The sequence below is a fragment of the Kitasatospora sp. MBT63 genome (assembly GCF_000710465.2).
Classification (GTDB): Bacteria; Actinomycetota; Actinomycetes; order Streptomycetales; family Streptomycetaceae; genus Kitasatospora.
In genome coordinates, this window is record NZ_JAIZ01000741.1 from 10,554 (window position 1) to 58,081 (window position 47,528).

Annotated in this window: 48 protein-coding genes and 1 pseudogene; 24 read left to right on the forward strand and 25 right to left on the reverse strand. The window is 74.9% G+C overall.

Going from position 1 to position 47,528, the window contains the following annotated elements:
• Both AA75_RS51215 and AA75_RS38400 read right to left on the reverse strand, forming a co-directional pair.
• Positions 1–1,127 (reverse strand): HAMP domain-containing protein (locus AA75_RS51215; protein WP_033825082.1); only part of this gene is annotated, 1,127 nt, incomplete at its 3' end.
• A 151-nt stretch (positions 1,128–1,278) separates the two neighbouring features.
• A complete protein-coding gene (locus AA75_RS38400; RefSeq protein ID WP_051814138.1) occupies positions 1,279–1,830 on the reverse strand; it encodes an ATP-binding protein in 552 nt (183 codons plus the stop codon).
• A gap of 219 nt (positions 1,831–2,049) precedes the next feature.
• Between AA75_RS38400 and AA75_RS38405 the strand changes: the two genes are divergently transcribed.
• From AA75_RS38405 to AA75_RS38415, 3 genes are all read left to right on the forward strand, one after another.
• The gene (locus AA75_RS38405; protein WP_033825083.1) at positions 2,050–2,220 is read left to right on the forward strand and encodes a hypothetical protein; all 171 of its coding nucleotides are present in this window, start codon (positions 2,050–2,052) and stop codon (positions 2,218–2,220) included.
• Positions 2,221–2,441: 221 nt separating this feature from the next.
• Positions 2,442–3,953, forward strand: a complete 1,512-nt coding sequence (locus tag AA75_RS38410) for an FAD-dependent oxidoreductase (RefSeq protein ID WP_082527155.1) — start codon at positions 2,442–2,444, stop codon at positions 3,951–3,953.
• 71 nt (positions 3,954–4,024) lie between these two features.
• The gene (locus tag AA75_RS38415; RefSeq protein ID WP_033825084.1) at positions 4,025–4,708 is read left to right on the forward strand and encodes a hypothetical protein; all 684 of its coding nucleotides are present in this window, start codon (positions 4,025–4,027) and stop codon (positions 4,706–4,708) included.
• A 21-nt stretch (positions 4,709–4,729) separates the two neighbouring features.
• Here the strand turns inward: AA75_RS38415 and AA75_RS50355 are convergent, their stop codons facing one another.
• The 5 genes from AA75_RS50355 to AA75_RS38435 form a co-directional block, all read right to left on the reverse strand.
• A complete protein-coding gene (locus AA75_RS50355) occupies positions 4,730–5,173 on the reverse strand; it encodes a hypothetical protein (RefSeq protein ID WP_033825085.1) in 444 nt (147 codons plus the stop codon).
• A gap of 66 nt (positions 5,174–5,239) precedes the next feature.
• A complete protein-coding gene (locus AA75_RS38425; RefSeq protein ID WP_033825086.1) occupies positions 5,240–5,710 on the reverse strand; it encodes a hypothetical protein in 471 nt (156 codons plus the stop codon).
• Between the two features lie 610 nt (positions 5,711–6,320).
• Positions 6,321–6,932, reverse strand: a complete 612-nt coding sequence (locus AA75_RS38430; RefSeq protein WP_051814139.1) for a hypothetical protein — start codon at positions 6,930–6,932, stop codon at positions 6,321–6,323.
• An 87-nt stretch (positions 6,933–7,019) separates the two neighbouring features.
• Positions 7,020–7,151, reverse strand: a complete 132-nt coding sequence (locus AA75_RS53600) for a hypothetical protein (protein WP_255369543.1) — start codon at positions 7,149–7,151, stop codon at positions 7,020–7,022.
• Positions 7,152–7,358: 207 nt separating this feature from the next.
• On the reverse strand, positions 7,359–8,192 hold the full coding sequence (locus tag AA75_RS38435) for a helix-turn-helix domain-containing protein (protein ID WP_158515640.1): 834 nt from the start codon (positions 8,190–8,192) through the stop codon (positions 7,359–7,361).
• A 113-nt stretch (positions 8,193–8,305) separates the two neighbouring features.
• Between AA75_RS38435 and AA75_RS38440 the strand changes: the two genes are divergently transcribed.
• Positions 8,306–8,833 (forward strand): flavoprotein, encoded by a 528-nt coding sequence (locus tag AA75_RS38440; protein WP_033825087.1) that lies wholly within the window; start codon positions 8,306–8,308, stop codon positions 8,831–8,833.
• A gap of 293 nt (positions 8,834–9,126) precedes the next feature.
• Positions 9,127–9,327, forward strand: coding sequence for a hypothetical protein (locus AA75_RS38445; protein WP_149038630.1), 201 nt, complete (start codon positions 9,127–9,129; stop codon positions 9,325–9,327).
• 97 nt (positions 9,328–9,424) lie between these two features.
• On the opposite strand, the gene AA75_RS38450 is transcribed toward AA75_RS38445, so the two are convergent.
• Both AA75_RS38450 and AA75_RS38455 read right to left on the reverse strand, forming a co-directional pair.
• Complete coding sequence (locus AA75_RS38450; protein ID WP_033825089.1) at positions 9,425–9,847, reverse strand: hypothetical protein; 423 nt, start codon at positions 9,845–9,847, stop codon at positions 9,425–9,427.
• Between the two features lie 690 nt (positions 9,848–10,537).
• A complete protein-coding gene (locus AA75_RS38455; RefSeq protein WP_233289372.1) occupies positions 10,538–11,353 on the reverse strand; it encodes a DUF1206 domain-containing protein in 816 nt (271 codons plus the stop codon).
• Between the two features lie 268 nt (positions 11,354–11,621).
• On the opposite strand from AA75_RS38455, the gene AA75_RS38460 reads away from it, so the two are divergent.
• Positions 11,622–12,143, forward strand: coding sequence for a glyoxalase/bleomycin resistance/extradiol dioxygenase family protein (locus AA75_RS38460; RefSeq protein ID WP_033825091.1), 522 nt, complete (start codon positions 11,622–11,624; stop codon positions 12,141–12,143).
• A gap of 30 nt (positions 12,144–12,173) precedes the next feature.
• Here AA75_RS38460 and AA75_RS38465 read toward each other — a convergent pair whose 3' ends face one another.
• The 4 genes from AA75_RS38465 to AA75_RS38480 form a co-directional block, all read right to left on the reverse strand.
• Positions 12,174–12,848 (reverse strand): response regulator transcription factor, encoded by a 675-nt coding sequence (locus tag AA75_RS38465; RefSeq protein WP_033825092.1) that lies wholly within the window; start codon positions 12,846–12,848, stop codon positions 12,174–12,176.
• Positions 12,845–14,080, reverse strand: coding sequence for a sensor histidine kinase (locus AA75_RS38470; RefSeq protein ID WP_082527156.1), 1,236 nt, complete (start codon positions 14,078–14,080; stop codon positions 12,845–12,847). The genes AA75_RS38465 and AA75_RS38470 overlap by 4 nt, the downstream gene beginning before the upstream one ends.
• A gap of 431 nt (positions 14,081–14,511) precedes the next feature.
• Positions 14,512–14,964 (reverse strand): hypothetical protein, encoded by a 453-nt coding sequence (locus AA75_RS38475; RefSeq protein ID WP_051814140.1) that lies wholly within the window; start codon positions 14,962–14,964, stop codon positions 14,512–14,514.
• Between the two features lie 62 nt (positions 14,965–15,026).
• On the reverse strand, positions 15,027–15,446 hold the full coding sequence (locus AA75_RS38480) for a hypothetical protein (protein WP_033825093.1): 420 nt from the start codon (positions 15,444–15,446) through the stop codon (positions 15,027–15,029).
• Positions 15,447–15,584: 138 nt separating this feature from the next.
• Here AA75_RS38480 and AA75_RS38485 point away from each other — a divergent pair, with 138 nt between their 5' ends.
• The 4 genes from AA75_RS38485 to AA75_RS52965 are packed head-to-tail and all read left to right on the forward strand — an operon-like array spanning position 15,585 to position 21,514.
• Entirely contained in the window at positions 15,585–17,120 is a 1,536-nt protein-coding gene (locus AA75_RS38485; RefSeq protein WP_051814141.1) for a hypothetical protein, read from the forward strand.
• Positions 17,120–18,454 carry a hypothetical protein gene (locus AA75_RS38490; protein ID WP_033825095.1) on the forward strand — a complete coding sequence of 445 codons (1,335 nt, stop codon included), beginning with the start codon at positions 17,120–17,122 and terminating at the stop codon, positions 18,452–18,454. The genes AA75_RS38485 and AA75_RS38490 overlap by 1 nt, the downstream gene beginning before the upstream one ends.
• A 4-nt stretch (positions 18,455–18,458) precedes the next feature.
• Complete coding sequence (locus AA75_RS52960; RefSeq protein WP_033825096.1) at positions 18,459–20,186, forward strand: hypothetical protein; 1,728 nt, start codon at positions 18,459–18,461, stop codon at positions 20,184–20,186.
• Between the two features lie 26 nt (positions 20,187–20,212).
• On the forward strand, positions 20,213–21,514 hold the full coding sequence (locus AA75_RS52965) for a CHAT domain-containing protein (RefSeq protein ID WP_233289373.1): 1,302 nt from the start codon (positions 20,213–20,215) through the stop codon (positions 21,512–21,514).
• A gap of 36 nt (positions 21,515–21,550) precedes the next feature.
• Here the strand turns inward: AA75_RS52965 and AA75_RS38505 are convergent, their stop codons facing one another.
• The 7 genes from AA75_RS38505 to AA75_RS38525 form a co-directional block, all read right to left on the reverse strand.
• Positions 21,551–23,377 carry an ABC transporter ATP-binding protein gene (locus AA75_RS38505; protein ID WP_233289374.1) on the reverse strand — a complete coding sequence of 609 codons (1,827 nt, stop codon included), beginning with the start codon at positions 23,375–23,377 and terminating at the stop codon, positions 21,551–21,553.
• Between the two features lie 231 nt (positions 23,378–23,608).
• Positions 23,609–23,761, reverse strand: coding sequence for a SapB/AmfS family lanthipeptide (locus tag AA75_RS48610; RefSeq protein ID WP_233289375.1), 153 nt, complete (start codon positions 23,759–23,761; stop codon positions 23,609–23,611).
• Positions 23,762–23,820: 59 nt separating this feature from the next.
• Positions 23,821–23,958: a SapB/AmfS family lanthipeptide gene (locus AA75_RS48615; RefSeq protein ID WP_107452462.1), complete on the reverse strand. Its 138-nt coding sequence runs from the start codon at positions 23,956–23,958 to the stop codon at positions 23,821–23,823.
• Positions 23,959–24,060: 102 nt separating this feature from the next.
• A complete protein-coding gene (gene lanKC / locus AA75_RS38510) occupies positions 24,061–26,658 on the reverse strand; it encodes a class III lanthionine synthetase LanKC (protein ID WP_033825097.1) in 2,598 nt (865 codons plus the stop codon).
• Positions 26,659–27,244: 586 nt separating this feature from the next.
• A complete protein-coding gene (locus AA75_RS38515) occupies positions 27,245–27,745 on the reverse strand; it encodes a tyrosine protein phosphatase (RefSeq protein WP_033825098.1) in 501 nt (166 codons plus the stop codon).
• Positions 27,746–27,956: 211 nt separating this feature from the next.
• Positions 27,957–28,262, reverse strand: coding sequence for a DUF6247 family protein (locus AA75_RS38520; RefSeq protein WP_033825099.1), 306 nt, complete (start codon positions 28,260–28,262; stop codon positions 27,957–27,959).
• A 116-nt stretch (positions 28,263–28,378) separates the two neighbouring features.
• Complete coding sequence (locus AA75_RS38525; RefSeq protein WP_033825100.1) at positions 28,379–28,849, reverse strand: DUF5709 domain-containing protein; 471 nt, start codon at positions 28,847–28,849, stop codon at positions 28,379–28,381.
• A gap of 876 nt (positions 28,850–29,725) precedes the next feature.
• Here AA75_RS38525 and AA75_RS38530 point away from each other — a divergent pair.
• Positions 29,726–30,391, forward strand: a complete 666-nt coding sequence (locus tag AA75_RS38530) for a hypothetical protein (protein WP_149038631.1) — start codon at positions 29,726–29,728, stop codon at positions 30,389–30,391.
• Between the two features lie 35 nt (positions 30,392–30,426).
• Here the strand turns inward: AA75_RS38530 and AA75_RS38535 are convergent, their stop codons facing one another.
• On the reverse strand, positions 30,427–31,788 hold the full coding sequence (locus AA75_RS38535; protein WP_033825101.1) for a helix-turn-helix transcriptional regulator: 1,362 nt from the start codon (positions 31,786–31,788) through the stop codon (positions 30,427–30,429).
• Between the two features lie 133 nt (positions 31,789–31,921).
• Between AA75_RS38535 and AA75_RS38540 the strand changes: the two genes are divergently transcribed.
• Positions 31,922–33,286: a M64 family metallopeptidase gene (locus tag AA75_RS38540; RefSeq protein ID WP_033825102.1), complete on the forward strand. Its 1,365-nt coding sequence runs from the start codon at positions 31,922–31,924 to the stop codon at positions 33,284–33,286.
• A gap of 37 nt (positions 33,287–33,323) precedes the next feature.
• Here the strand turns inward: AA75_RS38540 and AA75_RS38545 are convergent, their stop codons facing one another.
• A complete protein-coding gene (locus AA75_RS38545; protein ID WP_033825103.1) occupies positions 33,324–34,385 on the reverse strand; it encodes a hypothetical protein in 1,062 nt (353 codons plus the stop codon).
• Between the two features lie 207 nt (positions 34,386–34,592).
• On the opposite strand from AA75_RS38545, the gene AA75_RS38550 reads away from it, so the two are divergent.
• Positions 34,593–34,856 carry a co-chaperone GroES gene (locus AA75_RS38550; protein WP_033825104.1) on the forward strand — a complete coding sequence of 88 codons (264 nt, stop codon included), beginning with the start codon at positions 34,593–34,595 and terminating at the stop codon, positions 34,854–34,856.
• 29 nt (positions 34,857–34,885) lie between these two features.
• On the opposite strand, the gene AA75_RS38555 is transcribed toward AA75_RS38550, so the two are convergent.
• The gene (locus AA75_RS38555; protein WP_051814144.1) at positions 34,886–35,863 is read right to left on the reverse strand and encodes a LysR family transcriptional regulator; all 978 of its coding nucleotides are present in this window, start codon (positions 35,861–35,863) and stop codon (positions 34,886–34,888) included.
• An 88-nt stretch (positions 35,864–35,951) separates the two neighbouring features.
• Between AA75_RS38555 and AA75_RS53835 the strand changes: the two genes are divergently transcribed.
• Together AA75_RS53835 and AA75_RS38565 are read left to right on the forward strand one after the other, a co-directional pair.
• The gene (locus AA75_RS53835; protein ID WP_051814145.1) at positions 35,952–36,986 is read left to right on the forward strand and encodes a cyclase family protein; all 1,035 of its coding nucleotides are present in this window, start codon (positions 35,952–35,954) and stop codon (positions 36,984–36,986) included.
• The gene (locus tag AA75_RS38565) at positions 36,983–37,330 is read left to right on the forward strand and encodes a hypothetical protein (RefSeq protein WP_063794525.1); all 348 of its coding nucleotides are present in this window, start codon (positions 36,983–36,985) and stop codon (positions 37,328–37,330) included. The genes AA75_RS53835 and AA75_RS38565 overlap by 4 nt, the downstream gene beginning before the upstream one ends.
• Here the strand turns inward: AA75_RS38565 and AA75_RS38570 are convergent.
• The gene (locus AA75_RS38570) at positions 37,262–37,729 is read right to left on the reverse strand and encodes a MarR family winged helix-turn-helix transcriptional regulator (RefSeq protein WP_033825105.1); all 468 of its coding nucleotides are present in this window, start codon (positions 37,727–37,729) and stop codon (positions 37,262–37,264) included. The two genes, AA75_RS38565 and AA75_RS38570, sit on opposite strands and share 69 nt — an antisense overlap.
• 149 nt (positions 37,730–37,878) lie before the next feature.
• Here AA75_RS38570 and AA75_RS52975 point away from each other — a divergent pair.
• From AA75_RS52975 to AA75_RS38585, 4 genes and pseudogenes are all read left to right on the forward strand, one after another.
• A pseudogene (locus AA75_RS52975) lies at positions 37,879–38,571 on the forward strand (type 1 glutamine amidotransferase domain-containing protein); the annotation flags it as partial.
• Entirely contained in the window at positions 38,569–39,876 is a 1,308-nt protein-coding gene (locus AA75_RS38575) for an aldehyde dehydrogenase family protein (protein WP_304441515.1), read from the forward strand. The pseudogene AA75_RS52975 and the gene AA75_RS38575, both read left to right, overlap by 3 nt.
• A 110-nt stretch (positions 39,877–39,986) precedes the next feature.
• A complete protein-coding gene (locus tag AA75_RS38580) occupies positions 39,987–40,772 on the forward strand; it encodes a maleylpyruvate isomerase family mycothiol-dependent enzyme (protein ID WP_033825106.1) in 786 nt (261 codons plus the stop codon).
• Positions 40,773–40,975: 203 nt separating this feature from the next.
• Positions 40,976–41,680 (forward strand): SDR family oxidoreductase, encoded by a 705-nt coding sequence (locus AA75_RS38585; protein ID WP_033825107.1) that lies wholly within the window; start codon positions 40,976–40,978, stop codon positions 41,678–41,680.
• Between the two features lie 46 nt (positions 41,681–41,726).
• Here the strand turns inward: AA75_RS38585 and AA75_RS38590 are convergent, their stop codons facing one another.
• Positions 41,727–42,095: a PRC-barrel domain-containing protein gene (locus tag AA75_RS38590; protein ID WP_033825108.1), complete on the reverse strand. Its 369-nt coding sequence runs from the start codon at positions 42,093–42,095 to the stop codon at positions 41,727–41,729.
• A gap of 192 nt (positions 42,096–42,287) precedes the next feature.
• Here AA75_RS38590 and AA75_RS38595 point away from each other — a divergent pair, with 192 nt between their 5' ends.
• From AA75_RS38595 to AA75_RS38615, 5 genes are all read left to right on the forward strand, one after another.
• On the forward strand, positions 42,288–42,833 hold the full coding sequence (locus AA75_RS38595; RefSeq protein WP_033825109.1) for a cupin domain-containing protein: 546 nt from the start codon (positions 42,288–42,290) through the stop codon (positions 42,831–42,833).
• Positions 42,830–43,231 carry a VOC family protein gene (locus AA75_RS38600; RefSeq protein WP_033825110.1) on the forward strand — a complete coding sequence of 134 codons (402 nt, stop codon included), beginning with the start codon at positions 42,830–42,832 and terminating at the stop codon, positions 43,229–43,231. The genes AA75_RS38595 and AA75_RS38600 overlap by 4 nt, the downstream gene beginning before the upstream one ends.
• Before the next feature lie 274 nt (positions 43,232–43,505).
• On the forward strand, positions 43,506–46,625 hold the full coding sequence (locus AA75_RS38605; protein WP_051814146.1) for a phosphocholine-specific phospholipase C: 3,120 nt from the start codon (positions 43,506–43,508) through the stop codon (positions 46,623–46,625).
• A gap of 254 nt (positions 46,626–46,879) precedes the next feature.
• Positions 46,880–47,206 (forward strand): hypothetical protein, encoded by a 327-nt coding sequence (locus tag AA75_RS38610; RefSeq protein ID WP_033825111.1) that lies wholly within the window; start codon positions 46,880–46,882, stop codon positions 47,204–47,206.
• The gene (locus AA75_RS38615) at positions 47,203–47,487 is read left to right on the forward strand and encodes a three-helix bundle dimerization domain-containing protein (protein ID WP_033825112.1); all 285 of its coding nucleotides are present in this window, start codon (positions 47,203–47,205) and stop codon (positions 47,485–47,487) included. Before AA75_RS38610 ends, AA75_RS38615 begins: the two co-directional genes overlap by 4 nt.
• The last annotated feature ends 41 nt before the right edge of the window (positions 47,488–47,528 follow it).

A 47,528-nucleotide genomic window follows, 5' to 3' on the forward strand; every position in this document is an offset into this window, starting at 1 on the left:
TCGGCGACCGCGGTGGCGACCTGCGCGATCGAGCGGACCTGGTCCGTGAGGTTGCCGGCCATCGAGTTGACCGAGTCGGTGAGGTCGCGCCAGGTCCCGGAGACGCCCTTGACGTCGGCCTGCCCGCCGAGCCGGCCCTCGGTCCCCACCTCACGGGCCACCCGCGTCACCTCGCCCGCGAACGAACCCAGCTGGTCGACCATCGTGTTGATGGTCTCCTTGAGTTCCAGGATCTCGCCGCGCGCATCGACCGTGATCTTCTGCGACAGGTCGCCCCTGGCGACCGCCGTGGTCACCTGGGCGATGTTGCGGACCTGGTTGGTCAGGTTGCCGGCCATGAAGTTGACCGAGTCGGTGAGGTCGCGCCAGGTCCCGGCCACCCCGGGGACCTGGGCCTGCCCGCCGAGCCGGCCCTCGCTGCCGACCTCACGGGCGACGCGCGTCACCTCGCCCGCGAACGAACCCAGCTGGTCCACCATCGTGTTGACGGTGTTCTTCAGCTCCAGGATCTCGCCGCGGGCCGCCACGTCGATCTTCTGGGAGAGGTCGCCCTTGGCCACCGCCGTGGCGACCTGGGCGATGTCCCGCACCTGGGAGGTGAGGTTGCCCGCCATCGCGTTGACCGAGTCGGTCAGGTCCTTCCAGGTGCCCGACACCCCCGGCACCTCGGCCTGCCCGCCCAACTGCCCCTCGGTGCCCACCTCGCGGGCCACCCGGGTCACCTCGGAGGTGAACAGCGACAGCTGGTCGACCATGCCGTTGAACACCAGGGCGATCTCGCCGAGCAGGCCGTTGGCCTCGACCGGGAGCGTGGTCCCGAAGTCGCCGTCCCGTACGGCGGTCAGACCGGCCAGCAGCAGCCGCAGTTCGGGCTCGCCGACCCGCACCGCGTCGAGGCGCACCGCGTCGGGGTCCGCGCCGTCGGCGTGCGGTCCGCCGGCGTTCGGCCGGTCGGCGTGCGCTCGGTCGGCCGGCGCTCCGTCGAGGTGCGGCCGGTCGGCCCGTACGCCCTGCGCGGGCACCTCGGGGGCCGGTACCCCGTCGACCGGCGCACCGGCGGTCGCCACAGTGTCGGCCGTCGCGGCACCCGGGCCGGTCGCAGGAGCGGACTTGGTCGAGCCAGCCATGGAACGTCGCCTCCGTGGCGGGCTGTGCCCCCGCCGTTGCCACCCCGGCCCGCGGCGCCGACAGGTCGCGCCGGGCGTCTCGGGTTCACTCGCCGACACGGGAACGTGCCGCCTGGAGGCTACCCGACGGGTTCCACCGGGTGCGAACACTTCACGACATGTGTGCAGGACCCGCCGCAAGTCCGGGCAGCTCGAGCTCCGCCCAGACCACCTTCCCGGACGCGTCCGGTCCCGGGGTGCAGCCCCACCGGCTGGCGAGCATCGCCACGGCGCGCAGCCCGTAGCCGCCCGGGCGGCCGGGCAGCTGCGGCGGGATCCGGGCGGGGACCTGCGCAGCGGGGGCCGGCGGGGTCGGTGGGGCCATCGGGACCAGCGGGGCGGGGGCGGCCGGGCTCAGGTCGGTGACCTCGATGCGCAGCGTGTGCGCGGCGACGGCGATCACCAGTTCGGCGGCGCCGCCCGCGTGGCGGCAGGCGTTGGTGACGAGTTCGGAGACGACGAGCAGCACGTCCTCGGTCCGGGCCCGCCGCTGCGCGTCGTCGGCCGGGAGCCAGCCCCATTCCCGCAGGACGGAGGCGGCGTGGTCGCGGCTGCGGCCGATGGCGCCGGCCCGGCCGGACAGCGCGAGGCGGCGGACCGGGCCCGGCCGGAGGGCGGACGCGGCGCCGACGGCGGCCGTGGTGGTGCCCTGGTCCGTGTCCATGTCGCGCCCGCCTCTCCCGACGGCACCGGCCGGCCGGTGCCGGACTTCCCGTACGTCCGTCTGCCCTCCCGTCTGCCCTCCCGCACCGCGGGAACACCTCACCGTCGCCCCGCACCACGGCCGTCCCGGCCGCGGCCGCAACCGGGCGGAAACCGAGGTGACTATCCGGCCGGAAGCGGGGCAGGCGAGGCCCTGTCAACGATTTGGAGGTCGTTCACCATGGTTCCTCTTCTGCTGGTCCTTCTGCTGGCCGTGATCCTCTTCGGCGCGGGTTTCGCCCTCAAGGCGCTCTGGTGGGTGGCGGTCATCGTTCTGGCGGTGTGGCTGATCGGGTTCGTGGCCCGGGGCACCGGCGCTTCCGGCAGCCGGGGCCGCTGGTACCGCTGGTGACCGACCGCGGTGACGTAGGCCGGTGACAGTCGAGGGGGCGCGCCTCCCGGGGCGCGCCCCCTCGTCCGTGTCCACGCCCTGCCGCGCCTCCGCGCACCCGCCGGCTCCGCCCGGTCGAGGTGCCGCGGCCCGTGGTGCGAGGATGGAAGCCGACGGCATCCGGCGGTCCGGCCGTCCGCCCACCTCGCGGCCCGGCCGGGACGGGCCGGCAGGAGGATCCCATGACAGCTCCCCTTCGCGGCCGGCCCGGCCCCGTGAGCGGCGGGCCGGACCTCGGGCCGGGCCCCGGGACGCAGGTCCTGCGGGTGGCCGTGGTCGGCTCGGGCCCGGCCGGCCTGTACACGGCCGAGGCACTGGTCAAGCAGACCGCGCAGGCGGCTCAGGCCGCCGACGGCGCTGCGGTGCGGGTGACGGTGGACGTCCTGGACCGCCTGCCCACCCCGTACGGTCTGGTGCGCTACGGCGTCGCCCCCGACCACCCGTCGATCCGGTCGATCGCCGACTACCTCCGGCGGGTGCTGGAGGACCCCCGGGTGCGGTTCCTCGGCGGGCTGCGGCTCGGCGGCGAGGTGACCCGCGAGATGCTGCTGTCCTGCTACGACGCGGTGGTGTACGCGACCGGCGCCCCGCTGGACCGGCGGCTGGGCGTGCCCGGCGAGGAACTGCCGGGCAGCGCGGCGGCCGCCGACTTCGTGCGCTGGTACTGCGGGCACCCGGACGCCGACCCCGGCCGGTTCGCCCTGGACGCGGTCTCGGTAGCGGTGATCGGGGCCGGCAACGTGGCGCTGGACGTGGCCCGGGTCCTGGCCCGCCCGGCCGCCGACTTCGGCCCGACCGACGTACCGGATCCGGTGCTCGCCGCGCTGGCCGCCAGCCGGGTCCGGGAGATCCACGTGATCAGCCGCCGGGGGCCCGCCGAGGCCCGGTTCACCACCAAGGAGCTGCGCGAACTCGGCGGGCTGCCGGGTGTCGACATCGCCGTCGACGCCTCGCCCGGCCACCTCGCCGGTGCCTTCCCGGGGGACGCCGGTGCCTCCCCGGGGGACGGCGTGCGGCCCCCCGGTGCGGACCCGGCGGACCGCCGGGTCCGGGGCAACCTGGCCGTCGTGGCCGACTGGGCCGCCCGGGGGCCCCACGGCGGCGGCCGCCGGGTGTGCTTCCGGTTCTGGCGCCGCCCGGTGGAGATCCTCGGGCCGGGGCGGGTGACGGCGCTGCGGCTGGAGCGGACCGCCCCGGGCGCGGCGGGCGGGGCCGTGGGCACCGGGGTGTACGACGTCCTGCCCGTCCAGCTGGTGCTGCGTTCGGTCGGCTACCGCTCCGCGCCGCTCGCCGGGGTGCCCTTCGACGAACGGCGTGCCGTGGTCCCCAACGCCGAAGGGCGGGTCCTGGGCGCCGACGGCCGGCCCCGGCCGGGCGAGTACGTCGCCGGCTGGCTGAAGCGCGGGCCCTCCGGCGTGATCGGCACCAACAAGGCGGACGCCGCGCAGACCGTCCGTTCGCTGCTCGCCGACCGGCTCCCGGGCGGCGCCCCGCCCCACCACGCGGACCCCGGCGCGCCACCGCTGGCCGAGCGGCTCGCGGCCCGCGGGGTCCGTCCGGTGACGTACGCCGAGTGGCTGGGCATCGACGAGCGCGAGCACCGGACCGCCGCCGCGCTCGGCCGCGGCGAGCGGGTCAAACTGAGCGGCTGGGACGCCCTGAACACGGCCGGCGGCCACCCGCGATCCGGCTGAACGACCCACGGGATCGGGTGAGTTCACGCGAAACCCGCACGGAGCGGGCGCGGGCTTGCCAGATTGTGGGGATGAGCCACCCACCGACCATCGAGGACCGGGCCGCGACGGCCGGATCGGGCCGCACCCGGACGACGATCGCCAACCCGTGGATCGGCGGCCTGATCGGTCTGCTGCTCGGCGCCCTGGTCACCGCCTCCACCATCCTGCTCACCGTCCACCCGGCCGCCGCGCCGTCCGGTACCACCGGCGGCCCGCTCACAGCGCCGTCCGAGCTGCCCGGATTCACCACCTACCGGTCGGCGGTGACCGCGCTCGACGCGGACAAGGGCGCGGCGGAGGGCGACCGGGTCACCGACGAGGACACCCGCACCGCCGAGCAGCTCTCCGAGGCGTACGGCGGCGCCGCCGGGCTCGCCCGGCGCTACGCGGACCGGCAGCTGGAGCAGACCTTCCTGCTGGTGGCCGTCCGCGCCAACACCCCCGGCCCCTGGGTCGCGTACCAGGACGCGGCGCGGCTCGGGCTGGTCCGGGCGCCGGAGGAGGTGCGGCGCATCGGCGAGGTGTCCTGTCTGATCGCCAACCAGCCGACCAACGCGGGCGGCACACCGGCGGACGACACCGTCAACGTGGTGCTCTGCCAGCGCGCGGCCCGCGGGCTGACGGTCCAGATCCGGTACCCCGGCGGCGACCTGCGCAACCGGCCGGAGCAGATCGCGGAGCTGATCGACACGGTCTGGTCCCAGCTCTCCTGACGCCCGGTCACACCGTCCGGGCTACACCCGCTGCAAGTCGGCGCGCGCCGGTGCCGCGGCCCACGCCAGCGAGTACCAGGAGAGCACTGCCAGCACCAGCACGCTCGGGAGTTCGGCGCAGTAGGCCAGGACCTGGGCGGTGAGCAGCGGGGCGCCGCGGTGCGCGGACCAGAGGTCGAAGAAGGCGTCCATGAACAGCAGCACGGCGGTCGCGGAGGCGATCGGGCTGGTCGCCCGGTGGCGGCGGCGGACCAGCGCGGCGAGCAGGAGCAGCGCCGTCACCTCGATGAGGTCGAGCCAGACCCAGGAGTTGGACAGGTTGCGGGCACCGAAGTGGCCCTTGGCGGTGAGCGCGAGCACGACGATCCAGGGCAGCAGCAGCACCGCGGCGGCCCGCAGGGCGACCGGCAGGCGGCGGCGGATCGCCGGTTCACGGGCGTCGAGCGCGCTGCGGAGACCGGACATCCGCCGATCCTAACCGGGGGCGGGCCGGCGCCCGGCCCGGGCCCCGCTCCTCGGGGAGGTCGGGCGTCAGGGGTCGAGGCCTTCGACGACGGCGACGGTCACCGCGGCGTAGGCGGCGTGCGGCACGATGTCGGCGATCCAGTCCTTGAGCGCCCAGGTGCGCGGGTCGGTGACCTTGAGGACGGTCATCGGGCCGTTGGTGCCGATCAGCGCGCCGACGCCAGCCACGACGTAGGTGACGGCGGTGGACGGACGCCAGCCCGCCGCGCGCGCCACTCCCAGGGCCACCCCCATGCCGACCCCGGCCGCGATCCCGGTCAGCGGGCCGAGGCCCGCGGTGCGGTTCTCCCGCTCCTTCCGGTCCCCGGGCACCTGGACGTGCACGGCCTCGGAGAGCTTCTCGACGGTCACCTCGGGGGTCGAGCTCGCGGGCCGGGCCCGGACGACCATGTCGAGGTAGCCGACGGTGTTCAGCGCCGTCGTACCGGCGGCGCCGGCGGCGGCTCCGGCCAACGCGCCCTGCAGCAGCGTCGTCATGGCTTCTCCCGTGGGCTGGGTGGGGGGCGCGAGCAGGCGGGCCGTACGGTGGCATCGGGGGCGCTGTGTCAGCAGCCCCGGGCCGAGGCTACGGCGCCGCACGCCCGTCACGGCAGCCCGGCGCCCGCGAACACGCCAATCCAGTCAACACCCGGCCACCGACCGACGCCACCGGGCTCCCGCACGCCCCGGGGGCGGTGCTGCGTTCCGGGAACTCGCCTGTGTCGGGCGGCCCGGTCCCTCCCGCCGCCGCCGAGAGAAGTCGTGCTCAGAGCCGTGGAAAGCCGCGACGCGGAGCATTGCGACTGGCCTCGGAGGCCGCGTGGTCAATGGCGCGGGACATTCGCCGAGGTACGCCGGAGCCCGGTTGACGCCGGAGCCGGTGACGCTGTGCGGCCGATCGACAGCTCGCGTGGCGGAGGCGCCCGGGCTGTAGGCCTCGATGGAGAGCAACGCCGAACCCACCGACGTCGGCCGCCGCGCCTGAGCAGTCCGGCGGTCCTTGGCTGCGGACTCGATTTCATGCCGCTCAAACGCCAGGATTTGCACCTGTGCAACCATCAGCTGTCGCAACATCCCCCTGCCAAGGCGACCGGGGCCTGATGGTCGGTCAGCGGCCGATTCGGTCCGCGTCATAGACGCAGGCCGTCACCGGGTAGCCCAATCGCCCCTTGCCGACGATCGCATAAACATGTCCTGCTGGCACCAGATCCACCTTCACGGTCCGGCATACCACGCACGCCCGGCCGTGCAGCTGCGCGGTGTTCACCAGGATCTGGTGAAGCATCCCGCCCGGCGGCTCCCACTCGACCCAGCTGGCGCCGCGGACCTGCCGTAGCGTCCGGGCGAGAAGCTGCACGTCGACGAAGCACTCCGGGTGATCCGGGTCCGGCGGCACGAGCCAGTACGGGCCGGGCGGGTGCAACACCGCTGCACCCGGAACCGCGAGGTGATGGCCGACGCCGAGCAGTTGCGCAGGCTCCTCGAAGGCGCCCGGGCCTGTACCGGCGGCCACGAGGAAGTACAGACGCGGCTCGCGCGATGCATCGCGGATGACCGGCCCAGGGCTGTGCCCTGTCTCGGCGTCGATCAGGGCGAGCGCGGCCAATCCGATGTGCTGAGCCACCCGGACAGCGTCCCAGTCCGCGCCGGCGGCGACCGGCACCACCGTGTCGTCCGGCGGCATCCACCCCGGCACCTGCTGTCCGCGCTCCGTCTCCATCTGCACCTCTCCTGACGTTCCGGCTGGTCAGGAAAGTGTGATCGCCACCGGGCCCGGCAACTCACACAGCGGCGTGTCAGTGCCTGGTCACAGCCCCAGCCACATCGCATACCCGGACACGGTGTCGGTCAGGGACGGCTGGACTCGCAGGACGCCGGCCATGGTCTCCCGCACGGCGGGGCTGTGCCGGGCCTGCTGCGGCGCGAGCTGCCGAGCCACGAGCAGGCTGCGGAACGCCCCGTCGGTGCGGCCGGTCCACAGCTGCGCCCGGGCGATCTCCGCGTGATGGTGTGCGGCCCGGGAGGCCGGCCAGTCGTCCGGGCGATGTCGAGGGCCTGCCGGTACATGTCCTGGTCGATCAGGCAGCTGACTTCGTGGACCGCGACGTTGGTCGGACCGAAGGACAGCCACATCAGCTCGGTCACCTCACCCGGTGCGGTCCGCGATCCGCCGGGCCTCCCCGATGTTGCCTTCGACCGCCTCCGGGTGCTGCGCCCGCGCGGCGAGCACGGCGGCGGCGAGGTGGACCTGCCCCGTGACGGTGTCGCGCACGAGGCCTTGGTCGGCCTGGGCGGCGGTCGTCCGGGCGAGCTCGGCGATCCGGATACCCGTCCGATATTGCCCGGCCCGCAGGTAGGCCAACGCGCGGTTGTACAGGCGGATCGTGGCGGTCGCGGCGTCGGACGCCCGGTCTGCGGCCCAGCCCATCCGGTCGAGTGCGATGCTGCCGAGATCGTGGAATCCGAGCTTCGAGGCCACGTCGAACCCGCAGCGGTACTGGGTGGCCAGGGCCAGCCACAGCCGCTGGTCCCCGGTCGTGTGCGCTGCGGTGGTGGTCTCGCTGATCAGCCCGGCCAATTCGGCTGCAGCGGCCCGAAGGTCCGAGGCGCGGATCAGTCGGCAGATCCGTTCGGTGTGCTCCACCAAGTCGGCGGGCGGGCGGGGTGCGACGTCCGGGTCCGCCCCCAGGTCGAAGAGGTCGAGGGCTTCGCGGATCGGCTGGATCAGACCGTCGAGCTGGTCCCGGCGGAGCTCCTCGAGGTACGGCCGGCCTTGCAGGTCGGCAACCGGGACGGAGAGCGCCCGGGCCAGCGCGGCGAGGACGGCCGGGCCGGCCTGCCGCTTGCCCTGCTCGACCTGCGACACCATCGACACGGACACCTGCGCGGCCTGTGCCAGCCCGGTCTGGGTCAGGTGCCGGAGCTTCCGCGCCCGGGCCACCCGCTTGCCCACGGTCTCCGGCTCGAAGTCCACCTGCACGGCCCACCTCCACGCGCCCGACGTCCCGTCAGACGGTACTCGGACCAGTCCGGTGCGGGGCCGTGAACTGTTCACACTTGCACCCGCCCCGGGGCGAGAGGTTGCATGGCCGCATGCCCGCTCCCGTGCTGTACCTGCTCGGCTCCGCCGCCCCGCCGATCCTGGACGCGACGAAGGTCATCACCCAGGCCCAGGCTCGCGGATGGGACGTCGTCCTCGGCCTGACCCCGACCGCCGCGGACTGGCTGCACGGCGACCTGGCCCACCTGGAGGAGCTGACCGGGCACCCGGTGAAGTCCCGGTACCGGCGGCCGGGCGAGCCCAACCCGCTCCCGCCGGCCGACACGATCCTGTTCGCCCCCGCTACGCTGACCTCGATCAACTCGCTGGCGCTCGGGATCACCACCTCGTGGGCCATCGGGTACGCAGCTGAGGCAATCGGCAAGCGGATCCCGTTGCTGGTGATGCCGTGCACCAATACCGCACTGACCGCTCACCCGCAGTTCGACCGGTCCATCGAGGCGCTCCGCGGCGCAGGCGTACGGGTGCTACTCGGCGGCGGCTGCTACGTCCCGAATGAGCCTGGCATGGGCAACCCTGCCGCCTATCCGTGGGATGCGGCTCTCGAAGCGCTCAGGTGACTTTCCGTGATCCGCACGATCCAGGGATTCTTCGAAAGCCCCGGCGGACTGCGGCACAGATGGGGGGACCACAAACCTCGTACCTCTGACGCTGAGTGCGCGTCCAGGTTTGTCGGGCTGTGTCCGCGGGCGCGATCGTTCACGTGTCCAGTTCTACGCTCCCGGTCTGCAGCAGGTGACCGGTCCGAATGGTCAGCCGCTCCCAGGCGGATGTCGCACGATCGTGCCCCGCAGCCATCCGCCCGGCGCACGCCGAGTGGCGGACCCACCGCGGGTCCGGGAACAGTCGGTACATGACACAGACCACGTGGACCGAAGCCAGAATCATGCTCCCCGCCACCGAGGGCGGGCACGCCGCAGACCAGGGTATGACGCGTGTCGGCCCGGAGGGCTGGGTGCACGTCAGGAAGGACGGCGGGGGTTTTGCGTCCTACCCTCCGAAGTCGGTCTTCTCCATCGTCTGGCTGAGCGACCCGTGGGTCGCGGACCAGTAGCGCATGCGGAAGGGCCCCGGCGTCCGCCGGGGTCCTTCTCGTTGCGCTGAGCCGCGCCGCACCGCTGGAGGCGTCGTTCGCCGGGGCCGCCGGGCCGTCAGGCGTGTGGGGCGGCGGGCTTCCCCGGCTGGTGGGCGGCGCCGAGCGGGGCGAGTACGGTCGCGGCCGACGCCACCGACTCGGCGAGGAGGGCGGCGGTGCGGCCCGCCTCGTAGAGCTGCTCGCGGGCGTCGCGGGCCGCCCGGAGCGCGTCGTGGGCCGCGTCGTCACCGGCGCCGCGCTGGGGCCCGATCCGTCCGGCGGCCTGTTCGCTGCTGAGGAACGAGGCCAGCTGGTCGAGGAGTTCGGGCAGCCGGGCGGTCAGCCCCGCGAGCGCCGCCACGGTCTCCACGGCGTCCGCCGGGTGCACCAGCCCGGGGCGGCCGTCGGGGCCGGTGCTCAGTGCGGCGGACCGGACCAGTTCGGCGGCTTCGGCGGTCAGTTCCGCGGTGGACAGGTTCACCGGTACGTGGCTGTTCATCATGGTCTCCTTCGACGGCCGGGCCCGGTGCGGACCCGGGCCCTCGTCTGCCCCGGCCGGGCGCGATCAGCCACGGGTGGACGGAAGTTGGCCGGGACTCGCCCCCGGCGTGCGGCACCGGCGCGACTTGCGCGGCCCGAGGTCGGTCACCGTGGCGCCGGACGGACGGGGCTGCGGGGACCGGGCGGCCTGTGCTGGTACGGCCGTCGTGGAAGGTCACCGTCCACCCGCCGCCCAGTTCGGCGGCTGGTCGGCCGGCCGTTGCCGCACCCCGGGCGTGGAACTGCTCCTGCACGGCCGGGGACGGGAAGGCCGAGGAGGCCGGGTCGTCGTGCACCAGGACGGCGTCGAATTCGGCGGCCCAGGTGTCGAGGCTTTCGGCCAGGTCGGCGGAGAGGCCCGGCACCGGGTCCTCGGGGGGAGCGATGTCGCCCCTCTCCTCGGGGGCGGTGAGCCGGAGTGGGTTGCAACCGGAGTCGGCGAGGACCCGGATCGGCTGGGCCTCCGCCGGGGCCGGTCGGCGGGGTCGGGGGCTCCGCCCGGCGGGCGCGGCCCGCCCTGCGGTGCGCCGGGCGTGGCGGGGTCCATGACTGTCGTCTCCGGGGCAGGGTGTTGCTGCTTCGGGTGGGTGCAGCCCGGGGTGGTGATCGGGCCCGGCGCCGGGTCCGGGCGCATCCGGACGGCGGGCCGTCAGAAGCGCCGCCAGCGGGCCGAGGCGAAGGAGAACACGCCGAACAGCGACAGGCCGAGGGCGACCAGGACCAGCAGCCACGGCCCGGCCCGGGTGCCCGCGAAGGCCCGGAGGGTGTCGTCGAGCCCCTTGGCCCGGTACGGGTCGAAGCGGACGGCCGCGGTGACGACGAAGGCGCCCGCCGCAGCGAAGACCGTCCCTCGGGCCGCGTTGCCCGCCACTCCGCAGGCGGTGACCCAGCGCCGGGTCCAGGTGCCCATCCCCCCGGTGTCCAGTTCCCGCAGGAAGCGGCGGCGGACCGCGCGGACGGCCATGCCGGCCCCCGCCGTCGCGAGGGCGACGCCGGCGGCGCCCAGCAGCCACCGGCCGGCGGGCAGGGCGAGGGCGGACGCCGTCCAGTCCCGGGACTGGCTGTCGCCGTCGCCCTGCCCGCCGGCGCCGACCGCGAAGGCGGCGGTCCCCCAGCTGACGGCGGCGTAGAAGGTGGCGCGGCCCGCATCCATCAGGCATCTGCCCGCTCTTCCGCTCTTGCGTCCGAAGCCCGCGCAGGACACGGCCGAGCAGGCCCGCCACAGGGCCATGCTCGCGAACCCGGCCACCAGCAGCCAGAGCGCCGCCGCGCCGAACGGTCCGCCTGCGATCTCGCGCAGCGCGCCCTGCCGGTCGGCCTCCCCTGTACCCCGTCCGAACGCGATTCGAATCGCGAGGGTGCCCACCACGAGGTAGACGACGCCCCGCGCGGTGAACCCGGCCCGTCCGGCCCACCGCAGCGCCCACGGCCCGGCCTCGTCGACGTCCGGCAGAGCCGAACCCATCTGCTGCGTAAGCCTGTTGGATGGCATCACGGGGCCCCTCCGGTGGCCGGGCGCACCGCGCGTCCGCGCGGCTTGCCGGGGCGCGTCTGCCCGCGATGGCGGCGGTCACACCGAGCCTCCGGGTCGGCGGCGGCGGGCCGCGGCGGCAGGCGGGCCGGACCGGCGAGCGGCCCGACCGCCTTGACTTCAACCTCACTTCAGCTTCTAGGTTCAATCATGTGCCCCGGAACCCTCCGGCGGCAGCCGGCCGAGCGCGAGGAGAACCACCATGTCAGGGACCGGAACCGCAGCCGCCTTCGAGGTACCCGAGCGCTACCGCCGGGCCGTGGTCCCGCACATCATGGTCGACGACGCGGTTGCGGCGATCGAGTTCTACCGGCACGCGTTCGGCGCGCGCGAGGACGTCCGGATCGACGCTCCGGGGGGCGGGGTCCTGCATGCGGAGATCAGCATCGGCGGGTCGGTGCTGATGCTGGGCGACGCCGGGGCGGCGGAGGCGGGGTCCGGCTCCTTCGCGCCGCCGCCCGTGCTCGGCGGCGGGACCTCCGTCATGCTGCACGTGTTCGTGCCGGACGTGGACGCGCTCGCGGAGCGCGCGGCGGCGGCGGGCGCCGAGGTCCTCCAGCCGCCGACGGACATGTTCCACGGTGACCGGACCGTCATCCTGAAGGACCCGTCGGGCCACCTGTGGGTGTTCCTGACCCACCTGGAGGACCTCTCCGCACAGGAGCTCGCCCGCCGGTCGGCCACCGCCGCGACGGCCAACGGCCAACGGCCAACTGAGGGCTGACGGCTACCGGCTCGACCCCGGGTGCGCGGCTCAGCGCTGTGGGGCGACCAGGCCCAGCTCGTACGCGGTGATGACGAGTTGGACCCGGTCCCGGGCACCGAGTTTGGTGAACAGCCGTGAGACGTGGGACTTGGCGGTGGCCACGGTGATGAAGAGGTCCTCGGCGATCTCGGCGTTGGAGCGACCGCTGCCGACCAGGGTCAGCACCTCCCGTTCGCGGTCGGTGATGGCCTCCGTCAGCAGTGCCCGGTCGGCACCGCCGTGGGCCGGGAGCACGGTTCCGGGGCGGCCGAGGAAGTCGGCGATCAGGCGGCGGGTGACGCCCGGGGCGAGCAGCGCGTCCCCTGCCGCGACCACCCGGACCGCGGCGAGGATGTCGTCCACGGCCATGTCCTTGACCGCGAAGCCGCTCGCTCCGGCGCGGAGTGCGGCGTGGACGTGCTCGTCCTCGTCGAAGGTGGTCAGGATCAGGACCCGGGTGGCCGCCGAGGCGCCGGTGACCCGGCGGGTGGCCTCGATGCCGTCCATGCCGGGCATCCGGATGTCCATCACCACCACGTCCGGGGCGGTCTCGGCGGCCAGCCGGACGGCCTCGGCTCCGTTGGCGGCCTCGCCGACGACCTCCAGGTCCGGGTGGTCGGCCATGATCACCCGCAGGCCGGAGCGGAGCAGCGGCTGGTCGTCGGCGAGGAGGACCCGGATCACCCGGCAACCGCCGGGCCGTGGGTGTCGGCGGGCAGCGGCAGCCTGGCCGCCACCCGGAAGCCGCCCTCCGCGCGCGGTCCGGCGCTGAACGCGCCGTGCAGCAGGGCGACCCGCTCCCGCATCCCGATGATGCCGAACCCGTGTGCCGCGCCGGGGTGTTGGGCCCCGCGCCCGTCGTCGACGACCTCCACCAGCAGTTCCCCGTCCCCGTGCTCGACGGTCACCCGGCAGTGCGTGGTGGCCGCGTGGCGGACCACGTTGGTCAGCGCCTCCTGGACGATACGGTAGGCGGACAGGTCGATCTCGGCCGGGATCGGGCGCTGGTCGCCGCTGCGGTGCACCTCCACCCGCACACCCGCGTCGGCGGTCGCCGCGGCCAGCCGGTCCAGGTCGGCGAGGCCCGGTACGGGCGCCGCGGAGGCCGGGCCGGCGCCGGTCGGGTCGGCCTGACGGAGCGCCACCAGGGTGCGCCGCAGGCCCGCGAGGGTCTCCCGGCCGGTGGCCTCGATCGCCCTCAGCGCCTCCCGGGCCTCGGCGGGCTGGGTCTCGATGACCCGGCTGCCGACGCCGGCCTGGATCGCGATGATGCCGATGCTGTGCGCCACCATGTCGTGCAACTCCCGCGCGATCCTGAGCCGTTCGGCGGTGACGGCCTCGGCCACCGCCTGCCGGCGCAGGGCCGCCCCGTGCTCCCGTCGCTCACGGACGAGCAGCCCGACCACGTACGCGGTGACCATCCCCAGCAGCGCGACCACGCTGATGGCGACCAGCCGGTCGGGGCCGTAGGCGAAGCCCCCGGCGGTCAGCAGTTGCACGGCGGCGGAGACGGCGGCGGCGGCGAGCACGACCGGACGGGTCCGGGTGGCGGCGACGAAGCCGAGGGCGATGTCGGCCGCCAGGAAGGCCAGGAACCGGTCCGGCTGGCGGACGTCGCGGCTCAGCACCACCAGCATGAGCGAGCCGGTCAACGTCAACGCCAGCGCCAGCAGCGGCCTTTGGCGCAGCACACCGGTCAGCAGGCCGACCGCCAGCACCGCAGCCAGGCCCTGGAAGGTCCCGGAGACGCTCGGTGCGCCGGTCGGCAGAAGCAGGACCGTGAGGGCGTACAGCAGGCTCCCGCCCCAGAGCGCGGGCCACCCGGCCGCCACCGGCCCGGGTCTCCCCTGCGGGCCGTTGCGGCGGGCGGCGACGGCGGGCTCGGCGTCGGTGCGGGTACGGGTGGTGGTGTCCATGCCGGGACCCTAGACGCGCCGCCCGCGGCCGGGCATCCGCCCCGGGGTGTAAGCCCAGGGGATGGCCGGGGCCCGGCGATTGCCGTCCATGGCGGGAGGCCGGCGGGCCAACGACCAGCGGGCCAGCGGGCCGGCGGCCGCGGTACGGCGTTCCGGCGGTCTGCGGCGGTCTGTGCCGGTCTGTGCCGGTCTGTGCGCCGACCGGGCTGGGGTTCGGGGTGCTGATCCGGCACAGCGCGGTCACCGTCGACCAGGCCATGGTGGTGACCGCGTGGCGGCACCTGGTGCAGAACCGGGGCCCGTTGCCCGGCGGTCTCGCCTTCTCCCCGACGGCGGCGGGCTCGTGGGCGGTGTACCTGCTGTGGCCGCCGACCGCGGTCACCGTCGCGGTACGGGTGGTCGGGCGCCGCGACGTGTGTGGCGTCCCCCGCTCACCGCGGCGCGCGCCGACGGGGCCCGGCGGGGATCCGGACCCGGAAGCGGCCGTCCACCGGGTCCACGGTGGCGGGCAGGAGCCGGCCCACCCGCAGCCCGGAGTGCGCCGACCGGCCCCAGGCCGCCTCGAAGGGCCGGAAGCCGGGGCCGCTGATCCGTACCCTGAGCCGGACGCCGTCCACCTCGCCGTCCCAGGGGATGGTGGTGAGCGCGATCACCTCGGCGGTCGCGGCGGACCCGGACCGGTCGAGGCTCCGGTTGTCCGCGCGTTCCCGGCGGGTGCGGACGATCACGCCGATCCCGAGCGGCGTCATGACCAGGGTGAAGCCGGCACCCACGATCAGCAGCGCCGTCCCGGCGGTCACCGAGCCGGCCAGCAGGGCCGGTCCCAGCAGGGCCGTCGCCGCCCCGACCAGGTGGCGCAGCAGTGCGCCCACCGGACCGACCACGGGGACCGGCGTCCGCCCGGGCTGCCCGCCCCCGGCCGGTACCCGGGCCGGTCGACCGGTGGTCAGGCCAGGCCCGCGTACAGGAATCCGCCCGGGTTGGCGGGGTCGGGCAGCAGCAGCACCTGGTCGCCGGCCCGCGGGATCTGCAGCTTGGACACCAGGGTGCGCAGGGTCAGCTGGTCCTGCGTCGGGCCACTCGGCCGGACCACCAGGTCGACGACCGGGTCGTAGTTGACCAGGCGGCCGGTGTCGGCGATCGAGACCACGACGGCGGGGACGGTGGGCGCCCCGGCGGCAAGCAGTTGCTGGACCTCGCCGGCCGACCGGTGGCCGGCGATGGACTGCTGGATCGCGGCGAAGTCCTGGCCGCCGACGAAGGCCTTGGTCATCCGGCCGTAGAACCCCTTGCCCTCGGCGATCTGCCCGACGATCTCCTCGGCCTTCTCCTCGCGGCTCCTGCGGCCCTTGCCGAAGATTCCCATGTCTCTGCGTTCCTCTCTGTGCCACCTGCTCGGTGTCCGATGCCGTGGACGCTAATCGGCCCGCCGCGCCTACCGATCCCAGGTTCCGGGCCGTGGGGCCCCGGCGTCGGTGATCACCGGGCGCCGTACCCTGGGCCCATGGACTCACCCAGCGGGCCGACCGGGACCTGCGTCCCGCGTGCCATGGTCATCGACCGTGCCTGGCGTGCGCTCGGGCCGGGGTTGGAGCCGCTCAGCGGGCCGGGCGGCAGCCCGCTGACCCGGACCGTGAAGCTGATCCTGCTGCCGCTGGTGGTCCGGCCGTCGCTGCACACCTCGCTGGCGGCGGACTTCCTGGAACCTTCGCAGGCCGCCGAGTTGGAACGGCTGATCCAGGAGGCCGGCGGGTGTCTGGCGGCGACCGCCGCCTGGTTCACGCTGCTCAAACGGGCCCGGCGGGCGCTCGGGATCGTCGCGGGCAACCCTCAGGACCTGTACTTCCAGCGCTGCTTCGAGCTGGCCACCGTGCACGGGGCCCCCGCACCCGGCGCCTCGGCGCCTGCTTCCCCCGCGCCCGGCGCCCCCTCGTCCCGCGCCTCGGCGCCCGGTGCCTCGGTGCGCACTGCGGAGGGCATGGCCCGGGCCGCCGTCCGCGAGATCGCGGAGGCGGGCGGCGGACGCACGGTGGACGCGCTCAGGGAGCACCTCGCCGATCCGGACCGCCGCGCCGCGCTCGACCGGACCCTGCTCGCGGCTTGGGAGGCACGGGAGTTGACGCCGCCGGGCGACCTGGCGGCTGTCTCGGCGCTGGCGGCGCTAACGGCGCTGGCGGCCGAGGTGCTCGACGCGTGCGGCGCGCCGAGCACCGGGCCCGACCCGACCAGCACCACCGGCGCCAGCACCGGCACCGGCACTCCGGACCGGACGGGCGCGGCGGGCGCGGCGGGCGCGGCGGCCTTCGCCGAACTGGTCGACAGCGGGTCGGGCAGTGCGCTCGGCCGGGCGCTGTGGGCGGGCCACGCGGACGCCCTGTGGGGGCGCGCGGACCTGCCCCCGCACCTGGAGCTGACCGCCCACCGGGTGCCGCCTCGTCCGGAGCCCGGCCGTGGCGCGTCGACCGCGACCCTTCCGCCGCCGCTCGACCGCACCCTGTTCGAGCGGGTGTTCACCGTCCTCCAGTCCTCGGGGCGGGACGCGGACCTGCCGCCCGTGCCGGAGCTGGTACGGCGCGAGGTCGGCCGAAGCTGCGGGCCGCTCGGCCTCGGTGACGAGAGCTTGCGGGTGGCCGTGGTCCTCGGTGGCTGCCTCGCGGTCGGCCTGGACCCGCTGGGTTCCGGGCGGCCGCCGGGGCCAGGGACCGCCGCCCACCGGCTGGTGAACCGCCGCTGGCAGCGCGAGGCGTCGGTCCTGCGGGCCCGCCGGATGACCACCGCACCCGACCCGGACGGCGGCACGCTCGCCGCACTCGCAGCGGAGCTGCGCAGCCCCTGGGTGGCCTACCTGCGCCGGCTCTGGGTCAGGCTGCACGGACGCGATGTGCGCGAGGCCCCGCTGGACGGCCCGGCCTCCGCGTGGGAACTGCTCGACGGGGTGGCCCGCTCGGTGCTGATGGACCACCGCGGCCGGGTGCGCAACGCCCTGCGCGCCCTCTCGGCGCCCGCCGTACCGCAGTTCGTCGAGGCGAGGAGCGCCTGATGTCCTGGCTCACCGTCGACAGGACCGCGGACGGCGAGGTCCGGGTCGTGCCCGGGACGACGCCCGAGATCCCCGAACCCGCCACCACCCGACCCGTGTTCGCGCAGGCGGGACTCGATGTCGCCGGTGCCGTTCTGACCTGGCCCGCACCCGGCGACCCGGGTCCGCCGACGGCCCTGGTGCACGACGGCGCGCGGGCGCAGCAGTGGCTCTGGGCACTGTACGGGCCACAGGCCGCAGCTGCGGTCGCCGCCTGCGCCGACGGGCGGTCCGGGCCTGTCACCGTGCCGGCCGGGCCGGCCGACCCACGGCTGTCCGCTGATGCAACCCGGCTCGCCCTCGGGCTGTGGGCGGCCCGGTGGTGGCCGGCCTCGGACCGGGACGGGATCCCGGCGCCGCCGGCCGACCTGCTCGGTCTCGAGCTCGCCGCGCTGGGCCACCGGTGCCAGCAGCTCTTCGACGGCTCCGGCGACCAGGTGGACGACTCCGCGGTGGATCTGCTCGATGCCCACCGGGCGGCGATCGGCCCGCTGTTGCGGTGGTGGCGCACGGCTGACGACCGGGCTCAGTTCGCGGCCCCTGTCCCGGTGCCGGCCCAGGTGGAGGAGGTGCTCCGGCTGGTCGACGCGCTGGCGGACCTCGCCGGGCTGGACGGGCCCGAACTCCGGCTGCTGCGGGAAGAGTTCGACGGCGCCGCGCCTGCGGGCGGCCCCCGGGAGGGCGAGCTGTCGCCGCTGTCGGGCTTCGGCGCACTGTTCGCCCGGCCGGGCGGGTACGCGCTCGCGGCGGGCGGGCCCGCGACGGGGGCCGGGGCCGGTGCCGGGGCCGGTGCCGGGTCCGGGTCCGGGTCCGGCCGGGTGATCGCGCGCGGCGTGGGGCAGTGCGACTGGCGGCGCTACCCGCCCGGTTTCGTCGACGCGGCCGAGGAGGCGGTCACCTGGACGGCCCGGGCGGAGGGGTCCGGTCGCCGGATCGAGGTCGAGGCGCTCGCGGGTGCCGTCGTACCGGCGGACGGTGTGTTGCTGGTCGCGCAGGTGCGGGTGGACGGTGAACCGGCCGGCCGGGTGCCGCTCGCGCGGCGGGACGACGTCTGGTTCGGCCGGGCGGACCTGGTGCTGCCCGAGGCGGCGGCGGCCCGGATCGAGGTGGACGTCCTACTGCCCGGATTCGGCGGCTCCGAAGACGGGCCCCCGGCCCCGGCGGCCGACCGCGAGGCGGTGCGCACCCTGGCTCGCCACCGGCTGTCCATGGCCGCCGGCCCCGTCCCGTACGACTCCCCTGCCCGGCCGTTTCTCGCCGAGATCGCCGCGACCGACGCCGCCGAGGACTTCTGACGCCATGCCTCCTGCCGATGCCCAGCACACGCCACCGCCGGACCCGGCGGACCCGACGGACCTCGCGGACCCGGCGGACCCCGGCGCGGCACCGCTGTTCGGTGAACCGTTCGACAGCGGGCTGGCGCAGTTCGAGGACCTCCAGCTCGCGGCCGACCTCGCGGCGGCGCTCGCCGTCCTCCGCCGCCTGCTGGCAGCCGCCGAGGCGCTCGACGACTCGCCCGATGTCCGCTTCCTGCGCGCCCATCTGCTGGCCAACAGTGCCATCGTCCGCCTCTCCGCCTCCGAACTCCTCTACGCCGACGATGACTTCATCGGCTCGCTCGACCTGCTCCGCTCCATCGAGGCCGCCCCGATGGGCCCGCGCGGACGGCAGCTGTGGCTGGACGTCCTGCTGAAGACGCTGCTGGGACGGGCCGAACTGCTGCGCCGGTCCGGGCGGCTGGACGAGGCCGCCGGGTGCCTGGACGAGGCGGACGCCCGGCTGCCCGGGTTCGCCGGGGACGGCACGCGCGCGGCCGAACTCGGCCACCACCGGGTCCTGTTGCTGATGGCGCGCAGCGAGTGGGGCGCGGCGGAGGAACTGGCACTGGCGGTGCTGGACACCACGCCCGCCGAGGTGGAGACCCGGCCGCGGCTGTTCACCGCGCTGGGGCTGGCCTGCGCCTCGACCGGGCGGTTCGACCCCGCGGAGGACTGGTTCACCCGCGCCGAGGAGGGCTTCGCGCTGCTCGGCGACGTCGGCGCACGGCAGGAGCTGATCGCCGACCGGGCGTACAGCGCGATGCGGCGCGGCGACTTCGATACCGCCGAGCGGCTCTTCGCCGAGGCTTCCGCCGTCTTCGAGCAGCAGCGCCGCTTCGGCGACCTGGCGGTCTGCGAGCAGGCCCGCGGCTTCCTGGCCGCACAGCGCGGGGACGCCGCCGGGGCCCGGGCCCTGGTGGAGACCGGGCTGGCGCGGTTCCAGCGGCTCGGTGCCTCGCTCGCGGCGGCGGACACCATGCTGCTGGCCGCCCGGCAGGCGTACGCCCGCGGTGACCTCGACGAGCAACGGAGGCTCACCGAGGGCGCCCGCGAGGTGTACCAGGCGCAGGGCGTGTACGAGCGCTGCGCACAGGCCGATCTGATGCTCGCGGCGAGCATCGAGGACTCCCTCGACCGGCTGCCGGGCGCCGACCCGGCCGCGACAGCCGACGCCGCGGCGGACAGCGCGCCGACGGCCGACGCCCCGACGGGCGACCGGGCGGCGGCGCTCGACGCGGCGCTCGCGCTGGCCGTCCCGGCGGCGCTGGCGGTCGAGGCGTTCCGCTTCGACTTCGCGACCGGCCACGCGCGCAGCCAGTGGCTGGAGGTGGCGCAGGAGGGGATGCGGCTGGTGTTCCGGCTGGCACAGCTGCGCGGGGACCAGGGGTTGCTCTTCGAGCTGGTCGAACACCGCTGCGCCGGGGCCGCGTTGACGCTGGACCGGGTGCAGGGCGGGACAGCGACGGCGGCCTTCCCGGACCCGGCGGCGAAGGTCCGTGCACCCGCGGCCGTCCCGGGGTCACCGGCCTCCCCGCTCGGTGCCGTCGCTGCAGAGGCCGCCGCGTCGGTCGGGCTGCGGGCGGTTCCTCCGCCGCCGGTGCTGATGTCGCCGGCCTCGCCGCGTACCGCGTTGCAGGAGTACGCGCAGGCCGCCCGGACCCGCTACCACCGGGCGGTCGTGAGCGGGCCCGCGGTGGCGTCGTGGTGACCGCGGGCGCGCCTGCGCGTCCGGTCGTGCTGCTCAGGCTCGCCGACGCTGGGGACCTCCATCTGACCTGGCGTTGGACGGCCGGCGCCCACGGCTACGGCAGCGGGTACGCGCCCGCCCCCGAGGTCGAGCAGGCGGTCCGGGCACTGGCGGCCGCCCTGCCGGGCCCGGGCGAGGCGATGCGGCACGCGCTGGGGGCGGGCGCGTTCGCCGACGGGCGCGGTGAACTCGGGCTGGCCCGGCTGCTGGCCGAGGCACTGTGGCCGCCGGGCCTGACGGAGCAATTGCGGCACGTGTCGGGGGTGGCGGGCCGTCCGGTGGTCCGGATCCAGCCCTCGCCCCGGGTCGCCCAGGTGCCGTGGGAGCTGCTCACGGTCGACACGGACGACACCCGGCTGATCGACCTCGCGGACGTCGCGACCGCTGCGCCGCTCTCGCTCCGCCGCCCGCCCGGTCCGCCGGGCCCGGACGGACCGCAGGAACCTCAGGAACCTCAGGAACCTCAGGCACCGCAGCCGCTTCGGGCACCACAGGCGCAGACCGCCGGACGGGACGCAGTCGTCCTGGTGCTCGACCCGAGGATCCCCGGGTTCCGCGCGGACTCCGTGCTCGGCTCGGTGCTCGGCCCGCCCGGCTCGGACCCGGCGCTGCTCGCCCTGGTGGGGCGTCACCTCGACTCGGGGACCGCGGTACCGGCCGTGGCCGCCCCGGCGGAGGCGTTCCGGCGCAGCGACCTGGACCGCGACTGGCTGGGCGGCGCGCTGCGCGCCGGCGCGCGCCGGCTGCTGTACGTCGGGCACGTCAGCGGCGCGCCGGTCGACGGCGGCCAGAGCGAGGACGCGGCGCTGCATCTCGCCTGCGGGGCGCAGGTCCCGGGCCTCGCCGAGCCGGTCCGCGGCCACCGTCCGCTGTCGGCGAAGGACCTGCTGCTCGGCACCCTGGCGGGACGACCGGACGGTGTGCCGGGAGCGCGGCTGTGGCCGGCGCCGCCGAGGGTCGCGTTGATCGCCTGCGAGAGCGGCGGGGACCTGCGCTTCGCCGAGTCCTTCGGGCTGGCGGCGGCGATGCTCCACAACGGCGCGGAGCTGGTCACCGCGACCCGCTGGACGCTGCCGACCAGCTTCGCCTTCCACCGGCTGGCGGGCCTGTCCGAGTCGGTCCGCCCGCTGTCGGAGGCAGTCCTTGCCGTCGACGCCGCCCATGACCGCCCGGACCCGGTCGGCGCACTCGGCGGCTGGCAGCGGGAGCAGCTGGCCCGCTGGCGTACCGGCCACCGGATCGAGCACTCACCGCTGCTGTGGGCGGCCCTCACCTGCATCACCGTCTGAGCCACCCGCCGACCGCCGACCGCCGAACACCCGAACTCAGCGCGTCGGCACCGCCGTGGAGGGTGTGGAGGGTGTAGTGGGCGTGGCGGGCCCGGCGTCGAGGCCCGTCCCGGGGCCGGTCTGGCTGGCGACCAGGTCCCGGTACGGGCCGCAGCGGGCGAGCAGTTCGCGGTGGCCGCCGGCGTCGACGACGGTGCCCCGGTTCATCATGATGACGTGGTGGGCGTGCTGGACGGTGGAGAGCCGGTGGGCGACCACGATGACGGCGCGGGTCGCGGCGAGTTCGGAGACGATCGCCCGGAACCGCTGTTCGTTGAGTCCGTCCAGCTGGCTGGTGGGCTCGTCGAGCAGGACGATCTCGGCGTCGGAGAGCAGGGCGCGGGCGAGTGCCATCCGCTGGCGCTGGCCGCCGGAGAGGTCGGATTCGCGGCCCAGCGGGGTGTCGAGGCCCTGCGGTAGGCGGGCGATGTCCTCGGTGAGGCCGACGGCGTCGAGTGCGGCGTCGAGTTCGGTGTCGTCGGCCCGGTGGGTGCGGCCGAGCTGGAGGTTCTCCCGAGCGGTGGCCTCCAGCAGGGTGAACGCCTGGTCGACGTAGGCGATCCGGCCGCGCAGCGCGTCCAGGGGCCAGCTCCGGACGTCGTGGCCGAGGACGGTGATGGTGCCGGCCGTCGGGCGGATGAACCGGTCGATCAGCGACAGGGTGGTGCTCTTGCCGGCCCCGGACGGGCCGACCACGGCGGTCAGGCCGGTGCGGGCGGTGGTGAAGGAGATGCCGCGCAGCGCGGGTTCCGTGGAGCCGCCGTGGGTGTAGCCGACGGAGCGGAAGACCACGGAGGGGGCGTCGGGCACCGGGGTGGGGACGGCTCGTTCGGCGTCCCTGGGGTCGGTCTCCGGGGGGAGGGCGAGCAGCTGGTTGCAGCGGTCCCGGGCGGCCAGGCCGGCCTGGAGGCGGCCGGTGCCGGTGGCCAGCGTGTTGACGGAGGGGATGGTCTGCAGCAGGTAGAGCAGGAAGGCGGCGAACTCGGCGACTTGGAGGTTCCCGGCGGCGAGGCGGGCGCCGCCGGTGAGGATCACGGCGATCATCGCGAGCTGGTTGCCGAGGGTGAGGACCGCGGGGATCAGCGAGCCGAGGCGGGCGCCCACCAGGGAGACGGCGCGCAGCCGTTCGGCGTCGGCGGCCAGGGCGCGGGCGGCCACCGGTTCGGCGCGGTAGGCCTTGATGGTGGTGAGGGCGTCGAGGTCGGCGGTGAAGCGCTGGGCGAGCTGTCCGACGGCGTCCTGCTGGCCGGTGACGTTGGCCCGCATCCGGCGCAGGATGAGCAGGACCAGGACGGTCAGGACGGCGAGCGCGAGTACCGTGACCAGGGTCAGTACCCAGTCGATCCAGACCATCACGACCAGGGTCGCCGCCACCGTCAGTGCGGCCAGCGGCAGTTGGACGGCGACCTCGACGACCTGGCGCAGCAGCAGGGCGTCGGAGGTGATCCGGGCGGCGATCTCGCCGGTGCCTTTGGTGCGGACGGTGGCCAGCGGCAGCCGCAGGGCGTGTTCCATGATGCGGACCCGCAGCCGGTAGGTCAGCCGTTCGCCGATGCGGGCCAGCAGGAACCCGGACAGCGCCTCGGCGAGGGCGCCGCCGAGCGCGGCCGCGCACATCAGCAGCACGTCGGGGGTGAGCGGGCGGTGGGCGGAGAAGTCGGTGATGATCTCGCGCACCAGCAGGGGGAGGGCGAGGATCGCGGCGGTGGCTGCGAGGGCGGCCAGCAGGGACAGGGCGAGCCGGACGGGCTCGGCGGTCAGCTCGGCGCGCAGCCGTACCGGGTCCGGCGGGCGGCTGGCGGTGCGGGTGCTCTGGTCGGCCACGGGCAGCCTCTCTGGTGGTACGAACGGCGGTGCGGCGACGGTGCGGTGGCCCGCGACGCCGGCGGGATCACGACATCGCCGGCCTGCGGCGTACGACGCCCCAGACCGGCGGAGTTGCTGGTCCGGGCCGCAGCGGGGTGTCGCCGCTGCGGCCCGGTGGGCCGGCCGGGCCGGTGGTGACGGCCCGGTCGGCTGTTCCGTGTTTCCCGCCCTACCGGACGGGCGGACGGGTCAGAGGCAGATCAGCGTGGAGACGGTGCTGGTGCCGCAGTTGAGGACGCTCAGCGAGCTGGTGCTCGCCAGGGTGTCGTCGATCGGGGCCGCCTCGGTCTCGGGCAGCTCCATGGTCTGGAGGTCGAGGATCGCCATGACTTTCTCCTTCATCTACTGAGGGTGAACAACCCGGCCGACGGCCGGGGGCCGTGGGTGCGCGGGGCGCACGGTCAGAGGCAGATCAGCGTGGAGACGGTGCTGGTGCCGCAGTTGAGGACGCTCAGCGAGCTGGTGCTCGCCAGGGTGTCGTCGATCGGGGCCGCCTCGGTCTCGGGCAGCTCCATGGTCTGGAGGTCGAGGATCGCCATGACTTTCTCCTTCTTCTGCGGAGGGTGTACAACCCGGCCGACGGCCGGGGCCTGTGGGGGCGCGGGTGCGCCCGGGGGTGGCGTACGGGCGGGGTGGGCCCGTCAGCCGGTGGTGGCAGCGGGCGGCGGTGTCGCCGCGCCGGGCCTGCCGGTCCAGGGGAGGAAGGGGGTGCCGGCCAGTGCGGTGCCGAGGGCGAGCAGCACTCCGGCCGAGCCGGTGGCCAGGTCCGCGGAGAGCCGCAGCAGTTGGTCGCCGGGGAAGGCGAGCTGCCCGCGGTAGGTGACCTGGTGCAGGGTCAGCAGGGTGCGCTGGCGTTGCAGCAGAGCGGTGGCGGCGGGTTCGGCGGCGCGGGCGCGGGTGAGCGCGAGGTAGCCGAGCAGTCCGGCCCTGCCGTTGAACAGGCCCGGCTGGATGATGAACTCGGGTTCCGCGGCGCGGCGGATCGCCTGCTCGTGCTCGGCCGCCGGGCTGTCGGGGCGGTGGGCGAGCAGGGCGTCCAGCGCGAGGCCGATGCCCGCGCTGCCGGTCTCGACGTAGGGCAGGACCCGGCGGCCGTCGACGACTTGGAGGGTGCCGTCGGTGACGGCGGTGCAGCGGTCCAGGTCGAGTTGGAGCAGGGTCTGCGCCTGGTCGAGCAGGGCCGGGTCGCCGGTGTACTCGTACAGCCGGACCAGGGCGAGTACCGTGCCGGAGGCCCCGGCCAGCAGGCCGGCCCGGCGCGCGGGGTCGCTGCGCCCGGCCTTCTCCAGGGTCCCGGCGGCGGAGCGGGTGAGGCTCAGGGCGTCGTCGAGCAGCCGCCGGTCGCCGGTGGCCTCGGCGAAGTGCAGCAGGGTCAGGGCGATGCCGGGTGCGCCGGTGGCCAGGTCGGGGCCGGGTTCGTCGTCGGGGGCGGCGGCCAGGCGGTGCAGCAGGCCGAGCGCGCTCTCGCGTTCGCCGAGCAGGTCCAGGACGTACGCCACACCGTGCCCGCCGGAGTACAGGCCGGGGGTGGTGGGGCGGGTCCTGGCGGCGTCGGCCAGCCAGCGCACGTGGTCGGGGTCGACGGCGGCGCCGGTGGCGTGCAGGGCGTAGAGCACGCCGGCCGCACCGTGGGCGAGGCCGGGGCCGCGCTGGGTGAACTGGGCGACGTCGCCGGGGAACAGCCGGTCCGTACGGTCGGGGGTGGCCATCGCGGCGATGCCGGCGGCGAGCGAGTCCCTGATCGCGGGCCAGTCGGGTTCGGGAGCGGCGAGCAGCGCGTTGGCCTCGGCGCGGCGCTGTCCGAGCTCGGGGCGGGCGGTGCGGCCGTCGCCGGGTGCGGCGGCGAGCAGGCGGCGGATGTCGTCGGTGTAGCCGGGTGGCACCGGGAAGCGCCGCTCGATGGCGTCGGCGAGTTCGTCCGCCTTCCCCGGGTCGAGGGCGGGGAGTTGGGCCAGCGGCAGGAACAGCCAGAGCCGGATCGCGGCCAGCCCGTACCGGTCGATCTGCGGGCCGGTGTACCCCGGGGGCGCGGTGAATCCGGCGGCGCCGAGCGCCGGCCGCAGGAACTCATCGACCGTGCTGGCGAGTTCGAAGTCGATGAAGCAGAGGCTGCCGTTCGGCCGGATGATCAGGTTGCGCGGGTGGAGGTCGCCGAAGACCACGCCGCGGTCGTGGATCCCGGCGAGCGTGCGCTCGAGCCGGTCCACGATGTCGAGTGCGTCGCGGGTGTACTCGGCGACGGCGGCCTCGTCGGTGCCGGGGTGGATCAGCGGGTAGCGGCTGGTCAGCCACTCGCTGAGGGAGCGTCCCTCGACGAACTCCTGGACCAGGAACTCGTGTTCCCAGGCCGTCAGCAGTCCGTACTGGGCGGGGACGCCGGGGACCCCGGCCAGCCGGTCCAGGATGGCGTGCTCGTTGCGCAGCCGTGTGATCGCGTCGACGCCGCGCTGGTCCAGGCCCGCGAACGGCCGGGCCTCCTTCAGTACGACCTTGGTGCCGCCCTCGCCGTCGCGGGCCAGGTAGACGCCGCCGGCGTTGGAGAAGTGCAGGACCCGCTCGATGGTGTACGGCAGTCCGGTGTCGCGCTGCGCCGCCCGTTCGGCGATGGCCGGGGCGAGGCGGGCGGGGACCGGCGCCCAGGCGGGGACGGCGAACCCGGCGCCGCGGACGTCGGGCACCAGCCGGCCGTCCGGCTCGGCGAGGGCGAGGACCCGCTCCCCCGCGTCGTTGCGGCAGTGGCGCTCGGCGAAGCCGCCGTACCTCAGGTAGAGCGGGCCCTCGCCCCAGCGCAGGTCGCTGAGGATGTAGGGGCCGCGGCGGCCGGCCAGCAGCAGGCCGAGGCCGTCGAGACATCGCTCCAGTTCGCCGTCGTCCACGGGGTAGAGGGTGCAGAACTTCCCGCTGGCGCCGCGCGGTGCGTACTTGGAGTTCTGGACGTGGAGGATGGGCAGACCGCGCAGGAACTTGAAGGTGATGCGCTCGCTCAGACAGAACGCGTGGACCTGCTCGAGGACCTGCTCGGCGTCCTCGGCGCACGAGGACACGTGGATCTTCCAGCCCTGCGCGGGCAGTCGGACGTCCACCGGCCGGACCACGGCCCAGATCTCCTGGTCCCCGCGCTCCCACCCCGCGGGCAGCGGCCGGCCGACGGCGGCGAACTCCTCGTGGGCGCCCCAGCGGCGGGGCGAGTCGTAGAAGAGCGGGTCGGCATAGGCATAGGCCTCGTACCGGTTGTCCAACGGAACCCTCCTCGGTGCGGGATGCGGCACAGGTGGGACTGCGGAGACGCCGGCGCACCGCCCGGGGGCCGATTTGAGCCCCGCCGCGATGCGACTATCCGAAGTGTTGGGTGCCCGGAGTTTCCTGCGCAACGGCGCGGACGCAGGTATTCCGGATGAATTTTCACCCCCGGCGCAGACGCCGCTCCCGGAACGAGCCGGGGTGCGAAAAAGTGCGCCCTCCGCCCGCGAACCGATCCACCGGGCCACCGGCCGGCACCGGGCACCCGTCACACCCCCACCCGACCCGCTTCGCCATACCCTGCTCCACCTGCATGGATGCCGACTGCGCGGGCAACCCACCACGGCACCGGCCGGCGGCAGCGCGCACGGGCGGACACCGGCGCACGTATGGGCGGAGTTCACCGCTCCGCCAACGATCCGACACCGAGCCGGGCTTGCACATTACTCGAATCGGCGTGAACGAATGACCTTTGATCGCGTTAACGTTCTAATTAAGATCGGATTTCTTCGACGTGGCCAAGGCCGGATCTGCTCCCCCGAATCCAAGCCCGGATCCGAACCCGGACCCGGGCGCCTGCCGAACTCACACCCCGCCGGGCGAGTTCACCGTCAGCCCGTCCGTCCAGCTGCGCTGCTCCGCCGTGTCGGGGACGGCCAGCCCACGGGCGCGCCCGATCGCGTCCCAGGCGGTGCCGGGGTCGACACCCTCCAGGATCAGCACCGATGCGGCGAGCAGCGAGGAGCGTCCGATCCCGGCGCGGCAGTGGGTGACCACATGGGCGCCCGCGCGCAGCCGTCGGGCGAGGTCCCGCAACGCGGGCAGCACCGTGCGCAGGTCGGGAACGGTCCGGTCGGGGATGGGTATCGGGACGAAGTCCAGCCCGGCGGCCACCGCCTCGCGCGCCTCCTCGGCGAGTCCGAGCTCCTCCGACTCGGGGCCCGTGAGCGCGCAGACCAGGACGTCGACGCCGGCCCGCCTGAGCGCGGTCATCTCGTCCGACAGCCAGTCGTGTCCCCGGGGCCTGGCCATGGTGCTCAGCCGTCCCGGGAGGGGCAGGTCGACGGTGAAGAGGGCAGGTCGCATACGGGCAGCATCCTTCCGATCGGGAACTGACGGACAGTCACATGTGAAGGCAACGGCAGACGGTAACGGCGCTGCCGGACACCTGAGAAACGCGCGCATCAACGGCCGGGCACTCAACGCCCCATGTTCAACGGCCTGCGCTCAACGGCAAACGCTCAACGGCCCACACCCAACGGCCTGGCCCCGGCAGCCGCCGCTCGGCGGCCTTCGCTCAGCGGCCGGCGCCGAGCACCTGCTCCAGGTCGAGCCCGTCCTCGTCGTCCGGGCCGCCCGCCACGAAGGCGTCGACGGCCGGGGCCGTGTCCAGTCGCCCCTGCCAGGTGCGCACCACCACATGCAGCGGAGTCAGATCATATGACTGGCGGGAGTCCTCCAGCGCCTCGGCCCAGTCCCGTTCGAAGGCGGGAAGCCACCGCTCCGCACGCCGGTCGGCCCGGATCCGGGCGACCAACCGGGCGGCCGCGGCGGGAGCCGGCACCGGCGGCAGGGCCGGCACGTGGTCGGGCTGAGCACTCATCGGGTCCTCCGCACAAGGGTGTCCGTGGTCACGGTACGCCACCCGGGCGGCGGCCGGAGGGGGTCCGGGGATCCCGGCGTCGCCGTACGCCCCGCCGGGTCCGGAGGGGAGGACGGTCAGAACGGCTCGTCCTCGTCGTCCGGGATGACGTGGACCGCGGCCTCCTCGGCCGAGGCGGCGGCGCCGTCGATGCCCACGTCCGCCGCGAAGGTGTTGGGCCCGGGCGCGTCGGTGGCCGCCAGCCGGCCGGCCCGGACCACGCCGACCTCACGGTCCCACGGCTCACCGTCCGTATCGGAGGTGTCCCCGATGCCGTCCCCGTCCCGGTCCAGCGACTGCGGTCCGTCGTCGGGGTTCTCCTGGGCGAGCCGCTGGTCCAGGGTCTCGCCCCGGCGCTGCTCCTCGACCGTGGTGCCCCGGCGCTCGACCGCGAGGGGCCGCTCGGGCGGTGTCCAACCCTCGTCGTACGGGTCGGCCTCCCGCTGGCTGAGGGTGTCCTCGGTGTCCAGCACACCCGCGTCGTCGACGACGTCGCCCGCCTCGGGCTGATAGACGTCGTCGCCCCTCGCGTTCTCCGTCCCGGCCATGGCGTACGTCCTCTCGTGCGACTCCGGCGCCCGCGTCGCCGCTGCTGTCCGCGTCGGTGGGTACGTCCGCCGACGTACGGCGGCGCCCGCCGACCCGTACCCGGGCGGAGCGCACTCCGCCACCGGCGCGGCCTGCCGGGCGTGGGACGCGCGGCAGCCCGGTACCGGTCGCGACCGCGGTCACGGCGGTACGCGGCCGGGCGGTCACGGGCGGGTCGCCCGTCACTGCCCCGCACACCGCCGCTTCCGTACGCCGCCGCCTGCCGAGATCGCGGCGGCACTCGCGGACGCGTGGCACGTCTCCAGATTAAGGGCCCGCGCCCCGCCATGGTCACTCAACCGGTCCGGCGCCCCGCCGCCCACCGCTCCCCCGGCCCGCGAGAGGCGCCACGGAAGGGCCGGACACCGGCCGACGGCCTGCTCCCCGGGCCGGCGTCAGCCGCACGGCATCGCGGGTCGGTCACCCTCCGGATGAGGCACGGAGCTGCCCGCGAGGCGCCTGCGGAGGCATCCCACCGTGGCCCGCCCGCACGGGGCGCCCACATCGCCGTCCTTGGCAGGACCTGGCCGGCAAGGCCGAGCCCACCGGCGCCATGGCCGCACTCCAGACTCCAGCACGACAGCGAAGCCCTCCGCCAGCGACTCACTGAACACGCCTGCTCCAGGACTCGGCACACCGGCGATCCACCCCGGGGCCACAGTCCGCAAGCCCGGGGACGCGGCCCGGCGCTAGGGCGCCACCGCGAAGCCATCCCCCGGACGCCCGTATCGGCGAGCGGCCGGGCCCTGATTCTCCGTGGCATCGGCTCCCTGGGACCGGTAGCGTAGCGATCTTCGCCGGGCCCGGGCCCGGTGGAGTCCCGAAGGCGGACGCCGATGACCGACCCTGCTGTGAGAGCTGCCGAGCTGCGCCTCGACGCCGCCCTCGAGCGCCTGACCGCCGCGTTCCGGACCGCGGTGGCGCGCCCGGAGGAGCACAACTGCGCGTGCCACTGGGGCAGTGCCGAGGAGCTCGCCCTGTTGAAGGTGCCCGGGGCGGAGCTGGATCCGGACCTGCTGCGGCGGACCTGGCAGGCTCCCGACTGGGACGATCACGCCGCGGTGCTGCGCCGGATCCTCCCGCAACTCGCCACGGCGCTCGCCTACCCCGGCTCCGAGTCCTTCCGCTACCGGGCGGAGATCGGGCTGTCGCTCCACCGCGGCGACTGGCAGGGGTGGCCGCCGCAACAGGCCGCGACCGTACGGGAGTTCCTGCACGCCTTCTGGGCGCTCGGCCTGGTCGTACCCGAGCGGGTGTCGCACGCCGGCACGACCCTCGTGCTCTGTGTCGAGGCTTCCGGCGAGCTGGCGCCCTGGCTCGACGCCTGGGCGGCGCTGGACCATCCGGTGGCCGACCGGGCCTTGGCGGAGGCGGTCGAACTCTGGGAGGACGACCTCCTCGCGGAAGAACTCCCTTGGTACACCTGGCACGACCGGGACAGCCTGCTGGCCACGCTCACCGCCTGGCTCACCCACCACGCCCCGGCCCGCGTGACCCGGTAGCAGCGCAGGACGCCGGTCAGGTGCCGGACGGCATGTCAGGTGCCGGGCGGAACGGACAGCGGCGGTGCGGCCGGGGCGGGGCCGAGGGTGGTGGTGCCCGGGGCCGAGCGGTGACCGAGGCCGGTGCGGTAGACGTCCAGGGCCGCCTCGGTCCGGCCGGTGCGGCGCAGCAGGTCCCCGAGGAGGCGGCAGAGGTCGGCGAGGTCGCCTGCGGCGCCCGCGCGTTCGAGCAGTGAGAGGGCCCGGACGTAGTGTTCCTCGGCGCGCTCGGGGTCGCCGCGGTCGTCGGCGATCAGGCCGAGCAGGCGGTGCGCTCCCGCGGCGTGGACGGCGCCCCGGTCCGGTCCGATCCGGTCGAGGAGCCGTTCGAGCAGGTCGGCGGCGTCGGCGGCGCGGCCGCGGCGGCGCAGGACGTCGGCGAGTTCGACGTCGACCTGGTCGGTGAAGAGGGCGGCCTGCCGGGACGCCAGCATGTCGCGGGCGGTGCGCAGTTCGCGTTCGGCGGCGTCGAGGTCGCCGGACTGGGCGTGGACGTACCCGCGCATCCAGTGGCATTTGGCGAGGTCGGTGGTGAGGCGCAGCCGCTGGTAGAGCTCCTGGGCCTTGGCGAGGGAGGCGTCGGCCTCGGCGGTGCGGCCTTCGGCGATCAGGGTGCGGGCGACGCTGCGGTGCATTCCGGCGACCAGGGCGGGGTCGGTGGCGCCGGGTGCGAGGGCGAGGGCGAGTTCGGCGGCCTGCGCGGCGCGGGCGTGGGCGCCCATGTCCATGTACGGGCCGATGGCGGCGGAGTAGAGCAGCAGCAGCGCGTCGGGGTCGTGCAGTCCGCCGGCGTTGAGCCGGTCGATGGTGGTCTCGAGCAGGTAGCAGGCGTAGCGCAGTTCGCCGGCGAGCAGGTGGGCGACGGCGCGGCCGCGGATGGCGGCGGCGCGCCGGGGCAGGGGCTGGTCGGCCTGCAGGCGTTCGGCGGTCTCGAAGTGTTCGCGGGCCTCGGTGAGGTGTCCGGCTTCGAGGGCGCAGTCGCCGAGGCCGAGCAGGGCGGCGGGGCGTAGCGCGTCGGCGCCGTGGCGGCGGGCGGTGTCCAGGCAGGCGGCGAAGCGTTCGGCCGCGTCGGCGGTGTCGCCGGCGGCGAGGGCGCCGTGGGCCTCGGTGAGGGCGAGGCGCAGTTCGGTGTCGAGGTGGGCCGGGCGGCCGGTGGCGAGTTCGTCGTAGGTGACGCCGAGGCGTTCGGCGAGGTGGCGCAGGGCGGCCTCGGAGGGGCGGACGCGGCCGGCCTCCAGGGTGGAGACGTAGGCGGCGGTGTAGGCGGGTTCGGCGAGTCTGCGCTGGGTCAGGCCCTTTTCGCGGCGCAGGTGTTGGATCCTTCGGCCGATGTCGGCGGGGTCGCTGCGTTCGGTCATGGCTGCCTCTTCACGTCGATCACCGGCCATTGTTGCGCCGGGCGTTGCCCCGGGCGTAGGGGCGGCCCTACATTAACTCAGCACTTAAGCCTGATTATCCGTCAACTTAACATCAGTTCCGGAGGTCAATCCCTTGCGCAGAGCCCGACTCACCGCCCTCGCCCTGGCCGGCGTCACCGCCGTCGCCGCACTCAGTGCCACCACCACCGCCGCGGCCGCCCCAGGCCCCAGCTCCCCCGGCCCGTCCGCCGCCGCAGGTGCCGCCCCCGCAGGCGCCGCTGCGGCAGGTACCGCTGCGGCGCGTTCGCACGAGGTGGAGGCGTTCGGCGAGGACGGCAGCATCAGCCGGGCCCGGGTCCCCGGGTCCTCCCCGTTCGCCGCCCCGAAGCTCGCGGCCCCGCGCGCGGCCGGGGACGGCACCGTCACCCCGGTGGTCCACAACGGCAGCACCGCCGCCAAGCTCGACGTCGTCGTCATCGGCGACGGCTACACCGCCGCCGAGCAGGACAAGTTCCACGCGGACGCCGCCACCAAGTGGCAGGAGATCACCGCGGTCGAGCCGTACCGGACCTACCGCGCGCTGTTCAACGTCTGGACGGTGGACGCCGTCTCGGCCGAGTCCGGCGCCTCCGGCGACCCGGACCGCACCACTGTCCGCAACACCGCGCTCGGCTCGTACTTCTGGTGCGAGGACATCGAGCGGCTGCTGTGCGTCGACACCGACGCGGTCGACCGGTACGCGGCCAAGGCGCCGCAGGCGGACCTGGTCATCGTGGTCGCCAACACCGCCAAGTACGGCGGCGCCGGCTACAACGACATCGTCTCCCCGCTCGGCTACTCGGGGATAGCGACCGTCGCCGGCGGCAACGACCGCTCCGGCCAGATTGCCGTGCACGAGACGGGTCACTCGCTGGGCAAGCTCGCCGACGAGTACTTCTACGACGGCGGCGGCACCTACCAGGGGGACGAGCCAGCCGAGGCCAACACCACCACGCTGACCGCCGCCGACCTGCGCCGCACCCGCACCAAGTGGTACCGCTGGCTCGGCCGCCCCTCCCCCGACGGCGGCACGGTCGGCACCTACGAGGGTGCCGGCTACTACCCGTCGGGGCTCTACCGGCCGACCGACAACTCGATCATGCGGTCGCTGGGACGGGAGTTCAACCTCCCCGGGCGCGAGGCCATGATCGCGGGCTTCTACCGGTACGCCTCCCCGCTGGCGAGCGACACCCCGGCCGGAACGGTCCTGCACCGCGGCGACCGGCTCACCGTCCAGCTCCCCGCGCCCGGCACTCGGCTGCGCTGGTACCTCGACGGGCGCGAGGTGCGGGGCCTGCGCGACCGCGCCACCGTCCGGATCGCCGACCTCGACCTGGCGGGGCCGCGCTTCCTGCACCACTGCCTGACCGCGGTGGCGACCGACCCGACCGACGCCGTCATCGACCCCGAGCTGCGCACCGCGCTCACCGACGCCGTGACCTGGCAGGTCACCCGCTGACCTCCGTGGGGCACCGGCAGCCCTCGCCGGTGCGGGCTCAGTCGCCGTCCGGGCCGTCCTCGTCCCCGAGTTCCACCCGGACGGCGACGAGCCCGCCGTCGGCGTCGAAGTCCGCGAAGGCGGGGAACCAGCCGTCGCCGCACCCGGTCATCGCGAACAGCACCTGCGCGCCGCCCACCCGCACTGCGCCGGATCCGGTGGCGGAGCCCCGGACCTGGCGCATGACCTGCCAGTGGTGGGAGTGCGGCCGCAGGTCGAAGGCCAGGCCGCGCCGCGGGTTCGCCTCCTTCCACTCCGCGAGGGCCTCCGCCCGTTCGAGGGCCTCGGCGGGCGGGAGGCCCGTCCAGCCGTACGAGTCCTCCTCGCCGGGCTCCCCCAGCCGGGGCGCGCCGAACGCGGCGGCCGCCTCGTCCTGGTGGAGGCCCCAGAACGCCACGTCCGCGAGGCCGTCCACCGGTTCGTCGTGCTGCCAGGCCGCCAGCGCGTCGGCGTCCGCGAACGCCAGCCGGGCCCAGTCCACACCGATCACCCCGAGCGGGACGGACCGGGCGACCGGCGCGTCCCGTACCAGGACCCGGAACCGCGCCCAGCCGTCCCCCTCCTCCCAGTCGCCGCCGTCGTCGTCCCCGCCGTCCCCGTCGTACGCCGCCCGGGTGGCGAGTACGGGCAGCGCGACGTCCTTCGGCAGTCCGCCCAGCGCGACGAACGGGACGCCGGAGACGGAGAAGCTCCCGCCGCCCCGAGCAACGCAGCGGCGGGCACGGTCGCGGTGCGGCACCCCGTCCGGCAGCTCCTCCAGGCGGGCGTCGAGCCCGGCGGCTCCGCAGTGCGCGATGAACCGGGCGGTCAGGTCCGCCACCTCGTCCACCGGGACGTCGTACAGCACCGGGCCGGGCTCCCCGTCGATGGAGCGGGCCGCGGCTTCGGCGTCGGGGCCGGTCACGGCGAGGTCGACCACCGGTCCGTGGTCGAGCTCCGGGTCGGGATCCACGGCGCCCGGGGACGCGTCGCCGCGCCAGAGCCCGAGGTAGCCGCCGTCCACGACCAGCAGCTCACCCGAGGGACAGGTGACCTCACCCAGCATCAATGTCTCAGCCATGGCGCAGGACTCTAGACGCTCCCACCGACGTTCCCGGAGCCAGGGGCCGGGATCCGGGGGCCGGGGCGGGCGTACACCCAGGAGGGCGAACGCCGGGGGCGCCGCCGCGCGCTGCCGGGCCGGGCGGGTGACTCCGGCCAGAATCGACCTGATCACAGCGCCACCGAGTCACCGAGTCACCGAGTCACCGAGCGAGAGGACCATCCCATGCCCGACTTCCGCCCGACGCAGGACCGTGTGATCGTCAAGCCGATCGGGGAGGCGGCCCGGTCGGCCACGGACACCCGGCAGGGCGAGGTGGTGGCGGTGGGACCCGGCCGGTCCCTGGAGGGTGGCAAGCCGCACCCGGTGGACGTCAAGGTCGGCGAGCGGATCGTGTTCCCCGGCTTCTCCGGCTCGGAGATCGAGGTGGAGGGAGAGGTTTACGTGGAACTGCCGGAGGACGAGATCCTGTCGGTGTCCGCGGAGTAGCGCGCCTGCAGGCCCGCCCCGCCGCGCGGTCAGCCGCCCGCATCCCCGGCTCCCGCCCCCGCTGCTGCGGCGGCCGCGTCGACCAAAGCGCCGACCACCGCCGCGACCACCGGTTCGGGCCCGGCCGCCCCGGCCCGGTGGTGGACCGACACCACCCGGTGTCCGACGCCCGGCAGGGCCGCGGCGGCCACCCGGCCCTGCGGGACACCGGCCAGCGCGAGCAGCGGGACGACGGCCGCGCCGAGCCCGGCCTCGACCAGGGCGAGCACGGCGGGGAACTCCATGCAGACGTGGGCGCGGCGCGGGGTCAGCGCGTGTTCGGCGGCGAGCCGGGCCAGTGCCTGGCCGCAGGCGGACTCCGGCGGTGCGGCGATCCAGGGCACCGCGGCCAGGTCGGCGACCGTCCGGATCCGGGCGGCCCAGCCCGGCGGCACCACGATCCGGTACTCGTCCTCCAGCACCGTGCGGACCGCGATCCCCGTACGCCGTTCCCGGTCACCGGTCCCGGCCGGGGCGGCGGCGGAGGCGGAGGCGGAGGCGGAGGCGAGTGCGGCGTCCTGTTCGGCGATGACCACGTCGACGGCGCCGGTCCGCAGTTCGCGCAGTGCGGCCTGCCCCTCGGTGTCGACCACGCTCAGCTCGATGTCCGGGTGGTCGACGGCGAGCCGGCCGATGGCGGGGACCACCAGGTGCCGTACCGCCGTGGGGAACGCGGCGACCACCACCCGGCCGACCGCCCGGCCGGACAGTGCGGCCAACTCCCGCCGAGCATCGGCGAGTTCACGTTCGATCCGCTCCGCGCGGGCGGCCAGCAGGCGGCCGGCCGCGGTGAGTTCGACCCGGCGGTGGGTCCGGTCGAGGAGCTTGACCCCGGTCTCGCGTTCCAGTTGGGCGATCTGCTGCGAGACCGCGGACGGCGTGAGGTGGAGCAGCCGGGCGCCCTCCATCACGCCGCCGCGTACGGCCACGGCGTGCAGGACCCGCAGCCTGCGGGGGTCGATCTCCATCCGGGGCGCCTTCCGCTTCACCGTGACTGTCGCATCGCTTAAGAAACTATCGCTTGAACTTCAGTTTTCCTTCATCGAAGGTGGGGTCATGACTTCCAGCCAGACTTCCGCCGCCCGGTCCACCGGCCCCGACCTCCGGGTCCAGTTCGATGCGGAGGTCACCTTCCGCAACGGCGGCGGCCTCCAGGTCCAGGGCTTCCGCCTGGACCTCGACCGCCTGGACCTCGACCGCCCGGACCTCGATCGCCCGGACCTCGACCGCCCGGAGGTGGACGAGCCGGCGCTGGCCGCGCGGTTCGTCCGTGAGCTGGGCCTGCTCATGGTCGACCGGGTGACGCTGGACCGGATCACCGTGATCCGGGAGCAGCACAAGGGGCCGCGCGGCGATGCACAGGCGCAGGCGCCGGTGTCGGACGGTGCCCGCCGGCTGGTGGAGCTCAGCCACCCGATCCACCACGGCATGGTCACCTACCCGGGCCTGCCGGGACCGGAACTGAGTGACCATCTGTCGCGTGAGGCCTCGCACGACCACTACGCCGAGGGAACCGAGTTCCAGATCGGCCGGATCAGCATGGTCGCCAACACCGGTACCTACCTGGACACCCCGTTCCACCGGTTCGCCGACGGGCCCGACCTGTCGGGCATCGGTCTGGAGCGGCTGGTGGACCTGGACGGGCTGGTGGTCCGGGTGGGCCACGAAGGGGTGGACCCGGACGACCCCGGCCGGGCCATCGGGCCGCTGGTGTTCGCGCCGTACCGGGTCACCGGCCGTGCGGTGCTGGTGCACACGGGCTGGGACCGGCACTGGGGCACCGGGCAGTACGGGAGCGGGAACCCGTTCCTGACCCGGGAGGCCGCCGAGTGGCTGGTCTCGCAGCGGCCCGCGCTGGTCGGCATCGACTCGCTCAACATCGACGACACGGCCGACGGCACCCGTCCGGCGCACACGCTGCTGCTGGAGGCCGGGATCCCGGTGGTGGAGCACCTGCGCGGCCTGGAGCAGCTCCCGGCGGACGGCTTCCGCTTTCACGCGGCGCCGCCGCGGATCGCCGGGCTGGGGACCTTCCCGGTGCGGGCGTTCGCGGTGACCACCGCCCCGGCGGACGGGGGCGGCGCCCGGTGAACCTGGCCGTGGCGCTGGTCGGGTGGGCCGCCGCGGCGGCCCTGCTGGCGGCGTACGCCCTGGTCTCGGCGGGCCGCCTCGACGGGTCGGGCCGGGCGTTCCAGCTGCTGAACCTGGCCGGGGCGGCGGGGCTGACGCTGAACTCGGCCGCCCACCGGGCCTGGCCGTCGGTCGCGCTCAACGCGGTCTGGATCCTGATCGGCGTGGCCGCGCTCGCGGGGATGTCCTCCGCCGGGACCCGCCTCCGCCGCCACCCCCGCTCCCGCCGGAGCCGGTCAGCGGGCGGCAGCGGCGGTGGTGGTGGCGGCGGGCTCCGGGAAGACCTGGCCGAGCAGGCGCCGTAGGGCCGAGCGGTCCTCGGCGTCCAGCTGGTCGAGGCCGGCGAGGCCGGAGATCAGTTCGGCGCGGATCAGGCGGACGGTCTGCTCGCCCTGCTCGGTCAGCAGGACGTTCTTGACCCGCCGGTCGGCGGCGGCCACCTCGCGGCGGACCAGGCCGCGGGCCTCCAGGCGGTCGACGATCCCGGTGACGTTGGAGGCGTCGCAGGCCAGCAGGTCGGCGAGGGTGCGCATGGGCATCGGGGTGCGGAGCAGGCTGAGCATCTTGCCCTGCATCAGGGTGAGTCCGCGTTCGGCGGCCACCGTGGCGAAGCAGCGGTAGTAGGCGGCCGCGGCCCGGGCGAGCTGGTCCATGAGCTCGACGGGCGTGGGGGCGGCGGCCGGCCGGGGCGCAGACTGGGTCATGGGTCGAGTGTAGGCGAGATTACTTGACATCCTCAACGATCGAGGATTACCTTCACAAATTAGTTGAAGACCTCAACCATCCAGGCCCTCGGACCCCAGGTCCGCACCGTCCACCGCGGCAGGGCCCCGATCCCGGCTGGAGCCCCACCATGACCGCCGCCCTGTTCGTCGTCACCGGCGCCACCCACTGGACCCTGGCCGACGGTACCGCCCACCCCACCGGCTACTGGGCGGAGGAGCTTGCCGAGCCCCACCGGATCTTCCGCGCGGCGGGTTTCGAGATCACCATCGCGACCCCGGGCGGCGTGCCCGCCACCGTCGACCGGGCCAGTCTCGCCCCCGAGGCCAACGGCGGTGCCGAGCAGGCCGGCCGGATCACCGCGTACCTCGACTCGATCGGCGCCGAACTCGACCACCCGGCGGACCTCGCGGCCGTCGACCCCGACGCGTTCGACCTGGTCTTCTACCCCGGCGGCCACGGCCCGATGGAGGACCTGGCCGTCGACGCCGACTCCGGGCGGATCCTGACCCGCACGCTGGACTCGGGCCGGCCCCTGGGCGTGGTGTGCCACGCGCCCGCCGCCCTGCTGGCCGCCCGCCGGGAGGACGGCGAGTGGCCGTTCGCCGGATACCGGATGACCGCCTTCACCAACGCCGAGGAGCACGCCGTCGGTCTCGCCGCGGGCGCCCGCTGGCTGGTCCAGGACCGGCTGACCGAGCTGGGCGCCGACTTCGCCGAGGCCGAGCCGTTCACCCCGCACACCGTGGTCGACCGCAACCTCTACACCGGCCAGAACCCGGGATCCTCGGCCGAGTTGGCACACACCCTGGTCCGGGCGGTGTCGACCGACCCGGCCACCGTGGTCGCCCGGCTGCGGGGCTCCTTCGACACCGGCCGCACCAGGCCGCTCGCCTGGCGGCTGGCCCAGCTGCAGGCGCTGCGGGCCCTGCTCACCGAGCAGTCCGAGGTGTTCCTGGCCGCTCTCCACGCCGACCTCGGGAAGAACGCCAAGGAGGCCTACCGCGCCGAGGTCGGCTTCACCCTGAACGAGCTCGACCACACCGTCGCGAACCTGGAGGAGTGGCTGACGCCGAGGCCCGCCGCCGTCCCCGCGCCCTTCCTCCCCGCCGAGGCACGGGTGGTCCGCGACCCGCTCGGCGTCGTCCTGGTCATCGCGCCGTGGAACTACCCGCTGCAGCTCGCGCTCGCCCCGGTGGTGGGGGCGCTCGCCGCGGGGAACACCGTCCTGGTCAAGCCCAGCGAGCTCGCGCCCGCCACCTCCGCGGCGCTGGCCCGGCTGATCCCCCGTTACCTCGACCGCGAGAGCGTCGCCGTGCTGGAGGGCGCCGTCGAGGAGACCACCGCCCTACTGGGGCAGCGCTTCGACCACATCTTCTACACCGGCAACGGCACGGTCGGCCGGATCGTCATGGCGGCCGCCGCCAAGCACCTCACGCCCGTCACCCTGGAGCTCGGCGGCAAGAGCCCGGTCGTGGTCGAGCCCGGCGTCGACCTGGCCCACACCGCCCGGCTGATCGCCCGCGGCAAGTTCCAGAACGCCGGCCAGACCTGCGTCGCCCCGGACTACGTGCTCGCCATCGGCGACACCGCGGCCGCGCTGGAGCCCGAACTGGTGACCGCCGTCCACGAGCTGTACGGCGAGGACCCCGCGGCCAGCCCGGTCTACGGACGGGTCGTCAACGAGCGCCACCACGACCGCCTCACCGCGCTGCTCGGCGACGGCCGGCTGGTCACCGGCGGCGAGGGCGACCGCGACCGGCGCTACCTCGCACCCACCGTCCTCGCCGACGTCTCCCCCGAGGCGCCGGTGATGCGCGAGGAGATCTTCGGCCCGGTGCTCCCGATCATCCAGGTCCCCGACCTCGACGCGGCCATCGCCTTCATCAACGAGCGCGACAAGCCGCTGGCGCTGTACGCCTTCACCGGGTCGGAGCGGACCAAGCAGCGGCTCGCCCGCGAGACCTCCTCCGGCGGCCTGGTCTTCGGCCTGCTGCTGTCCCACCTGGCCGTGCCCGAGCTGCCGTTCGGCGGCGTGGGTGAGAGCGGCATGGGCCGCTACCACGGCGAGTACTCCCTCGACACCTTCAGCCACGCCAAGGCCGTCCTCGACAAGCCGCTCGGCTGAAGCCGAACCGGCCGCACCGCCCCCTGCATCACCGACGCATCACCGACACCACCGTCCCCGGCCCCGGCTCCACCCGCGGGCCGGGGGGCACACCCCCGGAAGGCACCACCATGACTTCAGCAACCCGCCCCGCCGGCCCGGGCCGGGTCGACCACCGGGCGGCCGTCGCGGCCCAGACCGAGCGGTTCGCCGCCGCGGTACGCGACGCCGACCCGGCCACCCCGGTCCCGACCTGCCCCGGCTGGACGCTGGCCGACCTGGTCCGGCACGCCGGCAGCGTGCAGCGCTGGTTCGCCGTGCTGCTGCGGCAGCGGGTCCAGCAGCCGCCCACCAGCCGCGAGGTCGACCTCCGGCTGCCGGAGGCGGCGTCCGGCTATCCGGACTGGCTGCTCGACAGCGCGGCCGAGGCCGCCGACGCCTTCGCCGCCGGGGACCCGGACGAGCCGATGTGGGCCTGGGGCGCCGACCAGCACGCCCGCTTCTGGGTACGGCGGATGCTGTTCGAGACGCTCGTGCACCGGGTCGACGCCGAACTCGCCCTGGGCCTGCCGGCCACCGTCGACCATGACCTGGCGGTCGACGGCGTGGACGAGTTCCTGGTCAACCTGCCGTTCGCCGCGGTCTTCGCACCAGGCACGGCGCAGCTGCGCGGCGCGGACCGGACCATCCGTTTCGGCTGCACCGACGGCGGGGACGAGTGGCTGGTCCGTCTGCGGCCGGACGGCTTCGGGGTCGACCCCGACGGGGCCGGGGCCACGGCCGACGCCACGGTCCTCGGCACCGCTGCCGACCTGCTGCTGCTCCTCTACGGCCGCCTCGACCGCACCGCGGGCGGCTTCGAACTGGCCGGGGACCAGGAGCTGCTGGCGCACTGGTTCGCCAACTCCGCGTTCTGAGAAGGAACTTCGGGCGGTCCGCCGCACGGCCGGGGGCGGCCTGCCCGGCCGCGCGGCGGGTCGGGGTCCGGGCGTGCCGGTGAGGTGCGGTGCGCCCGGGTTCGGTGTTAAGTGGTCCCCTGTACCCATGTGCCCCTGTGCCGCCGACGGAGGCGGCCGGGCGCACCCGACCGGGCACCGCCGACCACCGACCTGGAGAGAACATGACCACCCTCGCGCCGGTTGCACTGGTCACGGGCGCCAACCGCGGCCTCGGCCTGGCCACCGCCCGCCGGCTCGCCGAACTCGGCCACACCGTCCTGCTGTGCGCGCGGCGCCCGGAGGACGCCGAGCGGGCCGCCGAAAGCCTCGTCGGGCTGCCGGGCGCGGTGCTGCCCCGCCGGCTGGACGTGGACGACCTCGACGGCATCCGCGCGCTCGCCAGGTCGGTGGAGACGGAACCGGGCCGGCTGGACGTCCTCGTCAACAACGCGGCCATCAACTACGACACTGCCGAGCGGGCCTGCGACGTCGACCTGGACGAGGTCCGCCGGACGCTGGAGACCAACCTGTTCGGCGCCTGGGCGATGGTCCAGGCGTTCCTGCCGCTGCTGCGCCGCTCCCCGGCCGCGCGGGTGGTCAACGTCTCCAGCGAGTCGGGGTCGCTGGCGTCGATGTCGGGCGGGACACCGGCCTACGGCATCTCCAAGGCGGCCCTCAACGCGCTCACCCGCAAGCTCGCCGACGAGCTGCGCGGGGAGCGGATCCTCGTCAACGCGGTCTGTCCGGGCTGGCTCGCCACCGACATGGGCGGCCCGGGCGGCGGGCCGGTCGAGCAGGGCGCCGCCGGCGTGGTCCGGGCGGCGACCCTGCCGGACTCCGGGCCCACCGGCGGCTTCTTCCGCGACGGCCGCCCGCTGCCCTGGTGACCGCCACCGCGCGGGCGGTCCCGCGTGGTCGCGGTCCGGGGCGGTGTCACATCACCGGGCCGCCGTAGAAGGGGCCGTAGTAGCCGGCGTACTTCTCCTGGTAGCCGAGGTCCGCCTCGAGCTGGAACGGGTCGAACTCCGGCCCGTGCTTGATCTCGTCCTTGGTGCGGTCGACGTGGACCTTCCGCTCGTCCTCGTCGACCCGCAGGACGACGCCGGCCGGCAGCAGGACCAGCCGGCCAAGGATCCACGGCCCGGTGTCGACCACCAGGTAGCGGGCGCCGACCTCCTCGGAGAGCCGGTCCACCTTGCCGAGGTGGCCGTCGGTGGCCTCGACGTGGTAGCCGACCAGGTCGGTCCCGGAGATGTGGCCGGAGGTCGAGCGGAACTCCCAGATCCCGGTGTCGCTGCTCATGGACTGCTCCTCCCGTCGGGGGCGCGGTGCCGGATCGTCGGCGGTGCGCCGTGCAGGGCTCGGCTGCCCCGGAACCCGAGGTTCATGCCTGCCGGTCCCCACCGGGGCCGCCGCGGGCACTAGTCCCGTGATTGGCCCAGGAATTGACGGTCCGAATGTCCCGTGCGGCGGGCCATTCGACCCGATAGAGTCATGATCATGAAGACCACGGAGAACCCCGAGACCCAGTCCGTCCAGCCCGCCCAGCCCGCCCAGCCCGCTCAGCCGGTCCTGACCCGTCGGGCCGAGGCCGAGACCTGTGCCGACCCGAGCAGTGTGATGTCCCTGCTGGCCGACTCGGCCGGCACCGGCGGCGCCTTCACCAGCTACCGGTCGAGCTTCGCCAAGGGTGCCGTCGGCGCGCCCGCGCACTTCCACACCCGGGCCTGGGAGTTGTTCTTCGTGCTCGGGGGGTCGCTGCAGGTGCTGCTCGGCGAGGAGGTGACGGTGCTGCACGAGGGCGACTTCCTGGCGGTGCCGCCGCACACGCCGCACGCCTTCGCGGCCGCGCCCGGCTGCGAGGCCGACGTGCTGTTCGTGTTCACGCCGGGGATGGCCCGGTTCGACTACCTGCGGCTGCTCGGCCGGGTGATGCGCGGGGAGGCGGACCCGAAGGAGATCGCCGAGTCGGCGGAGCGCTTCGACAACCACTACGTCGACAGCCCGGCGTGGCGGGCCGCACTGGAGGCGTCCGCATGATCGACCCCGCCGCGCCGGTCCGGGTGGCCCGCCCTTCGCGGGACCTGGCCGCCGCCGAACGCTTCTACGTCGACGGCCTCGGGCTGAAGGTGCTGTGGCGGACCACCGAGCGGGTGCCGGGCGAGCACGACCTGCTGATGGTCGGTCCGCCCGGCGGTGCCTGGCACTTCGAGCTCACCCGTGACCCGGAGCGCCCGCTCGAGCCCACCCCCACGGTCGACGACCTGTTCGTGGTCTACCTCGGCGCGCCGGCCGAGGAGGCGCTGGTGGAGCGGCTGGTCGCCTGCGGCGGCACCCGCACCCCGGCCCACAACCCGTACTGGGACGAGTACGGCGTGACCGTCGCCGATCCGGACGGCTACCGCATGGTGCTCTGCTCGCGCACCTGGAACCCCTGAGCCGGGGCGGGCCCACCGGCCCGCGCGGCGGCGGCAGGCCACCTGTCAGGTTACCTGTCGGTACGTCAACGGAGCTTCCCGCCGCCGCGCTCCGCCCCAGCTCAGCCGCCCCCGGCCAGGGTCCGGCACCGCCAGATGTCCAGACAGGTCGGGGACCACACCTCGTCATTCACCGGCCACCTCCCGCCTCACTGACCGCCATGTCGGCCCCCTAGACATAACGGGTCTGGACTGAAAAGACCGACGCCCCGCCAGTGAACGAGGAGTCACCCCGATGAAGCCGAGCCCCGAGCTCTCCCGCCGCACCCTGCTGGGTGGTGCGGCCGCCGCCGCAGTGCTCTCCGCCCTCCCGCTGACCGTGCAGCAGGCCCTGGCCGCGCCGGCCAAGCCGGGCACCCTGGCGGACATCGAACACGTCGTCATCTTCATGCAGGAGAACCGCGCGTTCGACCACTACTTCGGCACCCTGCCGGGCGTGCGCGGCTTCGGCGACCGGGCGGCGGTCCGCGGCGTCAACGGCCGTTCGGTCTTCCACCAGCCCGACCCCTCCCGCAAGGAGGGCCACCTGCTGCCGTTCCCCATGAACGCCGCGCACACCAACGCGTACCAGCAGGGCGCGCCGTCCTTCGACTTCATCGCCTCGATGAGCGCCTGGAACGACGGTCTCGCCGACGGCTCGGTGACCCGCCGCTCCTCCGGCTGGCTCGGCCAGGGCTACTACGAGCCCGCCGACATGCCGTTCTACAACGCGCTGGCCTCGGTCTTCACCACCTGCGACGCCTACCACGCCTCGGTGCAGTGCAACACCAACACCAACCGCGAGCACCTGATGACGGGCACCAGCGGCGGCACCGTCCGCGACACCCCGGTGACCGACAACTCGGAGCCCGCGGCGGGCTTCGAGTGGACCACCTACGCGGAGCGGCTGGAGCAGGCCGGCGTCAGCTGGCGCACCTACCAGGCGCTGGACAACTTCGACGACAACGCGCTGGCCTGGTTCACCGCCTTCCACCGGGCCGAGCCGGGCGAGCCGCTGTACGAGCGCGGCCTCAAGCAGGTCGGCGACCCGGCGAAGAAGGGCGACCCGTTCGCGATGGGCGACGCGCTGGTGGACGCCTTCACCGCCGACATCAAGGCCGACCGGCTCCCCCAGGTGTCCTTCCTGGTCGCCCCGGCCGCGCTCTCCGAGCACGCCAACTACGCCCCGCCGAACGGCGAGCACCTGACCGCCCGGCTGCTGGCCGCGCTGGCGGCCGAGCCGGAGGTGTGGGCGAAGACCGTCTTCATCCTCAACTACGACGAGCACGGCGGCTTCTTCGACCACCTGCTGCCCCCGGTGCCGCCGCTGGCCACCGGCCGCGGCAAGTCCTCCGTCCCGGTCGACGGCGAGGTGGTGGTCCGGGTCTCCAAGGGCACCAGCACGTACCACCGGGTGGTGGACCAGGACGGCCGCTACCGGATCCGCAACGCCGACGGCACCCTCGGCTGGGCCGCGAGCCTGCCGGCCGGGGAGAAGGTGGTCTCCGGGCCGTACCCGATGGGCCTGGGCGTGCGGGTGCCGATGATCGTGGTCTCGCCGTGGACCCGCGGCGGCGTGGTCGACTCCACCGTCTACGACCACACCTCGGTGATCAAGTTCCTGGAGAAGCGCTTCGGCGTGCAGGAGCCCAACATCAGCGCCTGGCGGCGGGCCGTCACCGGCGACCTGACCTCCGTCTTCGACTTCTCCGGGCAGGACCCGGCGTGGCCGCAGCTGCCCGACACCAGCGGCAACCGCAAGAAGGTCGACGACACCGGCAAGCTGCCCGCCCCGACCGTCCCGAGCCCGCAGTCGCTGCCCCGCCAGCAGCGCGGCACCCGCACCGCCCGCCCGACCCCGTACGCGCTGCGCGTCACGCCGCTGGTCAACAAGGGCGTGGTCACCCTCGAGATGATCAACCACGGCCGGCAGGCCGGCGTGCTGGCCGTCTACCCCGAGCCCGGCACCGCGCCGCGCCACTACACCGTCGCCGCCAAGGACCTGATCCGTGACACCTGGACGGCCGGCGACGCCGGGTACGACCTGCGGGTGCACGGCCCCAACGGCTACCTGTGGCACTTCCGCGGCGACGCGGCCGCCAGCTTCGAGGCACACGTCGCCGAGGACCTGACCGGCCGGGTGCTGGAGGTCGGCCTGACCAACCGCACCCGTACCGCCCAGGTCTTCGTGATCGCCGACCTGGCGTACGGCGGCGGCCGCCGGGAGGTGCGGGTCGAGGCCCGTTCCAGCGCCTCGGTCGACGTCACGGTCAACCGCGAGAGCTGGTACGACATCACCGTCGGGGTCCAGGGCGACCTGTTCTTCCGCCGCCGCTACGCCGGCCGGCTCTCCGGCGGCAGCCAGAACGTCACCGACCCGGCGATGGGCCTGCCCGACGCGCTCACCCTGGACGTGGCGCTGAAGTCCGCGTCGACCACCATCGACGAGGCCGTACTGGTGCCCGGCCGGGCCGCCCGGGTCGCCGCCGTGTTCACCGCCGCCGACGCGCTGGCCGGCCTGGAGGCCGCGCCCGTCGTCCCGGCCGGCTGGACCGTCGTACCGGTCACCGCGCCGCCCACCGCGCTCCCGGCCGGCGCCACCGCGACCGCCGAGTGGGAGGTCACCCCGCCCACCGCACTGCCGGGCGCCGGTCCGTACCGGATCCTGGTCACCGCCCGCGCGGTGGCCGGCGAGCGGTACGTGGTCGCCGACGGCGAGGTGGCGGCCCGGACCGCCCCGTCGATGGCCGGCCACCTGCTCGGCGAGGACTTCGAGTCGCTGGCGGGTGCGCTTCAACCGGTCGGCCAGGTGCTCGGCTGGACGGCACAGGCGCCGACCGGCTGGTCGGTGGTCAACGCCCCCGGCATGCCGCAGGGCACCGCCCGCCTCCAGGGCTGGACCTTCCACACCAAGCGCGCCTGGTCCACCCCGGCCGGGCAGGACCGCGGCAACTTCACCCGGGGCCTGGGCATCCTCGCCGTCGCCGACCCGGACGACTGGGACGACACCGGCGCGCCGTCCGCCAAGGGCCGCTTCGACTCGACCCTGGTCTCCCCCGCCGTCCCCGTCCCGGCCGGCACCGGCACGCTGTACCTGGCGTTCGACTCGCACTACCGGCAGGAGGCACCGCAGAAGGCCACCGTCACGGCGGTGTTCGACACCGGCGCCGAGACCCGGCTGCTCTCGTACAGCAGCGACGCCACCGGCAACGACAACGCCGGTGCCGACGTCCAGAACGCCTTCGTCACCCGGCAGTTCGCCGTACCGGCCGGCACCACCGCGGTGACCCTGAAGTTCCGGATGTTCGACGCCGGCAACAACTGGTACTGGGCGGTGGACCACATCCGCCTGGACAGCAAGCCGATCACGGCCTGATCCGCACCCGCGCGCCGCAGGGCGGGAGCCCCCGGGGGGCCCGCCCTGCGGCGCGCCCCCTTCCGCCGCTTGAATGTCATGAACACGCCACCCTCGCGCCCCTTCCCGGCCAACAACGGGCCGCGGGGGCGGCCGCATCCCCGTCCGACGGGCGCCGGCCCCCCGGCCGCCGGACAATGCTGCAAAGCCGGGGAATCGAGTGGCCGAGGACCGGACGGCCACCCCCGGACGACCAGGTGCGGAGGCAGAGGCCGATGCAGTCAGCACCGTTCGAGAGCTGGGCCACGGACTGGGCCCGGCAGGCCCGGGGGATCCCGCGCGGGCAGGTCGCCGCCGGGCTGCTGATCGACCTCGTGGCAGATCCGCGGCAGCACCTCGCCCGTACCGCCGCCTTCCCGGTCACCGCCGCGGCCGCCGCCCTGCGCATCGCGCCGGACCTCCTGCGGGCGGCCCTGACGGACCTGTCCGACGCCGGACTGCTCACCTGGATCTGCCACGACCTGGGCGCCCCCGAAGGCGAGGTCGCCGTGGTCACGCTGACCGTCCCGGAACCCGTAGAGACCCGGAGGACCAGGCCGTGACCGCCCAGCAGCCCGCCGCCGCCCGCCCGTCCCTCCCCGGCGACGGCGGGGCCGCCGGGCCCGCCGAGGCCGCCGGCGCCACCCCCGAGGAGCGCGACGCCGTCCAGCTGGTCGCCACCCGCCTCAAGCGCGCCCACCCCACCGCCGACCCGTCCCGCGTCGACGCGGTCGTCGCGACCGCCTACGGCGAACTCAGCGACGCCAGGGTGCGGACCTTCATCCCCATCCTGGTCGAGCGCCGCGCCCTGACCCTGCTGACCACCCCGCCGCCGGCCCTCTAGCCCCGGCCGCTCCACCGGCGGACGGCCCCCCCGGGCACCCC

Bases quoted from the DNA above. Each gene is read 5' to 3' on its own strand.
- AA75_RS38470 (WP_082527156.1), bottom strand. From the start codon at position 14,080: ATGGACACCACCACCCGTACCCGCACCGACGCCGAGCCCGCCGTCGCC.
- AA75_RS48610 (WP_233289375.1), bottom strand. From the start codon at position 23,761: ATGAAGGAGAAAGTCATGGCGATCCTCGACCTCCAGACCATGGAGCTG.
- AA75_RS52960 (WP_033825096.1), top strand. From the start codon at position 18,459: ATGCCTCCTGCCGATGCCCAGCACACGCCACCGCCGGACCCGGCGGAC.
- AA75_RS38605 (WP_051814146.1), top strand. From the start codon at position 43,506: ATGAAGCCGAGCCCCGAGCTCTCCCGCCGCACCCTGCTGGGTGGTGCG.
- AA75_RS38490 (WP_033825095.1), top strand. From the start codon at position 17,120: ATGTCCTGGCTCACCGTCGACAGGACCGCGGACGGCGAGGTCCGGGTC.
- AA75_RS38610 (WP_033825111.1), top strand. From the start codon at position 46,880: ATGCAGTCAGCACCGTTCGAGAGCTGGGCCACGGACTGGGCCCGGCAG.
- AA75_RS38430 (WP_051814139.1), bottom strand. From the start codon at position 6,932: ATGGAGACGGAGCGCGGACAGCAGGTGCCGGGGTGGATGCCGCCGGAC.
- AA75_RS38480 (WP_033825093.1), bottom strand. From the start codon at position 15,446: ATGGGAATCTTCGGCAAGGGCCGCAGGAGCCGCGAGGAGAAGGCCGAG.
- AA75_RS38425 (WP_033825086.1), bottom strand. From the start codon at position 5,710: ATGACGACGCTGCTGCAGGGCGCGTTGGCCGGAGCCGCCGCCGGCGCC.
- AA75_RS38410 (WP_082527155.1), top strand. From the start codon at position 2,442: ATGACAGCTCCCCTTCGCGGCCGGCCCGGCCCCGTGAGCGGCGGGCCG.
- AA75_RS38525 (WP_033825100.1), bottom strand. From the start codon at position 28,849: ATGGCCGGGACGGAGAACGCGAGGGGCGACGACGTCTATCAGCCCGAG.
- AA75_RS38555 (WP_051814144.1), bottom strand. From the start codon at position 35,863: ATGGAGATCGACCCCCGCAGGCTGCGGGTCCTGCACGCCGTGGCCGTA.
- AA75_RS38580 (WP_033825106.1), top strand. From the start codon at position 39,987: ATGACTTCAGCAACCCGCCCCGCCGGCCCGGGCCGGGTCGACCACCGG.
- AA75_RS38450 (WP_033825089.1), bottom strand. From the start codon at position 9,847: ATGAACAGCCACGTACCGGTGAACCTGTCCACCGCGGAACTGACCGCC.
- AA75_RS38585 (WP_033825107.1), top strand. From the start codon at position 40,976: ATGACCACCCTCGCGCCGGTTGCACTGGTCACGGGCGCCAACCGCGGC.
- AA75_RS38400 (WP_051814138.1), bottom strand. From the start codon at position 1,830: ATGGACACGGACCAGGGCACCACCACGGCCGCCGTCGGCGCCGCGTCC.
- AA75_RS38595 (WP_033825109.1), top strand. From the start codon at position 42,288: ATGATCATGAAGACCACGGAGAACCCCGAGACCCAGTCCGTCCAGCCC.
- AA75_RS38550 (WP_033825104.1), top strand. From the start codon at position 34,593: ATGCCCGACTTCCGCCCGACGCAGGACCGTGTGATCGTCAAGCCGATC.
- AA75_RS38600 (WP_033825110.1), top strand. From the start codon at position 42,830: ATGATCGACCCCGCCGCGCCGGTCCGGGTGGCCCGCCCTTCGCGGGAC.
- AA75_RS38445 (WP_149038630.1), top strand. From the start codon at position 9,127: ATGACACAGACCACGTGGACCGAAGCCAGAATCATGCTCCCCGCCACC.
- AA75_RS38405 (WP_033825083.1), top strand. From the start codon at position 2,050: ATGGTTCCTCTTCTGCTGGTCCTTCTGCTGGCCGTGATCCTCTTCGGC.
- AA75_RS38485 (WP_051814141.1), top strand. From the start codon at position 15,585: ATGGACTCACCCAGCGGGCCGACCGGGACCTGCGTCCCGCGTGCCATG.
- AA75_RS38570 (WP_033825105.1), bottom strand. From the start codon at position 37,729: ATGACCCAGTCTGCGCCCCGGCCGGCCGCCGCCCCCACGCCCGTCGAG.
- AA75_RS48615 (WP_107452462.1), bottom strand. From the start codon at position 23,958: ATGGCGATCCTCGACCTCCAGACCATGGAGCTGCCCGAGACCGAGGCG.
- AA75_RS50355 (WP_033825085.1), bottom strand. From the start codon at position 5,173: ATGTCCGGTCTCCGCAGCGCGCTCGACGCCCGTGAACCGGCGATCCGC.
- AA75_RS38535 (WP_033825101.1), bottom strand. From the start codon at position 31,788: ATGACCGAACGCAGCGACCCCGCCGACATCGGCCGAAGGATCCAACAC.
- AA75_RS53835 (WP_051814145.1), top strand. From the start codon at position 35,952: ATGACTTCCAGCCAGACTTCCGCCGCCCGGTCCACCGGCCCCGACCTC.
- AA75_RS38460 (WP_033825091.1), top strand. From the start codon at position 11,622: ATGTCAGGGACCGGAACCGCAGCCGCCTTCGAGGTACCCGAGCGCTAC.
- AA75_RS38590 (WP_033825108.1), bottom strand. From the start codon at position 42,095: ATGAGCAGCGACACCGGGATCTGGGAGTTCCGCTCGACCTCCGGCCAC.
- AA75_RS38515 (WP_033825098.1), bottom strand. From the start codon at position 27,745: ATGCGACCTGCCCTCTTCACCGTCGACCTGCCCCTCCCGGGACGGCTG.
- AA75_RS38530 (WP_149038631.1), top strand. From the start codon at position 29,726: ATGACCGACCCTGCTGTGAGAGCTGCCGAGCTGCGCCTCGACGCCGCC.
- AA75_RS38455 (WP_233289372.1), bottom strand. From the start codon at position 11,353: ATGGGTTCGGCTCTGCCGGACGTCGACGAGGCCGGGCCGTGGGCGCTG.
- AA75_RS38545 (WP_033825103.1), bottom strand. From the start codon at position 34,385: ATGGCTGAGACATTGATGCTGGGTGAGGTCACCTGTCCCTCGGGTGAG.
- AA75_RS38440 (WP_033825087.1), top strand. From the start codon at position 8,306: ATGCCCGCTCCCGTGCTGTACCTGCTCGGCTCCGCCGCCCCGCCGATC.
- AA75_RS38415 (WP_033825084.1), top strand. From the start codon at position 4,025: ATGAGCCACCCACCGACCATCGAGGACCGGGCCGCGACGGCCGGATCG.
- AA75_RS38520 (WP_033825099.1), bottom strand. From the start codon at position 28,262: ATGAGTGCTCAGCCCGACCACGTGCCGGCCCTGCCGCCGGTGCCGGCT.